The organism is Spirochaetae bacterium HGW-Spirochaetae-1, assembly GCA_002839375.1.
Lineage (GTDB): Bacteria > Spirochaetota > UBA4802 > UBA4802 > UBA5550 > PGXY01.
This window is the reverse complement of the sequence record PGXY01000004.1, coordinates 247828-305498: the sequence shown is the minus strand read 5'-3', so window position 1 is coordinate 305498 and position 57671 is coordinate 247828. Positions and strand designations below refer to the sequence as shown.

Genomic DNA, 57671 nt, shown 5'->3' with positions numbered 1-57671 from the left:
GCAGGACTGGTATCTCAAGCGATGGAAATACAAGCGGAGAAACATATCCGTCGACGAGTACGCTGATTATTTAATCAGCTTTATTGAAACGTATTTAAGGAGGCAGACATGAGCGCCATCGATAAAGCCATCAATGTCCGGCAGGGTGAAGAGCTGGACGCCTCAAAGGTAGAGGCATATCTCCGGGATACCCTCAGCGGTCTCCAGGGGCAGATAGAAATCAGCCAGTTTCCCAGCGGCTTTTCCAATCTCACCTACCTGGTGAAGTTCGGAGACCGCGAACTGGTGCTGCGCAGGCCCCCCTTCGGGAAAAAGGCCAAGAGCGCCCATGATATGCTGCGTGAGTACCGCATCCTGAAAACACTGAAGCCGCACTTCAGATATTGTCCCGAGGCGCTGGCCTACTGCGAAGACCCGGCGGTTATGGATGTTCCTTTCTATGTCATGGAGCGCCTGAAGGGTATCATTTTCAGAAAAGATCTTCCCGAGGGGATGATCCTGCCGCCCGACGAAGCCCGGACCCTGAGTGAAAACCTGGTGAAGGTGCTCTGTGAACTCCACAGCATCGATTATAAGGCAGTCGGGCTTGATGATTTCGGAAAACCGGAAGGTTATGTGCAGCGACAGGTCGAGGGCTGGAGTAAGCGATACCGCGATGCCCGCACCGAAGACGCACCCGATTATGAAAAGGTCATGGAATGGCTCCATGTCAAAATGCCTCCCGACACGGACCGACCCACCATCATCCATAACGACTATAAGCTCGATAATGCCGTGCTGAATCCCGACAATCCACTGGAAATAACGGGCATCCTTGACTGGGAGATGGCCACCATCGGTGATCCCCTCATGGACCTGGGAAACAGCCTGGCCTACTGGGTTGAAATGAACGACCCGAAGGTTGTCCAGATGATCAGGATGATGCCCACGAATCTCGAAGGCATGCTGACGAGAAACGAACAGGTCGATCTCTACGGTGATATCACCGGCAGAAAAATAGACAACTTCGATTATTATCTCTGTTTCGGCCTGTTCCGGCTGGCAGTCATCGCGCAGCAGATATATTATCGATATTTCCACGGCCAGACAAAGGATAAGCGCTTTGCCATGCTCATTCATGCCGTGAAAATACTTGAGGGCTTCGCCCTTTCTATTACAGAAAAATCGGACCTGTAAAGGTTAAAGGAGTAAAGTCATGAATGTCAATGATATTAAAAAAGTGCTGATAATCGGCAGCGGCACCATGGGCCAGCAGATCGGCCTTCAGTGCGCCCTGAACGGGTATAACGTGGTTCTCTACGACATAAAAGATGAACTGCTGGAAAAGGCCATGCTGCGCATTCAGAAAATCGCCAGGCGTCTTGTCCGTGGAAACCAGCTGAAAGAAGATGATGTTCCCGCAGTCATGGCGCGCATAACAGCAACCTCCTCGGCGGAAAAGGCCGGGAGTGATGCCGACCTGGTCAGTGAATCCATACCCGAAGATCCTGATTTGAAAGGCAAAGTATTTGGGCAGTTCAATGCAATATGTCCTGTCCACACCATCTTCACCACGAACACCTCTTCACTGCTCCCGTCACAGTTCGCCGCAGCCACGGGCAGGCCCGAAAGATTCGCCGCCCTGCATTTTCATGACGCCCAGATGGCCCCAGTAGTCGATATCATGCCCCACCCGGGAACAGCGAAAGAGATCGTGGACCTGCTCTATGATTTTTCCCTGTCCATAAAACAGATACCCATCGTCATGCACAAGGAAAACAATGGCTATGTCTTCAACGCCATGTTCATGATGCTCCTGGCCTCGGCTCTGACCCTGGCTGCGCGCGATGTTGCCTCCATTGAGGACATCGACCGCTCTTTCGTCGGCGTCATGCGCTCGCCACTGGGCCCCTTTGCGCTCATGGACCAGATCGGTATCGACACCGTGTATAAAATCACCGATTACTGGGCCAATGTTACCAATAATAACCAGGGAAAAAGAAATGCCGCCTTTCTCAAAGGCTATGTGGACCAGGGACACCTGGGAAGCAAAACAGGTCGGGGATTCTACACCTATCCCGATCCCGCCTTTCTAAGGCCGGATTTTCTCATGGGACAAAAATAATATCATAAAGGATTATATGATGACAAAAAATCTGGATAAATTATTTTCACCAATCAGTATAAACGGCATGACCCTGAAGAACCGGGCCGTCATGCCCGCCATGGGAACGGGTTACGGCAATACGGACAGCACCGTGAGTGACCGGCTCATCACCTATCTCGAACGACGGGCTGCCGGAGGCGTGGGCCTCATCATAACCGAGGTTTTCGCCGTGGACCGCCGGGGAAAGGGATTTCCTGCCGAAGTGGGCATATGGGACGACTCTTTTATCCCCGGGCTCACACGGCTTACGGAAGCGGTTCACCGTAAGGGAGCGCTTATAGCGGCCCAGCTCCATCATGCCGGGCGTGAAACCGCTGAAGGGATTGTGGGAGCAAAACCGGAAGCACCGTCTCCCCTGCCCAGCATCATCCTCCGCCAGCCCTGCGAAGAGATGACCATAGAACGCATAAACAAAGTGACGCAGGCCTTCGCCGACGCCGCTCTTCGGGCAAAAAACGCCGGTTTCGACGCCGTGGAGATTCACGGCGCCCATGGCTACCTGGTCTGCCAGTTCCTGTCGCCCTTCTCCAATCACCGCACGGACCAATATGGCGGCAGTCCGGAAAACCGGGCCCGCTTCGCCCTGGAGATCCTTGAAAAAACAAGAAAAGCCGTGGGACCGGATTTTCCCATCATCATACGCATATCATCGGACGAGGCTGTGAAAGGCGGTCATGACCTGGAATTCTCCCGCTGGCTTGCGCCGAAACTGGTGGAGGCCGGGGCGGACGCCATCCATGTGTCCCTTGGTGTCTACTCAACACCGGGCAACCTCACCATTGCATCCATGGATGTGGAGCCGGGCTTCAACCTGTTCCGGGCCCGGGCCATAAAGGAAGTGGTGTCCGTGCCGGTTATCGGCGTGGGAAGGATTCACGACCCGCGTCTGGCCGAAGATGCCTTGTCCAGGGGTGACGCTGATCTCATCAGCTTCGGCCGGCAGCATCTCACGGACCCCGATTTCCTGAACAAGGCCAAGGCCGGCAACTATGATGACATCCGCTTCTGCATAGCCTGCAACCAGGGATGCATTGAGCGCCTCATGTTCGAATTCAAATCAGCCACGTGTGTATTCAATCCCGAATGCGGCGAGGAATACCGCATGGATCTCGGTCCGGCCGAAAAACCACGTACCGTGTGGATTGCCGGTGCCGGACCGGCAGGTTTGTCGGCCGCCATGTATGCCGCTGAAAAGGGCCACGGGGTCCGCATCTTTGAAAGCGGGACAGAGCCCGGGGGCCAGCTCATCTCGGCCAGTATGCCTCCCCATAAAGAAGGGCTCCGCCAGTGGCTCGCCTGGGCACTGCGTCGACTCGCTGCAAAGGGGATAACGCCGGAATATAACACGGCTCTGACCCCCGATGAGGCAGCAAAGGAAAAGCCCGATCTGGTCATCTGCGCCACGGGCGCCGCTCCACTGGTTCCTCCCATTCCGGGAATTGATACCGCAATCGTCATAGATGCACGGGATGTGCTCACGGGAATCAAGTCCGTCACCACTGATCCCGTGGTCATCCTTGGGGCCGGGTATGTGGGCATGGAAACGGCCGATTTCCTGATTCAGCGGGGAATGAAAGTGACGGTCATTGAAAAGGCCCCTTTCCCGCCCGTCAATGCCATCACGGCCCACGGCTACTGGCTTCATCGTCGCCTGTATAAAAGCGGATCCCTGCTTGAGCTGGGAACAGAAATCATTTCTATTGAGAAAAACCTGGTCAGAATCAAAAAGCAGGACGGTACAGAAAAAAGTATCGAGGCCGTAACGGTCATCAACGCCCTGGGCGCAAAATCCCGGAAGGGCCTGTCGGAAGATCTGAAAAAGCTGGGAATTCCCACAGCTGACGTGGGCGACTCCATATCACCCCGGCGCTTTCTCGAGGCCATCCATGAAGGTGCGTGGGCTGGAATCAATATTGAAAAAAACATTGCAGGAGAAAAATAATGATCAATTTCAAACTTGACGGTAAGGTAGCTTTAGTCACGGGCGCAAGCCGGGGCATAGGAGAATCCATCGCCAGGACCCTGGCCGCCTACGGCGCGGAAGTCATACTGGTGAGCAGAAAGATAGAGTCTCTTCAGCAGGTTGCCGACTCCATAATCAGCGAAGGAGGCAAAGCCGTACCCATGGCCTGTCATGTGGGAGAGAATGTGCAGATCGAAAAACTCTATAAGGACATCGAAGCGAAATACGGCCGCCTTGATATCCTCGTCAACAACGCCGCGACCAATCCCTATTTCGGCGACATGAACGGCGTCGATGAAGCCATATGGGACAAGACCTTCGATGTCAATCTCAAGGGTCCCTTCTTCATGATACAGAAGGCCATCCCCCTCATGAAGCAGAGCGGCTCCGGATCGGTCGTGAATGTATCGTCGGTTAACGGCATCAAGCCGGCCCCCTTCCAGGGAGTCTATTCCATCACCAAGGCTTCGCTTATCGCCATGACCAAGGCCTTTGCCAAGGAACTGGCCCCGTTAAAAATACGGGTCAACGCCCTTCTGCCCGGACTCACGGACACCAAGTTTTCCAAAGCGCTCATGGGCAACGACGCCATCTATGATTACGTGGTAAAACAGATACCCATGGGACGCCATGCCGAACCCGATGAAATGGCCGGGGCCGTGCTGTATCTCGTTTCCGATGCGGCCTCCTTCACAACGGGAAGCCTCATTGTCTGTGACGGCGGCTTCCTGGCGTGATTCTTCAGATATCTTGCTGACAAAAGGCATGGGGGAAAAGCAAGCTCTGACCCTCCATGCTTTTTATTCAAAAATAAATTGCCAGCCTTTTGAGATAGGCTTCTTCGTAAAGCAGAAAGGCCTTCACACACTGTTCAAAAGTCTCACCCAACCGGGTGAAAAATACATGTCGTGTAATCTTAACCGGTGCCTCATATTTTTCATCAAGATATACATTGATAAAACTTATAGTAGTCTGCCGGGGATCTCGAGCCAGGCCTTTTCGAACGGGATTGTAACCAATATACCATAAAAGCCATAACAGGTACTGTTCAGGATTGTCTGATTCCTCAATTACAGAAGACCCAAACCGCTCATTCCAGAAAGGGCCTTTATTCCCCGTGGCCCTGTTATATTTTTCTGCAATGCGTGATTTAATGTATTGCATGATCCGTGATACGGTTTCTTCATCTTCCAGTGTGCGGAGGATGAGATGAATATGATTTCCCACGGGCTCTGCTGCGACTAGTTCAAATGTATATTTTTCCTGGGCCATTTTAATTGCTTCAATAAAATATCGTCGAACATGGCTGCTTTTCATAAGGTCCATCATCCTCAGGCAGCGTGAAAAGCAATGGTGTGTTTTCCCTTGGGCTATGTTTCTCAGTTCTCTTGGCATTTATGGATCCTCCTGTTCATGTACAAACTGTTTAAAATAACACGAGCGGGAGTTTCCTTTTATTAAAAAAAACCTGGGGTCAGAGCTTCCTCTTTCAATATTTTTAATGGCCTCGTTCAGGAGAGCTAGAAATAACAGGGGTCAGAGCCCTCCATTTGTCCATTTGTGTTAGATGAAATAGTGGTTTACAATATTCGCCGCTGTTGCATATTTGCATGGCACAGGAGGCATTATATGGAAAATCCCGTATTATACCAGGAAGAAGGAAACATCGCAATCATAACGCTGAACAGGCCGGAGCGGCATAATTCATTTACGCAGCTGCTCCTGGCCCAGCTCTATGACGCAATTGAAAAGGTCGACCAGACACCGGGCATAAGAGCCGCCATTATTACCGGTAACGGCAAATCATTCTGCTCGGGGATCGATCTCCAGGTCATCGGTAAGGAGAATCTCTTTAATCCGCGCGGTGACGGCAAGGAGCTGCCCGACATCATGGGAGCCTGCGACAAGCCCATCATCGGTGCGGTTAACGGAGCAGCGGTGACAGGCGGATTCGAACTGGCCCTGAACTGCGACATTCTCATCGCGTCGGAAAATGCCAAGTTCGGTGATACCCACGCAAAGGTGGGAATTCATCCCGGCTGGGGCATGACGCAGCTGCTGCAGCAGAAAATCGGGCAGCAGCGGGCCAAGTTCATGTCCCTCACCTGCCAATATATCGATGCCCGCAGGGCTCTCGAGTGGGGACTGGTCACGGAAGTGGTGCCTGCAGAAAACCTCATGACCCGGGCCAGGGAAGTGGCTTCGCTCATCGGCGCCACCAATCCTGACCTTATGAAGAAGATAAAAATGCTCATTGAATACCGGAACAGCCACAGCCTGGATGATTCTTCAAAATTTGAAAGGGCCGAGTTCCGGAAGTTTGTTGAAGCGGCACAGGCTCTTTTCAACAAGGCGTAATATACCACTTTGTTAGTCCGCAAGCCGGCAATTCGCATACCCCGGAATCGTTTATTGGCACTTATAACGAGGCCGGGGTCTTCTCTTTCCTCCCTGCCACGGAATAAACCCAGAGTATAAGAAGCAGGATGGCGAGAAGCATCAGCGATGACTCGATACCCCACCGGTCCGCCATAAAACCGGCCACGGGAGCAATTATCGTAATGCCCACGGTCTTGGTCTGCGATTCAATGGAAAGGATGGATGCCTGCTGGCTGCTTTCGGCATAATCATCGTATTGTGCAACCAGTATGGGCCGCCACAGATTCTGTATGACATAATAAGCAATGTATGCGATAATGGCCACAGCATATAACTTCAGATAAAGACCTGCCGAAGATACAAAAGCAAGGGCAAATCCAAAGAAGATCATTGCGATAATGGCTGTTTGCTCTGACCTGAACCTTGCGGCAAAGATATGAGAACGTAGCGACGCGTTTGCCGAGATTATATGGAGAATAAAATATATTATTCCCACGGTAACGGCAGTACTCTCCTTCTCGGGCAGCATGAGAAAGGCGGCAAGCACCACAGCCTGGGCCTTCAGGATCGGCTGGAGGTAATCCTTTGTAACCTCAAAGACACCCTCAAATCCCATGCTCTGCACTATGAGTTTCCGGAGATTACTGCTGGCAAAAACCGTTCTTAAGCTCTCAAAAGTATGTGTAAAAATGAGTTTGATACTGATCCTGTCGGAGAGCTTTTTATTGAGGTAGTCGGGATAACAGGCTATGTTCCAGACACCGGCAATGTAAGGTATTATTGAAAAAATAAAAATCCAGCGGTAGCTCTTTGAAAAGATAATGATTATGGTCGCTATAACAACCGATATGGCGCTCCCATACTTAGACCACGAACGCGTAAAACCATAAACTTTGGTTTTTTCACCAAGGCGGTCATTCTTCCTGAGCCAGTCGAAAATCATTGCCTTGTGCGTGCCCGTCCGGAAAGCCTCGCCGATTGAGAAAAAGAATACGGCCGGGAAAAGAGGAATATACGATTCGGAAAAAGCAAAAATAGCAAAGGAGAAAATATAGCTCGTCAGGGACAGTATCATGCAGTTTTTTCTTCCATAAATATCGGCCAGAGCTCCGCTGGGAACTTCCATGATATTAATGCAGATATTCAGAAATGAAACCAGCACGCCGATCTGGAAAAAGTTCAATCCGATGGAAAGATAAAAGAGGATCAGGAATGGTTCGGAAAAATCAAGATTCTTCAGAAACCCATAGAGAGAAAATCGCGTTATCATTTTCATGAGGTAATTCTATTTTCCCCTGTTATGCGAATAAGAGCCCATAGGTCATAGGAAATTTATAATTGTAGTATAACAAAGGGATGAGGCTGATAATAATCAGCTCCATCCCCATTATTATCTCTTTATTTCCTGAATGTCTGCATCTTATCAGCGAGATCAGTCAAACAGAGAAACTGCCCCTTTAGTACCGAAGTCCAGGAGAACCATGGTGGTCTTGTCATCATCGGAGACGGATTTAACCACACCGTTGATTGGAACCGATGAATGATACCAGCCCGTACCGGTATAGGTTTTCCCGAAAAGCTTCACCTTTGATTTTATCGTGTACGTTCCCGTAAAGACACCGGCAGGAACCGTCACCGCGCTTCCCGTTAAAAACGTACCGGTCTGGACATCGAGTGAAGACAGGCTGTTCTTGTACAGGTTTTTCATCATGGAAAGCATGGGGCCTTCGAAAGACTGCACCTGTCCCTTCTCGTCCTTGATTTTTATCCTCTGGATTTCAATACCGTCGGTATTGCCCGTCTGAGCAGCCTTGTCCAGGCCGACAATGAGCATCTGCACAACAGCTTCCTGCTTACTGTTGAGGGAATAGAATTCCATGACCCAGCCGTTTCCCTCTTTGCCCACGATGGAAGTCTTTGTAATAGAGCGATTACCGCTGCCTTCTGTCATGCCATGAACGACATACTGGCCCACGGCGTATTTCATGGGGGCCTTAAACGCACGTGAAACGCCGTAATTTTTCGTCTGCGCCGTTGAGAACAGGTTATCGGTTTTTTTCTTGAGCTGCGGATTGACCGAAGGACCACATGAGGCGATGAGCGCCGCGCTGATAAGAACACTGAGCAGAGTAGTAACTTTTTTTAACATATCTATCTTTCCTCCCGTTGATTAAATTAGACAAGGCAGTTAAATCAGTATATTCTATAAAATATAGAATATAACATACTAAAACAATGCCTCAAGCACATGCAATGGACATTATAAAAACTACTTCGTCAAGCATAAAACAGGATCGCCCGGGAATGCATCCCCGGGCGATAAATTATCAATTTAATTCTTGAATAATCAGGGAAGAGGAATTAGATACTGGCAGTCAGTCACAAATAACCTTTCCCATTCCGCTGTTCCTGAATTCCATCGCCATACGCCGTCCCAGTTTCCATTTACGGCATCGGGAGCACTGGCTGCACCGTTCCCATTGGTGTCGCCCAGCCGAGAATCGTCCTTGTATGAGGTAAAATCAACCGCACCCGCCGAATAATTGATGGATGCCCCGTTACTACTATCAAATTCAAAATGAGCACTATCAAGAAATTTCATTACTACATTGTTTCCAATTGTCAACGTTTCATTATCATTCACCAGGATTGTGTTGTTTGTGGCCGGTACAAGGGCTACTTCAGTCTCGCGCCATGCAACCGTACCGATGCCATCGCTGACTTCAATAAAAACGCCATTGTATGTGTTGATGAATAAGGGCTCCCCCGTATTGGGATCAGTTTCAACGCTTGAAAAGTTGTTGGAGTCATCGAGAGACATGTTCCCATTGATTGAGAGGGGCAAAATATTGCCGTAGAAACGATTGCCGGTAATTACTGTTCCGGACCCGGAACCATTCGCTTCAAGAGCGCCCGTCATATCACTGCCCGAACCGGTATTAAAGGCAAACAGACAGTTGGTAATACTGACATTGGAGCCACCGAAAAGATTGATGACCGATTCCGACACGGTTCCGGCATTGCCGCCGAAATGAAACTGGCAGTAGTTCAGGGTTGACCCGTTCACATAGGAAAACCAGAGCTGACCCCAGTCACCCCTTGATCCCGAGGTTACGCCGTCAAGAATCGAATCACCGCCGAAACGGTCGTCCTTAACAGACGTAAAGATAATAGGTTGACCCGCTGTTCCGACAGCGTTAATCGTTCCCGTTGCATCTATATCGATACCTCCCTCCCGTCCAAACTTGATAACGGTCCCGGCCGGTATCGTCAGCGAGGCGGTCACACCCATTCTATACTCGATATAATACACCTTGGTGCTGTCCCAGGTTGTCGGAACGGTAATATCATTCTCGATAACTACCACATTATCAGCAAAAACAAGCTCCAAATTCTCTTCATCATCAAGAAAGCAGCCCGCTGCGAAGAGAGAAATGAGCATAATAAGAGACAACCTGATCATGTAAAAGTTTTTAAAAAACATCATATCCTCCATAGTAATGATCATGCGCCGTTAGTACGATTCCGAAGCATGGTCTTTTGTTTTTTCATGATTAATGTAACTTAAAAGGGAGGATCGTAAATCCATCGAACGGTGTAGTTTCAGAGATTTATTTTTTTAATTCCTTCTACACCGATCGATGTATACAAAGTGGCGTACTAATTGCGGATCAGGTGGGAAAGACCGATCCTGTTCTTTGCACCGGTCTTTTGATATATGTTGTGGATATGGGTCTTTACCGTCAGTTCCGATACGGAGAGAAGCCCGCCAATAGCCGGAGCGCTCAGACCCTGGTCTAAGAACCGGACTATTTCCATTTCCCGGTCCGTAAGAGCGTACTGGGAACGGAGAAAAGAAAAACCCGGTGACGGATTGATAATAATAAGGCTGCCGATATAATAGTTGCCTTCATTCCGAATGGGATACATCTGCACCTGGAAATAGCCGCTTTTTCTCTTTTCATCGCCGAGATTAAACCTGACAGTACACGTCAGATGCGAGGTCATGCCGCCGGTAATTTTCTCATATTCACCTTCCAGGGCCGTGAAATTATCCATCAGTTTCTTCAGGGATAGACCTACAACAGCTTCATTGTTCTCAGGTTCGGGGGAAATTATATTGAGCGCCTCTTTATTGGCAAAAATGATTTCTTCCCGGCCGTCGATCAGCAAAATCGGCGTGCTTAATCCCGACAGGAGTTCTCCGGTATGACAGGAGGGAAGCACAACAAGCAGTTTATATTTCCACATTACATATCTCAGGCCGACAAGCCATACCATGAGGAAGCCTGCCTGCGACAAATCCGATACCAGTATCATAACATCAGGTGATGTATCGTTGTAGAGATATGTCAGGAACAAAGAGGAAATGATAACCGTGAAAAGTCCCACGCCGCTGAACTTCATAAATGCTAAATTCTGTTTTTTTGCCAGGTCATCTACAGTAAAAAAAATACTTTTCACTACAACCACGGCAATACCCACGGCGATAAAACCCATACTGTAAAGAAAATACACCGCGTCCCATACCGTCAGCTCTGAACGGGGCCGGTTATCCCATCCGAAACCGGTGAGATAAACATCGACAACAACGAGATTATGCATGACAGCGTAAATTGCCAGAACAACCGCGGGAACATATAAAAGGGCTATGAGTATTTTTTTCCCCTTCAGGGATTCATATCCTCCCAGGAGAAGAAGAAAATGCAGGGTGATACTCCCCACAAAACACGAGAGTATTACGGAAAATTTTGACAGCATCCATGCCGCATCATGGCTCCGCTCCGATACAAAAAGAGCGAATATAACACATAAAACAGTAAAAAGCATAAGCAGCAAAGCGCAGACCCGGTTCAGTGCAGCATCTCGATGCAGCCTGTACACGGTAAAGGCAGATTCAAAAAGAAAAAATGCCGTAAGAAGAAAGGCTATTACGATAATATTCATGGTTATATCGGTTTTCTCCCCATTTAAAGAGCCTGATTGGGCTTTTTACTAAGGAGAATAGACTGATATTTTTTGTCAATGATCTAATAGGCCCTGTTCATATTTGAAAAGATGTTAAACAGTATTCAATCTTTACCGGCGCGCTGAACCAGGGTTACAATCCCTCCCAGGGCGATGAGCACTGTCCCGGCCCATACCAGCCATATCATGCGCTTGACCGAAAGATCAACTATGATGGAATCGGGCGGAACCGTTGTATTCTTACCCGGATCGATGAAAAGCTCCACGGCACGGCTGTTCACATCAACCTGCCGCAATGTTACAACCCTTCCGCTGCCGGGAATTTTCGCATCTATCGGATGACGGTGCCCCTCGACTATTTTAAAGCCCGGCGATACTCTCTGGCCGTTGATTTCCAGATCGGTATACACCACGGGCATACCGGCGGTCATACCCTCGGTCATACCCTCGGTTCTGAATCCAATGAATTTCACCGTGAGATCCCCGATCTTTTTCTCCTCACCCTTGGAAAGATTTACCAGGGATATGGCTGTTATACCGGAATGATATTCCTGGGGGGTTATATAGATATCGCCGAACAGTCCGCTCATAATATAAGGCTCGCGGTACAGAGAATTGGTTTTTTCCGTTACATAGTAATCCGTTTTAAAATCTTTCGTGCCGCTGCTTTCCCTGATGGTGAAGGAAACGCTGGATTTCTCACCTTCGTTGAATCCCGTGAAGGTCAGGGCCACGGGACCCACCAGTTCCTCCTTCCCGATTTCCAGCTCTTTCTGAAATGTCGTGGAATGATATCCCGATGCGATGACACCGATGATAAAAATCCCCACTCCCAGATGAGTCAGCCGTGAGGCCAGAACAAGCCTGATCTTAAATCGGACCATATCAGAAAGATAGCTGAAGACCATGAACAGGGCCACGGCGGTAAAGATATAGGCCACGGGGTTGAATGTCGTCCCGGCGTTAAAGACCAGGGCCAGGAGCAGCGCCGCGACGGCAAGTATTATGGCCGCCCGCTTCTGAAAATGCTGTCCCTGGGCAGCGATGGTAGCGGCCACCATGAGTCCCATGATAAGCAGGCCCAGGGGAACCGACAGGTTGTTATAGAAACGCTCCGTCACGGCCGTGGGATTTTCCACGAAGAGGCCCGATATAATGGGCATGGATGTTCCCGCCAGAATAATGAGAGAGTATATGACCAGTGTCATGAGTCCGTAAATAGTAAGGTTTTCCCATGTCCAGATCCGATTGCTCAGTGCCGTTGATTGAATTTCCTTATATCCTTTAACTATGAGAAAAACGCTTATGAACAGGTAGAAGATGATAAAATACAGGAGATAGCCCGATATGCCCCCTGCCCCGAAGGAATGAACGGAAAAATTAGAAAGTACGCCGCTCCTAGTCAGAAAGGTGCTGTAGAACACGAGAATAAAATAGGCCATCGCCAGAATAATATTGGTCTTCACCAGGGCGCCCTTGCGCTTCTGAATAAACATGCCATGCATGAGGGCCACTACGACGAGCCAGGGTATGAGCGATGAATTTTCAACGGGGTCCCAGCCCCAGAAGCCTCCCCAGCCCAGGACCTTGTATGCCCAGTAGCCGCCCAGAAAAATGCCCACTCCCAGTGTCACCATGCTGAAAAGGACCCAGGGATAGGCCGGTTTGATCCATTCCTTATATTCTTTCTTCAGCAGTGCGGCAATGGCGTATCCGAAGGGTACCGTGGCCGTAGCATATCCAAGGAAGAGCACGGGCGGATGCACCACCATCCAGGGATCGATGAGAAGGGGATTCATGCCCTCGCCGTCCAGGCCCATAGGTACGATGCCCTGCTTGAAGTGTTCAGGATAAGCGTCCCATATGAACCGGAAGGGTGATTCGGCAATAAGCAGAAGCAGAATAAAAATCTGCGTCACGGTTATGACGGACATGATGATATTTTCGTTTTTATGTTCCGTGCGGGTTACGATAACGCCGGTTATATTCAGAATAAAGGCCCAGAGAAGAAAACTCCCTTCCTTGCCGGCCCAGACCGCGGCTAATTTATATATCGGGGAAAGACTGCGCGATGAGTTCTGGTATACATAGAGATACTTGAACTCATCATTGAGAAAAGCGCTGAGGAGAAACATCAGGGCGAAAAAAAGAAGGATGGTCGTAAGATAAAAAAGCTGCCGTGAAGTCACCAGATTGAACATGTTCCCCGAGGCGCTGCGGGCCAGAAAAAACAGTATAATCAGTGAAACGGTCAGGACAAAAATGAGCAGCACAAATCCTAGATTCATCGGTTCCTACCTCATGATATATTATTCGTTGACGGACTGTTTCGGATCTTTGTTGTATTTGGACGGACATTTTACCAGGATCTTGTCCGCTTCAAAGATATTTCCCGCAGTACTGAACCTGCCCAGTACGACTATTTGTTCGGCATGCTCAAAATTGAGGGGTTTTACGTCACCATGGACGACTCTCATGCTTCCATTCTCTTTGTCGACCATAGTAAACATGTACTTCCCTTCTCCATGCACCACGGGAACAGCCTTATCAAGAGAGCCGATGATCTGTACATACGTCCCGGCCTTCTTTTTCGCCTCGTCAAAGGGCACGTAGGGAGACATGATGTCGTCGCTGAGAACCACGATACCGGTGATAAGCAGGGCGACGGCAGCGAGAAAAATAACAATACGCTTAACGTTCATTGAGGTCCTTCTCCAGTTTTACAATTTTCCGGTCCATGCGGAAAAGATACAGGGCAAGCCCCATCCATATAACAAGGACAATAGCCATAACCCGGTAGAGAACGCCGTCTCCGCCGCGATCGTCGTTCTTCTTCATGTCATTCCCGCCGTCCTTCTTGTAAGAATCACCGGCAATCCGGAGATCCTTTTCACCGGCATACACCAGGGAATACTGCGGCGCTGATGCTGATATTTTTCCATCGGTTACCTGGTTTACCCGCGGTACAAGTGAACCGGCCATTAATAAACAGATTGCTATTGCCATTGATAATTTATTCATAGTTACATCTCTCGCCTGTTCTCAATCTTTTCATCAATCTTTTGCTCAATTCCCATCAGCCTGTTTCTCATTCCCATGAAATAAACATAGAGCAGCGTAAATGACACGGTCGAAACCAGGAGAGTCATCCGCATTTTTATATCCATATTCATTTTCTTTTCCGCGTTAATTATGGGATCGGGGTGAAGAGACGGATATACTCTCGGCACAACGAAAATAAAGAACGGTACAATCACCATGACAAGTATCAGGTAAACCGAGGATATTCTTCCGCGATTCCCGTTGTCGCTCATGGCACCGAAAAGAGCAAAATAGGAAATGTATATCAGTAACAGAATAACGATGGAAGTTTCACGCGGGTCCCAGTTCCAGTAGCTTCCCCAGCTCATTTTAGCCCAGATCGATCCGGATATAATGGCCAGCACGGTAAAGGTAAGCCCGATGCCGGCGGAGTGATGGGCTTTCATATCGAGCATCGCCTCGCTTCCGTTACTGCCGAAAAGATACCTGATGGAAAAAATCCCCGAGACCGCGAAGGCCAGTACGGAACCCCAGGCAAGGGGAACATGAAAATATACTATCCTGCTGGCCTCACCGAGACCTGCCGCCGGAGGAGCATATAAGAAGGCCATGATAATGGCCGCGGGCATGAATAGGTAAACCAGTCTTCCTGTTTTCATTCATCGTACCACACATATCGGAATAATAGAAACGATATAGCCGTGACAGCACCGGAAAATGCAAGTAAAAAAACCACGCTGTTCCACGCATCCCCGGAAGCCCCCTGGAGCGACTCCACAGTGGCGCCGATGCTGACCCATATAACAGGAAGAACAACGGGAAAGGATATGACCGTAAAAAGCGCTCCCTTGCCCCCGGCCCGTGCAGTCATTGCCGCCAGCATGGTTACCGCCGATGCAAGGGCGAGCCCGCCCGAAAGCACGGTCATGACAAACAGGATGAGATCCATCACCGTTACCTGCAGGAAGAAAATAAAAAGCGGACAGGTAACCATTTCAATGACAAGAAAAAAGGTGATGTTGAAGACAAGTTTGGCCAGGTAGACCGCTTCAGCCTGAACGTTGAGGCTCAGGAACAGCGATGTCTGCTCCTCTTCCTCGCGGGTAAAAATATGAAGCAGCCCGTTCATGGCGCTGAAAAACAGGATGATCCAGAGAAATACGGCCTGAACCAGTGCTGAAAAAGGCGTTCCGCCTGCAGCCAGGCTTATGGAAAGGGTGATGATGCCGGCGAAGGCCAGGGCCGTATTCACGGCAGCACGGCTGCGAAATTCAACAAGGAAGTCTTTTTTCAACTGACGCAGCACATCAGTGATCAAGGTCGATCCTCCCCCGGCACAGTGCGGCCTCTTCATTTTCATTGGTTGCGATGATGATTATCCTGTCTTCCCTGACGGAATCCAGGTATGAATAGATGATATCCCTGCCTTTCCGGTCCAGGTTCATGCCCGGTTCATCGAGAAGGAGTACGGGAGGATCGTTAAGAAGACAGCAGGCCAGTTTCAGCCGCTGCTTCATCCCCGAGGAATAGAGCCGAACCGGTTTGTTCTCATGACCCCGGAGCTCAAACCTGTCCAGTAAGGCAAGGCTTCTATCATCGTCCTTTACCCCGCCGACAAACCGAAGATTTTCCAGTCCCGTGAGTTCCTCATAAACATTCATGACGGGACTGATAAAACCTATATGGCTGAAAAAATCATATCGCCCCAGGGCAGCACCGTTCAATGCATAGGTCATGGAACCCGACGAAGGACTGGTGATACCGGCAATTATTTTGAGCAGTGTGGATTTTCCCGAACCGTTGCGCCCCGTCAGGGACAGGGACTGGCCCGCGGAAAGAGAGAAAGAAATATCCCGGAAAAGGGTCATGCGGTTGAATTTTTTGGCGATATTCGTACTTTTAATTATCACCGGCATTCTTCTGCTCCCCGGAAAGCATCCATGCGATGGTATCTTCAATCGTATATTGACTTACGTAGCCAAGCTGTCTAAGCTTGCCGTTGTCGCCCCTCAGGCTCCGGATATCGCTCCGCCTTTTGAATGAATTGTTCACGGCTATTTTTATATCATGATGGGAATATGCCCGGGCCAGTTCCAGAATTCTGGATATGCTTATGGTCCTGGAAGAACAGATATTTATAATCCCGGAATTCAGGTCCGATTCCATTATAACCCGGTAAGCCCTGACTACGTCACGCACATCGGAAAAATCCCGTTCGCTGTCCATATTCCCCAGCTCGATAATGTCTTTTTTCTCAAGGAAATGCCCGACGATTTTGGGGATGATAAATTTCTCCGACTGTCCCACGCCGGTATAGTTGAAAGGACGGGTTATCATTATATTAAGCCGGTCAAAATAATTCGCGGCGATTTTTTCCATGGCATATTTGCTCAGGGCGTAATGATTCACGGGATTGGGACAAATATTCTCATCAAGGACGGCATAGGCGGTTTTTCCATACACATTGGCAGTACTGGCTAAAATGATTTTAGCCGGTAGTCCCTGTCCGGCAGTATCCAGTATGGCATCGAGAAGATTTATGGTTCCGAAAAGATTCACCTCATAAAACTCCCGCATGTCATCATGGGCTACGAAGGACTGCGCTACGAGATTAATAATATAGTCCGGAGCCGTTTTCTGAAGCACACCGGCAACCTGTTCCCTGTCCTTCACATTACACTGAAAATAATTTTCTCCGGGGGATTCGCCAAAAACCGTTCCGTTCACGTCATAACCGGCGGAGAGAAGTTCTCTCTCAAGATACCCCCCGGTGAAACTGTCAATTCCAATGATGAGAACTTTACCGGATCTTTTGCTCATCGGTACATTTCCTCATATCAGCGGCCACCATTATCCGGCATAAATCTCCAAAGGTTGTTTTCGGCACCCATCCCAGGCGCTGTCTGGCCTTTGATGCGTCTCCCACCAAAATATCAACCTCGGCAGGCCTGAAGTAGGCGGGATCAATTTCAATCAATGTATCGCCGTTAGCCCTGTTGATTCCCTTTTCATCAACTCCCTGGCCTTTCCATTCCAGATCGATCCCTGCCTCACTGAAGGCCAGGGTGACAAATTCCCTGACGGAATGAGTCTCTCCCGTAGCCACGACATAATCGTCCGACTCGTCCTGACGCAGCATGAGCCACATGCATTCAACATAGTCCCGGGCGTATCCCCAGTCGCGTTTTGCATCGAGGTTGCCGAGATACAGCTTTTTCTGCATACCCAGGGATATGCGCGCCGCAGCCAGGCTTATTTTCCTTGTCACGAAATTTTCACCGCGGCGTTCCGATTCATGATTAAAAAGAATGCCATTGCTGGCATGCATGCCGTAGGCCTCGCGATAATTTTTCACGATCCAGTAGGCATAGAGTTTCGCCACACCGTAGGGGCTCCGTGGATAGAAAGGCGTGTTCTCGCTCTGGGGAACCTCCTGCACTTTGCCGAACAGTTCCGATGTTGACGCCTGGTAGATGCGCGTCTCTTTCTCGAGGTTCAGCAACCGGACAGCTTCGAGAAGACGCAGCGTACCAAGGCCGTCCGTATCGGCCGTGTATTCCGGAACATCGAAAGAGACCTTCACATGGGACTGCGCTGCCAGGTTATATATCTCATGGGGCTGAACGGTCTGGACAAGCCTGATCAGGTTGCTTGAATCGGTCATATCACCGTAATGCAGCTGCAGTTTATTATAGATATGACTGTCCTGTATCAGCGTGGTCAGATACAGGGGTTCGATCCTTTCCCGGTTAAAAGAAGAGCTTCGCCGGACAACGCCGTGAACCTCGTATCCTTTTTCAAGGAGTAATTCCGCGAGATAAGAACCGTCCTGGCCGGTAATGCCGGTAATAAGGGCTTTTTTCATTGTTACTCATTCTGCAAAGGGTATTTAGGTATGGAATTCCCGGTTTTCCCGGGAAATGCCGTGTTTCCGAGTATATATCCTCACGTCATAATCCATACTCATATTGTCATTATTCCCATCAGGTCAATCAATTTTTCTATCCGGCAAATTCAGCTGATTCTTCACCGTCAATCATGAGGTTACTGATTTCAGCATCGTTTTATTTCTTTACTTTTTTCAATACACTTCATACTACTTCAATAAGGGCGCCTCCATACATCATTATATGGAGGTGCCTAAAAAATCATTTTTCCGGGAAGAAAACACATGACCATCCATGCCATCATCCTGGCCGGCGGGCAGGGAACCCGCCTCGGCGCCGAAACCCCCAAACAGTTTCTCCCCCTGGGAGATAAACCCGTAATCCGCTGGTCCATGGACGCCTTCTCCGCAGTACGGGAAATTGACCATATCATCATCGTGTGTCCCCGGGAGCGTATCCCCTGGATGAAAGACCATGTGGCGGCGTGCCCTGAACCCAAGGTCCTGAAAATCACGGCCGGCGGAGCCACGCGCCAGGAATCGGCCTGGAACGCGCTGAACTGCCATGATTTTCACGACAACGATATACTCCTCTTCCATGACGCGGCGCGTCCCTTTGTGACGGTCGAAATCATCGCCAATTGCATACAGGAGGCCCGGAATACCGGGGCCTGCGGTGTATATATCCCGGCAACGGACACCATTACGGAAATAATCGATACCAGGGTCAGAGCCATCCCGCCCCGGCAGTACCTCTATCAAACCCAGACACCCCAGGCCTTCAGGTACGGTGTTATCAGGCACGCCCACGACCTGGCCCGCAGTTCCGGCAGCGGCACGGCCACGGACGACGTGTCCCTGGTCATGAGTTCAGGCTCCGCCGTTGCGGCTGTCCAGGGAAGTCCGGAAAATTTCAAAATAACCACGACCTTTGACTACGAGTTGGCGAAATGGATCGCGGAGAAGCAAAAACGTGGCTGAGCCATTAATTCCCGAAAAAGCAAAACTCTTCGCCGGCATCCTCTACAGGGATTCCGCCGATCTCTCCTCTATAGAAGAAAAACTGAATGAGCATTTCGGCCCTTCCGATCTCTGCAGCGGCCCCATCCTTTTCGACAACACGGAATACTACCGTGAAATCGGCGAGCCCCTGTACAAAGTACTCCTTTCATTTGAGAGACTTATGGATCGGGAGGAAATCGCCGCTATCAAGCTCCTCACCAATTCCCTTGAAGATATCCACTCCACGGGCGGGCAGCGCCGCGTCAATATTGATCCCGGGTACATGACCCTCGCCAATGTCTTCCTGGCCTCATGCAAGGACTTCTATCACCGCGTGTATCTGCAAAAGGGCGTGTACCTGGAAAATGAATACCACTATTCCGGAAAGCAGTTCCGGTTCTGGCCCTGGACCTATCCTGATTATAAAAAGACGGAATACCTGGAATTCTTTTACGAGATGCGGAGGATTTATTACCGGCAGGTGCGGTAGTAATATTTTACCTGATGAGAAAAAAGATAATTTGCCACAGAGGCACGGAGACACAGAGAGTTTGATTTCTTGATAAAGTTTAGCTGCAAGAAATATTTTATCTATTTGTTCAAATGGCATTTGTACCATCGTAAAATAGCATTCAATATAGAAAAAATATTGCCCTTAAAAACTCTGTGCCACTGTGTCGCTGTAGAACACTCTTTCCCAAAATTCCGGAAAGAGGGATATTTATCTCAATGATAAGAATTTTTACAAGAAGAGCGCGAAGGCCGCGAAGTATGTTCAGGGAACATCTAAAAATACATTTACTTTTGAATGCCTTTTATCATTCTTTTAAGCGTGGAATACAGAATTTAAAAATCATTTTCTACTATACATACGATTGTCGTTGACTTTTTAGAGCAATTTTTATTAATATTGTGCATATTTACGGAATATCTGTAGAAGAATTGTTAGGCTAATACAGGTAAGAAAATATGAATGATGATGAAAGAAAAAAAACATGGTTTTCATCTACAGTTATAATCTCTGTGGGATCTATAATTTTTTCATTAATCGCAATTGTTGTGTCCATAAGAAGTTGTTCAATATCTGAGAAAGCTTTGAATTTAACAACAGAAGATTTTATTGCTTCCAGATCTGCAATTTATAGAGGGACAATAAACAAAAGCAATGATAAACTTTTTCTTTCTACGATAGATACAAATATACAATTACAGTGCGCTGCAGTTCATCTACCTCCACAACTTGATAAAGACAAATGGAATATATCTCAACCTGATTTCATGCTATCTCTCGTAATCATTCGAGGTTATATTGAAGGCTACCTTGAAAAAAATGTACTCAGGGAAACAGGTTATGTGAAAATTTTTGATCAAACGAGTATACCAATAATAATTGGTTCATCATACATAGCCAAAGGCCAATCTTATTCAGATTTATCATTATATCAGCTTGTTTATACGGCTGTTGTGTCTGATGAAATTAATAAACGTCCAGAAGTGACATTTAAGGGCCTTATTTTTAGAGAGAGATTGCCTAGTAATACTGATCCTAAAGTATACCTTAAATCTCTTTGGACTAATTCTGAGAATAAATGAGAGCCGAACAAACAGGTGCACGGGAGCCTTGCGCTGGCGCTTCAGGCCTCGTGACCTTTAGCGTTAGATTTGAATTTGCAAAAACTTATTATGCGGCAAGAATATAGAAAAATATTCTAAAACAATTAATAAAGGAAAAATTTAATGAATAATGACATTAAATTGCCTGAGAAAGCTCCTCACTTTTTTGTCCGTGTAGCATTTGATTTCTTGCCTGAAATAGGTTATAAGGAAATTGTCTTACTATCTCAACTTGTAAAAGAATCTGAAATTAAGTCGGAAAAATACAAAGCTCTTATCGATTCCCTTATAAAATTACAATGGGCAAAAATTGCAGGTTTAGAAGCAATAGCTATAGAAAGTGGAATTTCAAAACAATTCGAAGAAGGTGTTCTTCCCTTTGACCCGGTAGGACAGGCGCAGCATTCAAAAGCAATTTTCGATTTCATTTCTCATGGAAAAGCATCTCTTGATTCTATAGGACTTTTCCTAAATAGTTATTTAAATCTTGGACGTCCGGAAAAAAAATGTGATTTAAGACACCATGCATTTCGTGAGGGAATAGCTAATTCAGATGATATAATTGGTTCTCACATAAAATCACTAGAAGTATGGCTAACTGAAAATAGACCTACCTCTGATAGTATTGTTGCAACACGTAATAGATGGATACATCAAATTTCTCCCCCTATTCAAGCAATATCACCTCCTGTTGAAATTGGTTATCTCCCAATTCCAAAACAATTAGATGGATATCCTAATCTTGATACACCATTAACTCAAAAATATTATTGGACAACTACTGATTTTATTGATTTTCATTTTAAAAAACTTAGTTTATTTTTTAATGCAATTATCAATAGATGCATTTCAATTGAAAAAGCTAAATTAACATCAAGTATTAACATCGAAGATAATCCTCACCGAATTTCATTTTTCCCTATGAGAAATACAAAAGATCAACAAGTAAAGATGAAAGTAAAATCTTGGAATCCAATATATTTCTTTAATGCGAATAAAATGCTAGAAGAGTTACCAGATAAAATACTAAGAACACTTTCAAAAGAGGAACAGGATATATTTACCAAAATAGCGAAACATAGAACATTGTATTTACCCGAGCCAAAGGAAATGTTTATTTTTATAAAAAATAATTCTTCTATTGGAATAAGTTCAAAAGATTTAGAAACACTCAAAGAAGTAGGATTGATTACAAATCGTAGTGTAAATTTAAAAAGTGATTCAACTTTGATATGTGGAAATAGAGGCTGGCGTATATCGTGGAATAATAATATTAAAGAGAAAACTATAAATGTAATAATAATCACAAAGCTAGGAAGGGAACTTGCTAACACATTTGAGTGGTTACATGATGAAGAATATACTACTGATATAATTAGGCTCTTTAACATGGAAGAAATTGACGTTCAATTAATAGCTATATCAAATTTCAATGGTTCAAATTTAAGTTATAATTATGATTTATTAGGTTTTTATCGTCATCAAGTCTAAGAGGAATTAATCACAATAAGAAAATAAATCTAACATTAAATCGAGCCTGATTCGACCCGCTTTATTTGAAGCAGTTCAACCATTCAGTTGAGATTAAACTGATTTGCTAAAGGAGTCTTCACCAGCGGTTCGCACAGCTCATTTTGTCGTTATATGAATCACAAAATGAATATAATTCAAAAATACAAAGAGTTTGAGATTTATTTCCAGAATGCGGATCATATCGATGTTAAAACCATTGAGAGTGATATCGATTTAAGAAGTTTCATTTCCGGAATGCTCTCTTACTATCCCTGGTGGATGGTTTCTCTGTATAGAATCAGGGAATTTCTTGTAGGCATCCTCGGGCTGGTTCGTCATGAAAAGCCGGAGATATTGCCCTCAATAAAACCGGAGGATCTTTCCTTTACGCCCGGCGAAAAAGCGTCATTCTTTATTGTGCGTGATGCAAAAGAGGATAAGTACTGGGTTTCAGAAACACCCGACGATAAACACTTAACGGCGTTATTCGGTGTCATAGCGGAAAAATTAAGTTCGAATTGTACACGGTATCACGTATTCACGTCCGTCAGGTATCTTCACTGGACCGGGCCGGTGTATTTCAACCTGATCCGGCCTTTTCATCACATGGTTGTATGGAGCATGATGAAGGCGGGTACAAAGAAACGCCAAATCACCTGACCGGGCTTTTGCCTTCGCGCTCTTCTCGTCCTTTCTGTAAACATGCATTATGGAAAAAACAAAGCGGTGATCACAGCTTCAGCGGCGCCTCTTCCATGATGCCTTCCCTGATGGTTTCCAGATAAGCGCCGCCGGCGCAGGAAATGTGCAGGTCGCGGAGGATATGATATTCCTCCTCAAGCTGCACGTTCCGGGCCAGGGCGGGAATTCCCACCTGGTCGAGAAAAAGAATGAGTCCGCTGATGATCTTGATCCGGTCCTTGAAATGGTGGAGCTTGCGGGAGATGTTCTCGGAAAAAATGCATACCCTGAAATCCATGATGGAAAGGTACCCCAGGATATCTGCGCCGATGAAGCAGTTATCGAGCCCGATGCTCACCGTACCGGGAAGCGACGCGGGAGTATTGATGTAGCCGGACTTCAATACGGCAGGTATACCGCTCTCATTGATGAGAATAACAAGCTCCCTTTCGCCGAAAACCCCCGCGGCTATATCAACGTATTCGTCAAAGGAAATGGATGATATCCAGGGAAGAAGAAGCGGCAGCCCCGTGTCCCCGGGAACGACGCCCCTGAGGGCGACAAGAAATGTCCCGAGACTCTCCCTGCCGGTAATGCTTTCCTCCAGAATCGCGCTGAAAAATGTATCGCGGGAAAGAGGCTCCTTCAGGGCCGGATACTGGTACAGGGGCTCCAGGAGATCAATGGAATAGAAATTCTTGATTTCCATGATTTCATGAAGGTCCTCTGATCCGCCGCCATTGCCCATGGTCTTCAGATAATTGATAAATTTTTCACTCTTGTCGGAATGGATACTCATTTCACCGCGTATGGCATTGATGGAACGGTACATGCCGTGGGGATTCATTCGTTCATACGGGATGATGCCGAAGGAACACTCCATATTCATGGAAAATTCACTGAGGCTGTATTGAATTGTCGTGCAGATTTCACGGCAAATTTCATTGAATCTTTCAGTATTAAGGGTGAAGTCAATTATACTGGGGAACAGCAGTAAAAACTCCCGGTCGAAAATATCGCTGTGCCCCACGTACATGTCCGTGGGGAATATGAGCTCTATGGATTTCTGTATGATAATGGAGATATTTTCGATGTCATAGTAATAGTTCTTCGTGCCGAAATATTTTTCAAAATCAAAAAGGGGCCTGAACCGGATCACGAGTACCCCGATACTGTTAAGCTCAAAATCAAGGTTCACCACGGTTTCCAGGAGCTGGGGCAGATACGGGAGTTTTGTGATAGAATCACAACCCCTGCTGTCGATGAATACCCCCCGGTTCGAACGAAGATATTCCCAGAACTTGTCATTCCTGGCCATGATGGGGCTGAATGAATAGATCCGGTTTCGGCCGTCTTCTTTGGCGGCGTACAGGGCCTGGTCCGATCGGGAAAGGAGTTCCGATATATTGGAAGCCATGGCGGGATATTCAGCGATCCCGGCGCTGAATGTCACGTAGAAAGTTGTCTTTTCTGTTTTAAAAGGCACGAGGGAAAAATCATGGAGAAGGCGTTCCATGACAACCTTCGCCTGGTCCGTATTGAACCCGGGAAAGAGAATAACGAATTCCTCTCCGCCGAAGCGGGCGGGGAAAAACGAGGAAGAGCTTCTTCCGCGAAGCATCTCGGCCAGTTTCTGCAGAACCTGGTCCCCCATCTGGTGGCCGTATAAATCGTTCACCCGCTTGAAAAAATCCAGGTCCAGAATAGCCAGGGCGATGGTCCCCGAATTTCTGACATCGGTCTCGTCATTGAATTTTTTGATAAACTCTTTTCTGTTATAGAGACGTGTCAGCTCATCGGTGATGGAGAGAAGATAGAATTCCCGGTACTTATGCAGCTTGGAGGCCACAAAGGCCCTCAGTTCCTCGCCGAGAAAGGGGTACTTGAGATAGGCATCGGCTCCCGCCTCTATGGCCCGGATACGCTGCTGCGTATTGTCCTTTCGGGATATCATGATAAAGGGTATCAGCTTGGTCTGGTACCCGCCCCGAATGTTATGCAGGAACTCGATGCCGCTCTTCTCCGGAAGATCACTGTCGGCAATGATCACTCCCGGCCGCTGGAAGGTCATGAAGCTGAAGGCTTCCGTGGCGTTTGCCGCCCGGGTCGCCGCGTATCCCGGGCCCAGAGAAAAAATTATTTCCCGGGCCAGTTTTTCATGGGACGTCACTATGAGAACGGTGTCCCGCGCCCTGTCCAGAGCGTCCCTGGTCATTACATGCTCCCTATCTCTTCATTGAGCTGTTTCAGGGCTTCAACTGCCGCGTCGGCATAATGAATACCGGGATTCTTTTTGTAGGCGTAATTGATGGCGCTGGAGGAATTAATCCGGTGAATGCGCATGTCGGGAAATTTTTTAAGGCTCCGGAGCACCTCCGCCAGGCTTCCACCCTGGGTTCCCACACCGGGAATCAGCAGGGGAACCTCTTTCCCCGACGCGATGAAAATAGAAGATATGGCGTCGAGCTGTTCGGGATAGGTGGCACCCACAACGGAACCCATACCGGGATGGTGCCATTTCAGGATCATGGCCGCCATGTATTCATAGAACGGAGCGCCGTTATACGAAACATCCTGTATTTCGCCGGAACTCTTGTTCGACGTCTTGGTTAGTATGTAGCTGCCCTTGTCGGGATATTCCTCGACAAAGGGACCGATGGAATCATATCCCAGATAGGGGGACAGGGTGACCGCATCGGCCTTGAAGTACTCATAGGCCTCGCGGGCATAGGCCTGGGCCGTTTTCCCGATATCACCGCGTTTCACATCGAGTATGACGGGAATGCCTTCCCTGGCGTACAGGCCCACGATTTTCTCCAGGGTCTCGATGCTCTTCAGACCGTACTGGGCATAGAATGCGTAGTTTGGTTTCACCGAACCGGGGAATACCTTTTTCTGGACAATTTTATCCAGGATGTTTTCGTAAAACCGCAATATGCACTCGGCCGGTTCCCCCTTTTCCGGAATGTCTTCCACAACCGGGTCCAGTCCAAGGCAGACAATACTGTCGAACCTGTCCGATGCTTCTTTCAGCCTTTCTGTATAATTCATATCCCGTCCTGCAGCTCCTTCACATATTTAACATAGCGAGAATAATTGTCATTATCAAAAAGAACGAAATATACATCAATCAGATATTCTTCCGATTTCATAAAATCAATCACCGTATCAACGGCAACACGGCATGCTTCATCGCGGGGATACCCGTATACCCCCGTGGATATGGCGGGGAACGATATGGATGTACAGCCCTTTTCCCGGGCCAGGTTCATGGAATTGTGATAAGAGCTTTGGAGGATATTCCTTTCACCGTCCTTCCCTCCCCGGTAGATGGGTCCCGGCGTATGGATGACGTACCGGGCCTTCAGGTTATGCCCGCCGGTGATACGCGCCTCTCCATGCCTGCAGCCACCCAGACCGCGGCATTCATTAAGGAGTCCCGGTCCGGCTGCCCGGTGGATGGCGCCGTCAACTCCGCCGCCTCCCAGAAGGGAGGGATTGGCCGCGTTGACAATGGCATCGGTCTCTTCCCCGGTGATATCCCCCTGTTTCACATGGATATGCCGTAGGATTTTTCCTGTATCATGCATGGGAAGCCTCCAATCCTTCTATCGGGAGGAATTGTTTCCCCCGTGTCTGCAGGGCCGGATACATACCTCTTCAATAGGGTATTCCGCGAAAAAAGCAACCAAAAAAGCGGAAAGCACGTCAAATATATCCAGGATGAATCGATTCAACAAAAAAAATTGCCTCTTTCTGCCGAAAATAAAATAATGCTGTATATATTACAGGTACATGCATATCATCTTCAACATAATAATTGATATGTGAAATACCTGGAATCAAACAGAACGATTTTTCACCGGACAGGAACAGCCCATGATCAAAAGAAAAAGATCGCTACTCTTTCTCCTCCTCACCGGCATATTCATGATGCTGCTGGGTGCTGCGGCGTTCTCCGCCGAAGACCCGCAGACCATGAATAAACGCGGTGTTGACCTGGGAAAAAAGAAAATGTACAAAGAGGCTATCGGTGAATTCGACCGGGCCATTGAAAAATACGATAAGGACTCCGCCATGGCCTTCCACAACAAGGCCTGGTCCTATGAGCTTGCGGGCAATGTCAAAGAGGCCATCGTCAACTATGAAGAGGCACTCCGCCGGCTGCCATCCCAGACCCTCTCCGGCGAAAAACTGGGTTTCATATATTATAAAACCGGTGATTACATCAACGCCGTCCGCATCGGCGAGCTGGTGCTGAAGTACGACCCCGACAACAAGGAGGTGCTGAAGTGGCTCACCGACGCCTACATGAAAAAGCTCCAGCAGGAACGGGAGATGAGGAAGGGGCAGGAGAAGGAAACCGTAAAGGACACGCTGGAGAAAGAAAAGGAACCGAAGAAAAAGCGTGAGGAAACTCCCATTATCGTCGCCACCCTCGATTTCATGATCCGCACGGGATATTACTTCGCCGGCAATAAGGGATACCGGTATGTCGCCGATGAAGGGGCCATTCTGAATGTCCCTGAAACGCTTTTCGTCCGCTTCACCCCCATCAAGGCCTGGGAATTCACCTTCATCGCCGAGAACCCCTACCTGGGGGCTCTGACCCCGCCGGAAATCATCACCCAGCAGGAAACCCTGGAGTCTCTGTACCGCCTGGGAAACTTCATGCTGGGCCTGGGATTCATCTTCAGCCAACACGAGAGCAGCAATCTCAGCTTCGGCATGAACCTGAAGGAGTGGGACTTTAAAACCGGGTTTCTCTTCGGTTATACAAAGGAGAAAATGCGCTTCGATATCCGCTTCTATCCCCGCTTCCTCCCCCATGACGGTGAGGCCAGTAAGGGACAGACCCTGGACTTTGACATGCTGGATTGGCGCTTCACCTATACTGTTGATAAAACGCTGAAATACTATACGATAATGTCCTTCAAGGACTATTATCTCTTCAACCACAGCGCGGCCACGCCCATCTCCGACTACTGGGGCGTCTATGATATCGGCCTGGGAGTCACGCTGGGAAATATCAGCCCTGCCAATGACTCCTTTGCCTGGGCCCTCACGATTGAGTACCGGCAGCGCTTTTATCTCCGGGACCTGGGGAACGAAGATCCCTATTCCATGGCTCCCAACGGCCAGGGATGGTTCGGCATGAACAAAGACAAGTGGGCCTCGGGCTCGCCCTTCTCGGGCTACCGGGCCATCGGTTCGGAATTGTCCGTGAGAGTAGACGAACAGGTGCTCCCCTATCTCTTCCTCTACCAGAAGTTCATTATAGAAATGGGCGATCTCAGCGAAGATCATCATGAAATCAATTTTCAGATCGGCGTGGGAGGAATGTACTGATTATGCTGCATGATATACTGAGCTTCGCCGATAAAACTGCCCGGGAAGCCGGCGACATCCTCATGGGAGGATTCCGGTCAAAGGATACGATCATTTCTTACAAAAGCAGAACAAACCTGGTCACGAACATGGACCGGGCATCGGAAGAATATATAGTTAAAAAGATAAGCGGCCGCTTTCCCGACCATACCATCATTGCCGAAGAGGGCAGCAGGAAAGAGACCAAGGGCGAATTCATATGGTATGTGGACCCCCTGGATGCCACTAATAACTATGCTCACGGCCTCCCCATCTTCTGCGTTTCACTGGGTGTTTATTCACGCGACATGAATTGTGTCGTGGCCGGTGTTATTTATGATCCCTTTCATGATGAGCTCTTCAGCGCCGTGAAAAACAACGGCGCCCATCTCAATGGTCATTCCATCCATGTATCCACTATTGATGACATCGGGATAGCCGTTCTGGCCACGGGATTTCCCTATGAAAAGGAAAATCCCGAGAAAAACAATCTCCGGCAGTTCAACCGCATCCTGCCCCATATACAGGGAATCCGCCGCATGGGTTCGGCAGCCATTGATCTTTCCTACGTGGCCTGCGGCAGGCTCGACGGCTACTGGGAATCGGAACTCTGCTCCTGGGACATGGCGGCCGGAAGCCTCATAGTCCGGGAAGCGGGAGGGTCCGTGACCCGCTATGACGGCAGCGCTGCAGACCCGGAATTCCCGCAGATCGTGGCCTCCAACGGGCTGATACATGCCAGGATACTGGAGTTTCTGGCCGAGGCGTGATTGTTGTAAATAATACTGAAAAGGTAATTGTGGTGAGATAACGAATTTACTATTAAACAAAGCTTCCTTATAAGCTTTTATCCTTCTTTGCTGTTTCCCAGAATTCCCGTGGCGTAACGATTTGTACCGCCTTATATTTCTTTATCATCAGCAGATCTTTGTCTCCTGTCACAATAAATTTCGCTGCGTTGTGATAGGCTAGACTGATGATCCCATCATCATCTTTATCTCTTGAAACGCTTTCAGGAATACGTGTATACTCTGACAGGATACAGAATTCTTTCAGGTAATCGACAATTTGCCGTATATTCCTGTCGGGCATTTTGAATTTCTTTTCCAGGTTCTTCGTCACTTCCCCAAGAATCTGTGTGCTGATAAGTACTTCATATTTCTCAACGGACAGTTCAAAAACAGCGGAGCACATGCCCCGTGTCGAGAAAGCGGCGATGATGATATTGCTATCAAGAACTATCTTCATGATATAAGGGAACCCCTATAAATTAGATTTTTGAAGTTCCCTTGTGGGCACAAGCATAGGTAAAATTAGGTTTTTTCATTTTTTGATTAATGAAAAACCTAATTTTTAGATGTGCCCATAATATCAAATACATCTTCATCGGTGAGAATTCCCTGGGCTTCGGCAAAGGGCAATACCATGTTATGCAACTGACGGAATCTGTTAATAGCCACATATCGACGTATCGATTCACGTACGAGATCACTGACTGGTTTATGTTCAGACTTGCTCAGTTCATCTAAATCCTTTTTCATTTCTTCCGGTATTCTTATGGTGATTGTCTGATTCATGACATCTCTCCTTATTAATATTGCGTAAGACAATGTAATACATTTTAACAGGATTGTCAACATAAATTAGAAAAATCACTATTTCCCCCTGTTCCGGTCCTTTTTCTTGAAAATCTCCCGGCTTATACCTTTTTTATTAATATCACCACGATCTTCACCATTGTTTCTCTCAATTGCCTGCACCGTCCTTAATATATAAAAAGGGGGTCCTGTCATGGAATTCAGAGAATTTAACAATCTTTACGAAATGCTGAAAAAGACCGTCGATGCCAGCCCGAAGGGAAAGGCCTACACCTGGTTTCCCCAGGCGGGAAAAACAGAATCCATAACCTGGCAGGGCTACCTTGGCGATATTCGGAAGGCGGCAAAAAGCCTCATAGCCCTGGGAGTAAAAAAAGAAGACAAGGTCAACATCATCAGCTATACGAACTACCGGTGGATACTCATGGACATGGCCATCACCGGTATCGGCGCCTGCACCGTGGGCATATACCAGACGCTCCTTGCCGGGGATTGCCGATATATCATCAACCATTCCGATGCCGTGCTCATCTTCGTGGAGAACGAGACCCAGCTTCACAAAGTATATGAAATCAAAAGTGAAATTCCCCTTATCCGGAAAGTAATACTCCTGAATGGTTCGTATGAGGGAGATGACTGGGTCATATCCTTTGATGATTTCATGAAACTGGGCGAAGTGGTCCCTGACAGCGATCTGGAAGCCATGCTCAGTGCGGTCCGCCAGGATGATATTGCCACCCTGGTGTACACCTCGGGCACCACGGGCGTTCCCAAGGGCGCCATGCTCACTCACGAAAACGCCATCATATCTCCACAGATCGTTCAGGGAAGCCTTCACCTGCAGGGCGACGAGGAACAGTTCGTCTTTCTCCCCCTGGCGCACATCTACGCGCGCCTCATCGTGTACACGGCGGTTCTCATGAATATTCCCGTTACCCTCTCGCGGAGCATGGACACCATCGTCGAGGATATTAAAATCGCCAGGCCCCACTTCTTCTGCAGTGTCCCGCGGATATTCGAGAAGGTCTATTCGAAGGTACTCTCGGGAGCCGAGGCCAAAGGCGGGGCAGCCCTGAAGATATTCAACTGGGCCAGGTACACGGGCTACCAGGTAAGCGACTGCCTCCTCGATGATATACCCGTTCCGCTTTCACTGCGATTTAAATATGCCCTGGCTTCAAAGCTTGTGTTCAGCAAACTGAAGGATGCCCTGGGAGGCAGGATCCGCTTCTGTGTCAGCGGCGCTGCCCCGCTTGAACCATCCATCGCGAAATTTTTCCATGCCGCCGGCATTTTAATCCTGGAAGGGATAGGCATGACGGAAAACATGTCTTTCAGTCATGTGAACCGATTTGACGATTACCGTTTTGGCTGGGTAGGCCTCCCTGGACCCGGTGTGGAGCAAAAAATCGCCTCCGATGGAGAAGTGCTCCTGCGGGGACGAAACGTAATGAAGGGGTATTATAAAATGCCTGAAGAGACTAAAGAGGCCCTGACGGAAGACGGCTGGCTCCACACCGGGGATGTGGGAGAAATAGATCGCAGGGGATTTCTCCGTATCACGGGAAGGAAAAAGGACCTTATCATCACCTCGGGAGGAAAGAATATCGCACCCTCGGCAATCGAGGGTCTCCTGGCAACATCAAAATATATCAGCCAGGTCTGTGTGATAGGCGACCGAAGGAACTATCTCTCAGCTCTCATAACGCTTGACGAAGGAAATATCAAAGACTATGCCCGCGGCAGGGATTTGAAACATGATAATTTCGAGTCTCTCATGCGGAACAGGGAAATATACTCCCTCATAGGGCAGGAAATCGATGAAAAAAACAGGAGCCTGGCATCCTTTGAGTCCATTAAAAAATTCGCCATTGTTCCCGAATTTACCATTGAAAATGATCTGCTCACACCAACACTTAAAGTGAAGCGCAATAAAGTTGTCAGCAGGTATGCGGCTATCATTGATACCCTCTATAAAGACGAAATTAATCCGACGCAGGAGGAAAAAGAATTTATTGAAAGAAGAAAACTTCGGGACAGAAGAAGAGCGCCCCTTGATTCCTGGGTATCAAAAACTTTTGAGCGAAGAATCATGGAAAGAAGAACGGCTGCTTCTTTATAGACTGAACAGTACATTCCCCCTGCATGATAAATAAATTAACATGCAGTGAGGATGTAAGCTGCGTGCCGAATCAAATTTAATTACCAGTCAATTCCCCAGTTATCGCTGTATGCTGCGTGTTCACTTTCATTACGTGCCATCTCAGCATCGGGTGCATTGAAACTGTCATCATGAGTTGTTTCCTGTTGAACAAAGCGGTTCACCACCGCGTCTACAATATGCACAGCACTCCCTGGATATATTCTTTCAGCCATGACGCACCTCCCCCGCTGCCATTAATATAATGAGATTCCCTGCCAATTCAAAAAATTTCATCAAAGTGCATATTATTCCTTGAAAAATAGTGGAATCTGCCCATATTATTCGATTTTCTCTTGCATTTCTACGGTACATTTATTAAATATATAATATACAAGGTTTCTTTACATATAAAAATATTAACCGAATCACTGATCATGTATCATTCATAAGAGAGGGACACCATGGCAACAAAGAAGAAAACAGCGAAGAAAAAGGCCCCGGCTAAAAAACCGGCAGCCAAACCAGCGGTAAAAAATATTAAAGCGGCGCCGGCAAAAAAAGCTGTATCGAAAAAAGCTGTAAAAAAAACCGTACCGAAAAAAGTGGAAAAGAAATCTGCTGTAAAAAAGCCAGCGGCACCCCGCAAACAGGCACAGCCTTCGCAGATGAAACCCATCTGGGAAGAACCCGCAACATCATCGCCTCAGGTCGTTGCAATGCCGGCAGAGGAGAAGGAATCCTCATCAAAGGGTATTATCATAATCATTGCCCTCATCGTCATTGGAGGAATTCTGTATTTCTTCTATAAACCGCAGATCAGCAGCCTGATTACCAAGGAACCGGCAAAAATCAGCGAACCATCGGTTATCAGCACACAGAATGAAACTCCTGGTGAGACACTCAAAAAACTTGAAAACGAGGAGCCCGTTGCACCACCGGTTAAAAAGGCTGAGCCCGTCGTCAAACCCGTGATAGATGATGATAACTATTACTATGATGTCCAGCCCAAGGATAATCTTGTCGACATCAGCCAGAGATTATACGGCAGGTATGACAGGTGGCGGGAAATTTATGCGGCCAATAAAGATAAAATTACGGATCCCAAGGTTATCCACATCGGCCAGAAACTGCTGATTCCCGGCATGAAAAAATAAGTATTATTATTCACGGAATCGCGTTATACATGAAGAGCCGCGTTGCAACGCGGCTCTTCGTGTATAACGCGATCTTCCACCTTCAATTAAAATAAATAGCTCATACGGACTTCAATAACATCCTTGTTTTTGAAGTATTCGAAAAGATCATCGTCATTCCCGAAAAAAAACATCCCCCGGAATGCAAGCTCACAATTTTGCATGAACTTCCAGGCCACTTCTCCGCTCAGCAGTCCCCCGGGCAGAATCGCTATGGGCCGAAAGACCGTACCGCCCCGTACCGTAAGCCGCTTGTCAAAAAATGAATCCTGAAGAAATATCACCATGAGATAACTGAGGGCCGGATAGTTGTAATCAGTCATATCCCTGAGATACAATCCCTGGGTCCACTCCAGGAGGATCATGCCATTGGCTCCCCATATGTTCCAGTCGGCCCCCAGGGTATAGGCAAAGTAGGGAACACGATCGATGGAAGCCAGCTCCCCGTCGGAAGCATCATTTGACATGGCCAGGATAACACTGTCCACATCATCATCGGTCACCTTTTTCATGGCTCCCATATCGGGCGTTACAACTGATTCATACCTGAGCGTCACCTTCCTGATGACCCTGGAAAACTCAAGGCCGATGGAATTTACCCGCATGTATTCCAGACTGCTTTCCCTTTTTACCTCATCATAGCCTATAACACCGGCAGTTAAGGAGCCTGTTTCTATCATTGTTGAGTTGATAAGTACATTGGAGCTATAGCCGTTAAAATATGATATAAAGGCATCAAACCCCTGCATGGTCCCGCCCACCCGTGCACCCGCCGATGATTTCGTCATATCGTAGCGGACCGAATCATTGTAGATGAACTCCGTTTCATAGGGTTTATGATCTTTCAGCGCCCAGAATCCCCTGGGCACAATAACGGGATACTGCATTGGGCACCAGGCCGCTTCAACGGCCAGTTCACCGAAAATATATTTCAGGGAAAGGGCTGCAACGCCCCGCGTGATATCAGAGGGATCCTTGGCAAGGGACTCGGATAAATCGAGCCGGTTGAAAAAACCCGTGACCCCGAAAATTTCAGCGTTTCCCCAGGCAAAGCGCTGTATGCCCAGCTTATACTGGAACCGGTCGCCACCGGCAACATACAACTCGGCGGCCTCAATACGGTTCCGGGGAAAGGTATCTTTGAAATGCTGGATTGGATAGTAGAAGGCGTCAACGGAAGCCTTGGCGGAAAAAGTGCCGCTGCTGTACTGTGTATTCAGTCTTCCCCTTCCCTCTAATTTTACCACCTCGTACTCTGAAGCATCGGCGCTGAAGGGAAGGGCAAGCTGGAGACTGCTGCGAAGAAATCCGTTTATCTCCCAGGAATTTTTTTCCTCCTGGATATCGGAGGAAGCACTATCGCCCAGCAATTCCCGGTCCAGTTCTTCCTCGGTCTGGGCACCGGCAACGGAAGCCGCCAGTACCAGTAGTACTACCATGGCTATTCTTTTCATTGATCGCAACAGAGTCAAAAACCCGATCGTTTCAGTTCATTGTCCGACACGGGACTATTATAATTGATGGATTTTATGTAGATAATGCTCTTACCCAGGCCATCAGCCCGTTCCATTGTTATTTTCCTGGGTGTGGATATCCCTGAAATATTTTCAATCTTTTCAAGGATAAGTGTCTTGGTATGTTTTCCCTTTTCAAAAAGTTCGACACGGCGAACGATATAGTCGTCTTTACCGACATACAGAATACTGCTGCTGTAAACTCCATTGGGATTTCCGCTCCCCTGAATCCTGTAGCAGGGAACGCCCTCGACTTCCCCTTCTCCCAACAGCGTGTAGGTGACATTTTGCCTTTCTGTAACACCGCCTATATCAACGTTATAGAAGTGGGAGTTCAGCCAGGTATTTCCTTTCTCTCCCTGGGGCACCTGGCGGATACGGCCATTGGAAAGCTTCAGCCACTGGGTGCTTCCTCCGCCCTTTTCATGTACCACCAGGAACTCCATGCTCGTTCCTTCTTTAAACATAATCCGCACTCTTGACTCATTGCCGTAATCTTTAAAGATACCGTCAAATTTCAATACATCACGGCGCTCTCCTTTTACGATCAGCAGAACGGCTGACTGGATTATCGTCATGGGTTTTTTTAGTGCCTTTACCTTCTCCATTATCTCTTTTCCGTCAATGGCGAAAGAACTGTTCACGCCTGAGAATATGGTGAATAGTACTGTTGTAACAATAAGTATCTTTTTCATATTTGCCCCCGAAATTTTCATTTATCAATCTCAAAAATGTTCTTAAAGTTAATTATTTTAAAAATCTTCCAATCCAGCTCCTGATCAACATTCAGGTTAAAGTAAAAAATAATACCAGGCAGAAGAACAAGAGCAGAAACGGTGGATATAACCATGGTAAGGACCATTAATATTGCAAGATAAAAAATTGGCAGAAACTCTGAAAGGAGTAAAACAGCAAAACCGAAAATAAGGGCCAGCGACGTATATACAATGGCGATACCGGCCTCCCTGTAGGCAAAATCCATGGCCTCGGCAAGGGGAAGCCCTTTGTGCAAGTGAAACTTCAGGGTTTTCAGCATATGGATTGTATTATCGACACCGATACCAATGGCAATAGCGGCGAGAAGCGACTTTGATATATCGAGAGGAATTCCCGTGTAGCCCATGATGCCGTACGTGACAACGATGGCCATTGAAATGGGGATAATGGAAACCAGGGCCGCCTTGATATTTCTGAAAAGAAATAGAATCAGGAGCATGACGAGAGTCAGCGTTATGAATATGCTCTGCAGCTGACCATCGATAATCATACGGGAAATGACCATAAAATTCATTGATTCCCCCAGTAAAAACCACCGGTAATTCCGTAAATCAGGATCATTGCCGATATACTGTGAAATTGCTTTTCGGGATATATCAACAAGACGGGAAGAATAGAGACGCCCGTCGATGGAACCAACGCGGACCAGGATATTGGCATACCGAAATTGCGTGTCTACGAATGATTCCATGACATCGACCCGGCCGTCGGAATTTTCATCGGTGTCGGAATAAAGCCGCAGGTAATCAGTTATGGTCTGCCGGGAATCGGGGATGGTATAATAGTCGGGATCTTCATTATGCATAGCCTTGTTTATTCTTTTAATGAAATCACCATAGGCCGTTGTATGAAGCATCTGATACTTTTCCCTGTTTTCAGGTGAAGTCAGCCATTTTCTTACTTTTTCCATATTTCTAAGAAAGGCCGGATCATTGACGCCGTCTTTTTTCCCCGAGTCAAACACCAGGTTCATGGTCAGGCTTCCATTGAAATACTTGCCCATCATGAATTCCGCTTTATACAGGTATGAATCCTTTTTAAAATTATTCATGGGCGTGGATTCCAGTTTTATTTTACTGATCCCCACGGCGCCAACGGCAAACAAAATGCATGAGACAACAATAACTTCCCGTCCCCTCTTCTGGCTTAGATGGTCAAAAACGATAATGATTTTCCCCACCAGACGGTTACGCTTGATATCATCGCCCGCCGGTAATTTACCGCTACCCTGCGGGTTTTTCAGAAGCAGGAGAACCACGGGAATCAGAGTAACAGCAGCAATCATCGCGAGCAAACTGCCCAGTGCCGAAAAGATACCAAGGTGTTTCAACGAAATCAGTTCACTGACCGCAAGCGTAAAAAAACCGATTGCCGTTGTCAAAGCCGCAAGAATTACCGTGGATGATATATGATTCATCGACTTGACGAGTCCGAGTTTCTTATCAGCGGCAATAATCGTGTCACGGTCATGGAGATACTGTGTATAGACATGTATGGCATAGGAACTGCCCACGGCAACAAGCAGTGCCGGCAGCATATTGACCATCACTGTAATGGGTATTTTAAAAAAGCCCATGATGCCAACCACCCAGATCGTGCTGACCGTTACCGACAGCGCCGGAAGGATGACCCCGCGCGGCGATCTGAAATTAAGGAAAAAAGTCATGACAATTACAAAGAGCACCAGGGGAATAAGCGTTCTCAGATCCTTGTTCATATAATCGAATATAAACTTTTCATAGACCGGGATTCCTACGGGGGTAAGCTTCAGAGTTTTAGTTTCATTTTTCTTAATCGCGGCATATAAGTAGCTGAAAATTTCCGTGTGTGTCTTGATGGGACGCAGAACAATGCCTAGTGCCAGGGATTGAATATCACCACGCGGGTCCAGAGAATAAAGGACTGACTCATAGGCCGGGTTCAGTATAAGTGTTTTCTTCAGCCGGTTAAACTCTTCTGCCGATTCAGGGATCTTTATTTCCCCGTTTGCTTCCACGGGAAGAAACCTTCTCAGCGTTATCCTGTCCTTCTCTCCATGAATATCACCGCCGGTCAGGGGATTCAGCATCATCTTTATGATTCTCATTGATTTATAGAGATACAGACTCTCCCATGATTCTACAATAAGGCGGTATTCTCTTTTTGTCAGGATCGTATCATCGGTCATATGCCCAAAAGAATGTTTTTCTATGATCGTATCCAGCTGACTTACTGCGGCTGTCCCCAGTGCCTTTTTTATATCCCTCAATGAAACAGGTACATAGCCACTGTAATCATATTCGTTTCGTTCCCGTATCGCATTGGCATAAAATTTATTTTTCGTGATCGGTTGCGAAATATCCCAGATATCTTTCTCCGCACTTTCTGCTTCAGGTTTTTCCGTATGATCATCACCAAAAATCTCGTTGTCGAGCTGTTCTTCCAGCTTGTCAATATCGCCGGTATCAGCTTTTTTTTCCGTAATCGGTTTTCCTTTTATGCGTATTTCCGCTTTACCGGCATCAAGAAGACTTTGCAGTCTCCTGTTCTCTTCAATCTCATTAAATTTCTGATATTCCTGCAGTTCCAGTACAAGATTCTTCAGATGCTGAAAGTTCTCTTTTGAAAACAGTTCGCTGCCTTCCCCGGCCTGTATCGCCGTCAGGACGTAGGTATTGACATCACTGAATATTTTTTTTGCCTGTTGATTATATCTATACACCTCGTTATTCTTAGGCATCATCGCATCTGTGGAAGTATCAAACTTGACCTGCAGCATTCCCACTATGGCAATAGCGGTAAGCAACACAATAGACGCGATAGTAAGCCGGGGATATCGCATTATCAACTCAACCCATCTCTTCATAAAGCCATTCCTTGCTATTCAGTATTTTCAACTATGCTGATTCTATTTCCGAAAAATTTTGATAAAAAACACTTTGACGGCATTCTTTTCCTGAACGCCATAGAAAAGAGAAACATGCCATGTGTTTTTTCCTGGATTATTATAATATACAATAAAATTTAAAAAACTCCAGCCCTAAATATTAAGGAGTCACCCTCCTCATTGTGCAGAAGCCTCTCTGGTGGAGCATAATATTGAACGGATTTCATTGGACAGGTAAGGAAGGTCAGAGGTCCCGAATTTTATTCACAATAATCTGCCCGGCTTTTGCACTGTGAGTCTCCTTGTTACTGGCAAGTTCCACGTATTCCGCCCGGGGTATAATGGTGAGGAACTGCCTCACCTCATCGGTGCTGTGAAGCGTATCATCGGCAGCGCCGATGATGAGACAGGGAACGGTTATATTTTTCAGGCTGTCCCATATCTTATAGTTTTTAAGGGCCATGGCGTTTTTTTTCAGCTTATAGGGATCGGCCTCATCCAGTGTATAATTATACTTACGACTCTGTTCCTCTTCCTTTACGCGGAATGTTTTGAGATACCATTTAACAAGAGGCTTGATGATACTATAGCTCGAAACAGGTATACCGGGCAATATCACGGCAAAGAACTTCGGGAATCGGAATTCCGACAGGGGACTGATGAGAATAGAACAGAGGGGATCGCGATATCGCATGGTGCAATATTCCATGATTACTGTAGCGCCAAGGGAACTGCCGGCAAAAATGAATTTCCGGTTACGGGGAATTACGGCATCCACCACCTCCTTGAGGTCCAGCTTCAACCGTTCAATGTCATAGGTGATATTTCTGGTCCGTGGAGCAAGGGAGGATTTTTTTTCCCGGGACTCAAGATAGATCGTATGATACGTACCCGTTATCTCCCGGAGAACCTCCTTCCATCCTGAAATATGTGATATCCATCCAGCCACAAATATAACAATGGGCTTCTTTTTATCATCATTCTTTGGAATAAACTCTATTATCTTAAGTGTTACACCATCGGATATATTGACCGTCCTCTGATCAATGGCCGTACCTGGTCCCGTATACTCAGTGTAGTCCATGTGCAATCCTCATTAATGGAATATGCTGTCATCTTTGCCGGTAAGTACACATATAATTTGGAAATTTTGCAATTCTTTTTTAAGGAAGACCTTGTTTGTATCAAGAAGAAACCGGGGCAAAACAAATACCCGAAACGCACGTAATACTATAACTGGCGGTCATCGCCGCTGAAATCAAAATTTGTTTCCGCCCGTTAAAAAATTTTTTCATTGCCAGAATTAAAGGTTATACGACATAATAACAACCATGGAAAACGATTTCGAACAGCACGTGTACACCGTATCGGAGCTCACCAGGGAGATCAAGGGGGTGCTGGAGCTGAACCCTGCCTTCACCGGCATATGGGTCCGTGGCGAGGTATACAACCTCACCTATCACTCCTCGGGACACATCTATTTCACCCTGAAAGACGACAATGCCCTGGTCCAGGCTACCTTTTTCCGCTACGCCAACAAGGGACTTAAATTCAAACTGGAAGAGGGAATGAGCGTCATAGCCCTGGGCGGTATAACCGTGTTTGAAAAAAGGGGATCCTATCAGCTCAATGTTACCGCAATCCGGCTTGAAGGGATCGGCGAGCTCCAGAAAATGATTGAACAGTTGAAAAAAAAGCTCGCCGCTGAAGGTATTTTTGACCCGTCTCGAAAAAGAGACCTCCCTTTCCTCCCGCGCAGGCTCGGCATTGTCACCTCTCCCACGGGAGCTGCCCTGCGCGACATTATCAAGGTGGCTCTGCGTCGCTTTCCCAATCTGGAAATTGTTCTGGCGCCGGCCAAGGTCCAGGGCGATGATGCCGCCGCAACCATCGTCAGAGGCATCGAGGAGCTGAACAGGCCAGAGCATGCCATCGACATCATAATTGCCGGCAGGGGCGGCGGTTCTTTCGAGGACCTCATGCCCTTCAATGAAGAACCGGTCGTGATGGCCTTCTTCAATTCCCGGGTCCCTATCATATCCGCCGTGGGTCACCAGATTGATCATCCCCTGAGCGATGACGCTGCTGATGCATTTGCGCCCACCCCGTCGGCCGCTGCTGAAATAGCCATACCGGTGAAACAGGATCTCGTTGATGAAATCAACTATTACCTGGCCAGGACCGATACGGCCCTGTCAGGATATTTCAGACACCTGAAACTGCAGCTCCAGGGTGTCACTACCCGCCGCATCTTTACAGAACCCATGGACATTGTTACGCGTTATACCATGCTCCTGGCCGATACGGAAAATCGCATCCTTTCAGCCATGAAAGACATGGTCGCTGAAAGAAGAAAATCACTGCTCACTATCCCTAATATCATGATGATAATGCGGTCCTGCTTGCAGAAAAAAACACATCAGTTCCATATGGCCCTCCAGGCCATGGAAAAACTTTCCCCGCTCAATGTCATGCAGCGCGGATACTCTATAACCCGAGACAGTAACGGCAGCATACTTAAAAGCGTTGATGATACGGCACAGGGTAAAAGTCTCCTGGTACAGATTATTGACGGTACGCTGTACTGTTCAGTAGATTCAATTCAGAAAGGAGGAATAGGTGGAAAAGAAGCAAAAAAAAGAAAACCTTAAATTCGAAACAGCCCTGAAAGAACTGGAGCTCATTGCCTCAAAACTTGAAAGGGGGGAATTGGACCTCGATGAGTCCATCGGGGAATTTGAAAAAGGCATGCAATATGCAAAATTCTGTCACGATAAGCTGGAAGAAGCGGAACGGAGAATAGAAATTCTTCAGAAGGGAGAAAACAGCTCCGTAGAAAAAAAGGCCGTAAGAATTAAAAACGAGACCGGTGAAATTGAAGAAGACGAGGAGCTACAGGGATCGCTGCTGTAGCTCCCGCTGTTTTTTTATCCAATAATCTCATAACAGGTTTTAATATCCATACCAGGATCAAGAAGCGGCAGGAGCTGTTCAAGGCTTTTCACTATATTTGCTGAATGAAGCTTCAGTGCCTCCTTATCACGGTATTTTTCATAAAAAATGAGGGTTTTTTCATCGTTGCGGACCGTGTGAGGAATATATTCCAGACAGCCCGGTTCATTCTCTTTAATCTTCGGAACAATTTCCTTTAAAACATTGATGGCTTCCTCCATCATTCCATCCTTAACCTTCAGCGTGGCAATAAGTGTAATCATGGTGTGGTCTCCTTAAAAATTTTACGGATACTTTATTCCTGCATGAACCCTGTCAAATCAGGTGTTGAAAAGCAAATACTTTTCATGTTATTATTGAAAGTCTTTTACGCTTGGGAAAAAAATAGTTGATAATCTGTCAGGTCGTCCAATTGTGACTTCTGATAATATCCAAACAGGGAGAAGGTCATGGAATCCATTGTATGTAAATTCGGCGGCAGCTCCGTAGCAAACGCGAAACAGATCAAAAAGGTTACCGAGATCATTAAGGCAAACCTCAATAGAAAATATGTCGTAGTATCGGCACCGGGAAAAGATGAGCAGGACAGCGAGAAGGTCACCGACCATCTTTTCAACATCGCCAAGGCCGGCAATCATTTCAAGAGCAAGAAAAAGAACATAACCGGGGAAGAAAGCTATAACGCCGTTATACAAAAATTCACCCGCCTCATAAATGATCTGGGCATCGACGGCGAGGATATACTGCAGGACCTGTCCAATGATTTAAAAAAAATATTACCTGATCCCCAGAAAAATGATTTCTTCGCATCCCGGGGGGAGCATTACAATGCCAAGGTGATATCCCGCTACTTTAACAAGGTAGGGATTGCATCTGAACTGGCCCTCCCTGAAGATATCGGATTCATTGTCAGCGAGGATTTTAATAATGCCAAGGTTGTCCCAGTCACATATAAAAATATCAGCAGCCTTTCGGAAAAATCCGGCGTTATCGTCATACCAGGATATTACGGCATCACGGAAAAAGGCGATATTGCCGTTTTTTCCCGGGGTGGTTCCGACCTGACGGGCGGTGAGGTCGCCTATGCCATGAACGCATCCCTGTATGAAAACTGGACCGATACGGACGGTGTCTTCCAGATCGATCCCCGTCTGATCCCCGATGCTGAAGTGATCCCCCGCCTTACCTATAAAGAGATACGCCTTCTTTCGTCAAAGGGATTCAATGTCTTCCATTTCGACGCCATGGTGAACTGTAAAAAGCGCCATATACCCATTAATATTAAAAATACCAATAATCCTGCCACACCGGGAACCCTGATTGTTTCCGAAAGGATACCCGAAGAAACCGTTGTTGGTATTGCACGTCTCGATGATATTGCCTACCTGTATGTTGAAAAAGACGGTGCCGGTGAAACCATCGGATTCGTCAACGACCTTCTCAGAATTATGAAGGATTTCGGTATCGAGACCTATCATTATCCCACAGACAAAGATGACGTCTCCATTATATTCAAGCAGGCTGATTTAAAAGGATATGAGGATGACCTGAAGGATACCATACAGGCGCGTCTCAATCCCGACAATATTGAGCTCAATTACAACATAACCATGCTCTCTCCCGTTGGAATCGGCATGAAAGACCAGCCCGGGGTCATCGCTGTTGCATCCACGGCACTGAAGGAAAAAAACATCAACATTGAAATCATAGACCAGGGACCGGCACAGATAAGTTTCCACTTCGGCGTACACAAATACCATGCCGATATGGCACTAAAAGCCCTGTACGAAGCCCTGTGCAGAAAAGGCCTATAGATTTAAATAATTCTTGATTTTAGTGTCATTACGGGATTCATATAGTGAATATGTGCCGTAATTTTAAAAATTGGGTGAAATTATGAAATACCTGCAGGTATTATTATTCCTCGCTATCGTGTTTTCCGGCTGTAAAAAAACTCCCGATATACTTTTTTGCGAGGGAGTATCTCCCGATGGAACCGGAAACAGCTGCGGAACGACCTTTACCACGGGGGATCTCACTGCCGTATATACAAGCAGCGAACCCTTTGGAGTGGAAAAGCTTACCATTGTTATATATGAAAAGCTGAAGAACAATAACAAGGAAATGGAGCAAATTGAATTAAAAGTCATCCCCGAGGACAGCCGGGCCACAACAATGCTATCTTTCTATAATGAAGGTGCATACCATGTTGCAATCAATAAAAACAGCTCTACAATCGCCGAAGCGGATTTAAAAATCATAGATAAATAAAAAAATTAAAAAAAGTCCCACCCAGGCGGATTATTTGTTGACTTTTCCCCCAATCCCTCCAATATTCATTAATATGAGATCATTTTAAAGGGGGGAAATCCATGTTCAGGCTAGACACCGATGCATCCTTTAAAAACAAAAGTCAGGCATACCTTAAACGGGAAATTCTGATCTATATTCTCTTACCGCTCATTACTATTATATTGCTTTTTTTACTATTGCCCAACTAAAGTCTTTCCCGTTTTATGCGGAAATTATAAATTAATTGTGAAAATCCCACCCAGGTGGGTTTTTTCCTTGACAATTATTTTCAGCCAACTATTATGGTGCCAATAAATAATATAACATATTATCATGTTTCGGGGAGTAAAGTCATGAAAGCGGAAAGCAGCAATATTTTAACACTTCTCAAGGATATGATGTACATCCTGCTGCCCATCATCACCCTTATCTTACTATTTATTTCGCAGTGATTTTGCAGGAAACCATTTACGGGAGAAAGGGGGATTATGAAAAACAATCCCCCGTTTTATTTTAGAGGCCCTTCTAAGCCTGATTTTGCTCCTGCGCCTTTCGTTTCTTCTCCTCCTGGTAAAAGACAATTACCAGAAGAAAAGCACCCATAACGATGCAGGAATCGGCCACATTGAAAGAGGGCCACCGGTATACGCCGTCAACACCGACGGAAATGAAATCAACCACTCCGGGACGGGAAGGAACAAGGCGATCGATAATATTCCCGATTGCACCGGAAATGATGAGCGCCATTGACAGGCTGAAAAGCATGGTTTTATTTTTTTCATATACATAATAAGCAATCATGAGACCCAGCACAATGATCGAAACTATGAGGAAAACATTCTTGTACCCCTGCATAATACCGAAAACTCCCCCCTCATTGTAAACCAGGGTAAGTCTCAGAAAACCGCCGAGAAAATCAACACGGTCATAATAGTTGAGATTCCTCACCACCAGTATTTTGGTGACGATATCCAAAGCCAGTGTGGAAACCAGAATGAGCAGCGCGTAAATATTTCTTTTCATATTCAATCCCTATTTTAAAGTTTTTACGACCGCGGTGCATCGCTGACACAGCTCGGGATGATCGTTGTCCGATCCCAGAGTCTCATAGTAGTTCCAGCAGCGTATACATTTTTTCCCCGTTGTTTTCGCCGCAGCCACGGCGCAGAAATCATACTGTACAAGATGGGCTTCCTTTGTGGAAATCAGGTTCACCGCGGCAACCTGGAGAAATCGCTTGAATTCATCACCCATATCAGCGAGAAGTCCGCGGAGTTTTTCGTCCGCCACGAATATAGTCACCTGTGCTTCCAGGGACGATTTGATGCTCTTTTCCCTGCGCATCTCCTCCAGGGCTTTAAGCACATCCTTTTTGACATCAACAACTCTTTCAATAGTTTCTTCTACGGTGCTGTTTAAGAATTTCGCATCAGGTACATAATATGACTGCATGTGTACCGAATCGGTGTTACCGGCGAACTTCCATATCTCTTCAGCGGTAAAAGCCAGAATGGGGGCCACGAGCCGCACCAGGCATTTATAAAGCTCGTTCAATACCGTCTGGTTGGCGCGCCGTCTCTGCGAATCAAGGGCCTCAACATAAAGAATGTCCTTGGAAATATCAAAATAAACGGAGGATAGCTCCACGGCACAGAAATTCAATATCCTGCGATAAACCAGGTGAAACTCGAATTTCTCATAATGCTCGATGACCCGCTCGGACAGTACTGCCAGCTTGTGAAGAATCCATTTATCGATATCGGACAGCTCCTCATAAGGAACTGACATATTCTCATTGAAATCGCCGATATTTCCCATGATGAATTTGAAGGTGTTCCGTATGCGCCGGTACGAATCGGCGACCTGCTTCACCATGTCCATACCGATGCGCACATCATTGCGATAATCCTCGGAGGACACCCAGAGCCTGAGTATATCGGCACCGTACTGTTTCACTATCGTTTCCGGGGGGATGACATTGCCCATGGACTTGCTCATGGCCTTTCCCTGATCGTCCAGAACGAAGCCGTGAGTCAGAACTGTTTTATACGGGGCCCTTCCCCGCAGGGCCAGGGCCGGCCACAGCGAAGACTGGAACCATCCCCGGTGCTGGTCGCTTCCCTCGAGATACATATCCGAAGGCCAGCGGTGGCCCGGCCATGTATCCAGTACCACGAAGTGGGACACGCCGGAATCAAACCAGACGTCCAGTATATCGACTTCTTTTATAAATTCATGGCTCCCGCAGTCACAGACGGTTTCCGGCGGGACCAGGTCCTTGATATCCTCGGTGTACCAGAGATCAATGCTCTTCTCGCGGGCGATACGGGCAAAATGCTGGACCGACTCGGCAGTCATGAGATTTTTCTGGCACTTGGCGCAGCGGAATGAAGGAATGGGCACACCCCATGACCGCTGGCGCGAAAGACACCAGTCAGGACGGCCTTCAGCCATACCCCTGAACCGCGACTCTCCCCAGGCCGGAACCCACTCTGTCTCGTCCACCACGGCCAGGGCCTTCTGCCGCAGATCATTATGATCGATACTGAAAAACCACTGCTCCGTGGCGCGGAATATGAGGGGCTTTTTGCATCGCCAGCAGTGAGGATAGGAGTGCTCGATCTTTTCCGTATGAATGAGAACATCCCGCTCCCGGAGAAGGTCCACGACCTTGTCATTGGCGTCGAAGACATTGACGCCCTTCATGAGAGCGAAATCATCGGTGAACCGGCCATTGTCGTCGACGGGACAGAACACATCGAGATTATAGCGCAGGCCCACGATATAGTCCTCCTGGCCGTGGCCGGGGGCCGTATGAACAATACCGGTTCCCGCATCAAGGGTCACATGGTCTCCGAAAATGACCTTTGACTGACGGTCGATAAAGGGATGGTCAACACGCAGGGCCTCTATCTGCGCGGAATCCAGCGGCCACTCGCCCTGCCGGTCCATTTTTTTCACCTGTTCCATCTGATGGACCAGGCCCTTGGCAAGAACATAGTATTCATCGCCGAATTTATACACTGAATACTGGAACTCGGGATGGAAACAGACCGCCAGGTTAGCCGGCAGAGTCCATGGAGTTGTCGTCCAGATAACCACATGGGTCCTGTCCCGGTCAATACCGTCAATTTGCAGGGACGAGGGGTCAACCTTGAATTTCACGAAGATCGATGGTGATGTATGTTCGTCGTATTCCACTTCCGCTTCAGCAAGGGCGGTCACACAGTTGGGACACCAGTATATGGGCTTTTTAGCCCTGTAGATATAGCCCCCCTTCAGTATCTCACCAAAAACCTCAACTATCCTCGCTTCATATTCCCGGCTCATGGTAAGATAGGGATTTTCATAGTCAGCAAGAACACCGAGCCTCTTGAACTCTTCCATCTGGATCGTCACAAATTTATCGGCGTATTTCCTGCAGCCCGTGCGAATCTCCGCCGTTGGCATGTTCCGTGCCTTCTCCCCCAGGTCCCTGGTAACATTCAGTTCAATGGGAAGACCATGACAATCCCATCCGGGCACATAGGGAACCCGGAAGCCCTTCATAGTCTTATGCTTGACGATAACGTCCTTCAATATTTTGTTCAGGGCATGACCAAGGTGTATATGACCGTTGGCATATGGCGGGCCGTCATGAAGAATATACACATCGGCATCCTTTCGTGATTCCTGTATCTTGCCGTAGAGCTTATCTTCCTCCCATCTTTTCAGTGTTTCAGGTTCTCTCTGGGGCAGGTTTGCCTTCATCGGAAAATCGGTTGTGGGGAGATTGACGGTTTTTGAGTAATCCATGGGGGTCCTCGTTATATTTGATGTAATATCCAGACTCATAAGCAGGAAGATTATTTGTCAATATTTTTTCAGGATTAATAATAATCCGGCATTATTACCATTACTAATACCATCTTCCGATAAATTGCAAGGTAAAAGCTTCAAAAACCTTGACATTAATCGGTCTTTTTAAAGAGAGTACGAACGAGACCCTCATTACAATACAAATACGAATCATTTTTGAACGAGCAGGAATTTTTCATGGATAAAAAAAGTGATACATTAATAGCCGTCCCGGTAAATAACAACGGCGATTTCTTCCAAAAGCAATATTATGAACTGAAACAGTTGGATTGGGCCGACCTGCTTATTGTCGATGATTCCGATGATTCTGACGCCTATGATCTGGTTGAAGACCATACCGGCGCCGTATTCATAAAGCACGAACTTCCCCTGGGCTACGGAGCCTCGTGCATAACCGCCCATGAGTATGCACGGGACCTGGGCTACGAAACCATCATTCTCATTGATCCGGAAAATCCCGATGCCCGTGAGGATATCAAGACAGTACTGGAAAACCTGCGCTATGGATATGATATTGTTTCATGCAGCCGGATTCTTGAAAATTATGATGTAAAAAAAATCAAACCCGATTACCTGAACATCACATCGGAGATATCCCTATCCATCAAATCCGCCACTGATATGGACATGACAGATCCCCTCACGGGCATCCTGGGAGCCCGAATGACTTCACTGCTCAACCTGGAACTGACCGATTACACTCATGGAATTCTTCTGCAGTTATGGATACAATCAGCCTATTTCAAACTGACGACACTGGAAATACCTGCCCTATCCGGTGAAAGTTTCGGTAGAGAACTGGAACTCTACGAGGATCCACTGGGTATGTTCCTGGCGATAATCGAGACAGAGCGGTATCTTTACCCCCGGGAAACAATGAACTAACTCCTCCTGCCATCTTTTTTATAACTTGACAAATGCGGTAAAGGGATTAATAAAGGCATTTTAAATCACATAATCAGGATAAAAGCAGTCTTTATATAATGACAAAGCCAGTAATCGTCCAGAGCGACAATACACTTCTTGTTGAAGTCGATAATCCAGAATTCGAACGGGCCCGCGATTCCATTTCTCCCTTTGCAGAACTGGAAAAAAGCCCTGAACATATTCATACCTACCGGATAACCCCACTTTCACTATGGAACGCCGCCGCATCAGGTCTTACATCGCGTAACATAATCGATAATCTCATGGAATTCTCGCGGTATGACATACCGGCAATTGTGCTAGCCACAATCCGGGAACAGATGAACCGCTACGGCATGCTGAAACTCACCAGGGAAGAAGACAGGCTCATACTCACTTCCCGGGATGCAATTCTCCTGAGAGAGATAATGCATCATAAAAAGGTGCAGCCCTTCATCGAAGAGCAGCTCGACGGGAACAGGATTCTGGTGAAAGGAAGTTACCGCGGCCATATTAAGCAGGCACTGATTAAAATTGGTTTCCCCGTGGAAGACCTGGCAGGATATGAAGAGGGTGATCCCATGCCCATCAACCTCCGGTCCGTTTCTGCCAGGGGTAAACATTTCGAGATACGGGACTATCAGGACAGCGCCATTAACTCCTTTTATCGCGGCGGAGGCCCGGAAGGAGGCAGCGGTGTTATCGTACTCCCCTGCGGCGCCGGAAAGACAATCGTCGGCATCGGAGAGATGGCGCTGCACAAGACCGCCACGCTGATCCTGGTCACCAACACCGTGGCCCTCAGACAGTGGAAAGAGGAACTACTGGATAAGACCGACCTGGGACCTGAAATGATCGGAGAGTTCTCCGGTGAAAAAAAGGAGATCAGGCCCGTCACTATCGCCACCTATAACATTCTCACCTACCGTAAGGATAAAAAAGGCCCCTTTCTCCATTTCGACCTTTTTAATAAAATGAACTGGGGCCTTATAGTATATGATGAGGTACACCTTTTGCCGGCACCGGTTTTCCGTATGACATCGGAGATACAGTCCAAACGCAGGCTGGGACTGACGGCAACCCTTATCAGGGAGGACGGCATGGAGACCGATGTCTTCAGCCTCATCGGACCGAAAAAATATGACATGCCCTGGAAGATTCTTGAAAAATCCAACTGGATCGCCACGGCCCTCTGCACGGAAATCCGCGTGGACCTTCCCGAGGATTTGCGACTGCAGTATTCCATTGCCAGAGACCGTGAAAAATTCAGAATATCCTCGGAAAATGTTAAAAAACTTGATATCGTTCAGAAACTGATAAAAAAACATGAAGGGGCCAATATCCTGGTCATCGGCCAGTATATTTCTCAATTAAAGGAATTCGCCGATCGATCAAAATTTCCTCTTATAACAGGCAGCACATCGGTTGCAGAGAGGGAACACCTCTATCATAATTTTAAAGAAGAAAAAATTAAAATTTTGGTAGTATCCAAGGTGGCGAACTTTTCCATAGATCTTCCCGACGCCAATGTGGCCATACAGATTTCAGGGACCTTTGGATCACGGCAGGAGGAGGCACAGCGACTCGGCCGCATCCTCCGGCCCAAAAAAGAAGATAACCGGGCCTATTTTTATACGATCATCAGCGCAAACTCCGTGGAAGAAAAATTCGCCCATAACCGGCAACTCTTTCTCACCGAACAGGGATACTCCTATGAAATACTCAATGAAGAAATGTTTAAGGAACGATTTTAGTAAAATCCTTTTCCTCCTGCTCTTCCTTGCTCCGCTCATATGTATATTTTCCACCAGATCCTCCCTTAGAGCATCGGGAGTAAAAACATTCGCCCTGACACAGGACCGGGGCGTGCTCATATCGGAAAACCGGGGTCAATCGTGGAAAGAATTCAACGATGGACTGCCCTCACAATGTATTCCCCTGCGAATCCATGCTTCGGGAAAAATTCTCTACCTGATCACGGGGAATACCGGTATTTTCCGGCATCAAGAGGGAACCATGGTATGGGAATCCATGAACAGCGATAATTTCCTCATCCGCAGCCAGTACGGCACACCGAAAGGATATAGAAAGATATCAGCCTTTTCCGTTGACCCCGATAATGCCGCTAATATTATCATGGCCACAAAACATACTGTCTACCGATCCAAAGACGGAGGGAAACACTGGTCCAGGATAAGCGCCCATGGCCTTCACGAGCGCAACTATATAACAGCGCTGGCAATACGCGGTGATACCATATATGCCGGCACTTCTTTTAACGGTTTTTTCCAGCTAAACGGAGGCCGCTTTGTACGGATAAATACCGGTCTGCCCCAGGAACCCTATTCAGGAACCCTTTTTTTTACGGAAGAACTGATTACATTACTCCCTACCCCCGATAAAATCTATGCGGGATTCCGCTTCGGCGGCGGGCTCTATACAAAAAAACCCACGGGGAAGGCATGGGGGAATATCAACCTCCCAAAATTCAAGGACCGTTTTGCCTCTGTCAGCGATATCGGTCTCCTGAACAATACGGTATACGTCACCAGTGAAAAGGCGCTGTGGCAAAAAAAAGAGGGCGATGAAAACTGGCAGGAACTTCCTCTTCAGGATATCTTCGGGAAAGCCCCTGACAATGCCAGGACCCTGTCCCTGTATATTCATGATACCTCGGGTTCCATGCCCTCTCTCCATTGTCCCATGGAGCCCCCTTCTCTGGGCAAACATGACAGCCGGGCTCAGAGCCGCCGAACCATTTATTCCAGTGTTCCCGTTGTGGGTAAAAAACTGAAAAACCTTATGAAAATCATGCATGCAAGCAATATCAACGCCATTGTCATCGATATGAAGGATGATTTCGGCAATATTCATTATCCTACCGCTCTTACGACTCCAAAGGATATCGGTGCGGCGCGACGGCCCCTTCCCGTGGGCAGCATCATTGCTGACCTGAAAAAAGCAGGGATTTATACCATCGCCAGAATTGTCGTATTCAAGGATGAAAAACTCTTCCGCGGATATGGATCAAAGTATGCCATTTACAATAAAAACACCGGCCGGCCCTGGCGCGGCAGTCCCGGAGAATACTGGGTCGATCCCCATGCCTCCTTTGTTCAGGATTATAATATAGCTATAGCTCTGGAACTGGAACATCTCGGCTTTGATGAAATCCAGTTTGACTATATCAGGTTTCCATCCGATGGACCCACATGGCTGTGCCAGTTCCGCCATAAAAAGGACGCGGATATGTACAAATCGGAAATTCTTACGGAATTCCTTCAAAGAGCTAAGAAGAAACTCTCCATCCCGGTTTCCGTAGATATATATGGTTTCAATTCCTGGTACAGTTTCGGCAACTGGATCGGGCAGGATATGGAGGAATTCTCACTGATTGTCGACGCTATTTGTCCCATGGTATATCCATCCCACTTCGGCAGCCGCTTTTATTCCCGCGTGGCCAGGGAAGAGCGGACATACAGCATCATCTATGACGGCGGACGTCGGGCACAAAAGATCATCAGTTCACCCGTTGTTATCCGGCCCTATCTCCAGGCCTTTAATATGATGTCCCCCACATGGGGACCGGGCTACATCATGAGCCAGGTAAAAGGAGCATATGACAGCGGTTGCAGTGGATATACCTTCTGGAATGCCCGAGGGGACTATGACATGGTTGAGCGCGCTCTGGGGAGCGCCCTTGCCGCAGGGCAGGTCATACCGTAGGGGCCCCCCCGGGTTATACTATTTTACAACATCAATGTTACACACCGCCCGTTCATTATCGCATCACCGGCGTTTATTCTTTCTATTACATTTGAAGAAGAACGCCCACACGCATGAGCAACCCTGACATGACAATCTTCTCATCGGCATTTCCGGGCGAGAGTCCGCGGTAACCCAGTTCAGCGACAAACTTTATGTTTGATTTTGGCGATGGTTTAAAAGATACACCCGGTAAAAACTGCCAGGTAAAGCCGTGGTAGAATCCGAATACATTTTTTTTATTATACGTTGTTCCATCAGTATCTTCAAAGTGCGGCCGGTGATAGGTTAAAAACATCAGGGAATAGCCAATCCCCACCGTAATATAGGGCTCCACATAAATTTTATCCACGAGGAAGGGAAGCCGCACCTGGGCATTGCAGAAAAAAGGGAATGCGAAGGTATTTGTCGTGGCAACTACTTCTTTTGGTGGAGTACCATCCTTTGTCCCCAGTTTTTTCTCCCAGGGGATCCAGAAAAAATCCGCCTCAAACCCGGCAACAAACCAGGGATCAATATCAAAAAGATAATTGGCGCTCAGGTCAAAGCCGAAACTTTCCAGATCATGGGCATAGGATGTTCCCAGCTTGCCGACAAATTCCCTGTCCACGGCAAAGGCTGGTAGGGCCAGGGTCACAATAATTATTAATATACTCAGTCTTTTCATGGTGATCCTCTTTAGTCATGATGTTAACAATATAATATATAGATCAAACAGGATAAAATACTGTCAAAATCGGGATTTGCAAGGAAAATTCCGGGATTTCATACAAAAACCGTATAATATGACATAAGGGAACCCATTAACTCACCGATGTCAAGAAAAATGGTGTCCATGATTATTTCCTGTAAAATAGTTTTTGCTTTTGCACTATATTCTTCAACAAAGAGATATCCGGGACAAGGGAAAACTCTGTTCACAACAATTCACTGAACTGTTAACAGCAATATCCCGGTTATCAACAAAAAAATCCACTTATCCACAGTATATGCATACGATATCAATAATTTACATTTTTTTTTATTAATTAAAAATCACAGGTGATTAATTGGTTTACAAATATTTTCTTTGATTTATGAATTTGATTAATTACTCGTTATTCTATATCCTATTTTCCCGAACAACATTGATAAACGCTTTTGTGACGCCATGGTGTTGATTATTATATCGATAAGATCATTAATACTCAACATAGGTATACTTATGCACATAGTTATCAACAATTGTGGATAATTTTTGAGGTGGGTCGTGTCCAGTGAAATGTGGAACAGGGTGCTGACTGTTCTTGAAGGAGAAATAAACAGGCAGTCCTTTAATATGTGGCTGAAAGATACGGAACCTGTATCCATTTCAGAAAATACCATAACCATCAGGGTTGGTGATGATGTGGCAAGTCGTCACATTAAAGAACATTATTCCCTGCAGATTCAAACAGCCCTGGAACAGATTACTGGTCATAAATATATCTGTGACTTTATCACCGCCGGATTCGCAACTCCCGATTCAACGGGATCATCACCTCTGCAGGAATCGGTAAAAAATCCTGTATCCTCCTTCAGGCTGGAAAAAGAAAAAGGTGAATCGGTTCTCAATCCTAATTATACATTTGAAAATTTTGTCATCGGACCCAATAACCAGTTTGCCCATGCGGCATCATATTCGGTTGCACAGTCACCGGCAAAACAGATCAACCCGCTTTTTATTTACGGTTCATCGGGATTGGGAAAAACGCATCTTCTCCAGGCCGTGGGCCATTATATCAATGCTGAAAAACCCTATCTTAAGGTCCTGTTTGTATCAACTGAACAATTTATTAATGAATTTATAACCTCGATCCGGAACCAGACCCAGGAAAGTTTCAAGATAAAATACCGGGATGTGGATATCCTGTTGATAGACGACATCCAGTTCCTGGAAAACAAGGAAGAAACCCAGAATGAGTTCTTCCATACTTTTAATGCCCTGTATGAAAACAAGAAACAGATAATTATATCAAGCGACAGGCCGCCGAAACAGATCGCAACCCTGGCTGACCGGCTCAGAACACGCTTTGAATGGGGAATGATAACCGATATTCAGGCGCCGAACCTGGAAACGCGCGAGGCTATTCTTCGTAACAAGGCTGAAAAAATGAACCTGGAAATATCCGATGACGCTTTTAATTATATAGCGAGGAGAGTTAAATCCAGTATCAGGGCGCTTGAGGCTGCTATAAACCGTTTGAAAATGGTTTCCGCTTTTTATGACGGTGTAATAACTATAGAACACGCGAAAATACATCTGAAAGAGCTCTTTGATGTCGATGCAAGTAAGAAGGTAACCATTTCAGATATCATGATAAAAGTATCTGATAAATACAATGTAACTTCCGATGATCTCAAATCAAACAGTCGTCACAGCAGGGTAATTATTCCCCGTTTCACTGCCATGTATCTGGCCCGAAAACTCACCGATATGACTACAACCGATATAGGAAAAGAGTTCGGTGACCGGGATCACTCTACTGTTGTCAATGCAATAAATAAAATTGAGGAAAGTTTAAAGAACGATAATGAGTTGAAAGAGACCGTCGATGATCTTATGGTGGAGCTAAAAAGCTGATTCAGCCGGTTTATAAAGTGTTGATAACCATGATAAATACTGTTTTTACATTGTTATCTACCGGGACAAATATTAGTCTTTTTTCAAAACATTTGTAATTTCATTATGTCACATGTAAAAATCAGCAATACAGCTGAAATTATTAACAGGATATTTTTTCCATAACTACTGAGTACATCAGGCGTAAAAGCGGTTATCAACATATCCTGTGACACTACTACTACAACTATTAATTAATAAACATTATATATTAATACTATTAGAAGAGGACTGAAATGAAAATAAGCGTCGACAAAGACAGTCTGCTCAAATCAATAATCATAGCTGATTCAATTATTTCATCAAAAAATGTTAATACAATTTTATCCAATTGTCTCTTCAACATAAGTGAGGATCAGATTGAAATAGTATCAACCGATAATGAAGTTGCCATACGTACACGAATTGATGCCATAGCAGATTCGCCCATATCCTTTGCTGCAAACGGGAAAAAATTTTCCAGTATTCTCAAGGAGCTTCCCAATGATGAACTTATTCTCGACATAAACGATTCACTCGTTATAGATATACGGACAAAATCAAAAGATGTAAAAGGTCACTATTCTCTCATTGGATTGTCTACAGGAGAATATCCGGAAATCCCCGGCTTCAGCGAAGAGCATTCAATCGAAGTGGAGCAGGCCGTACTCAGGGAAATGATACGTAAGGTTGTTTATGCTGCATCTCATGATACCATAAAACCCGTGTTTAACGGTATATATATAATTTCAGAAACAAAAAACAGCATGACGGCCGTGGCAACGGATTCCAGAAGGCTGGCTATGATAACCAGGAATATGGATACCGAGACCGAGATGAATATCAAGGAAGGTTTTATTATTCCCCTGAAAACGGTAAACGAGATTTACCGTCTGCTGGAATCTACCGGGCGATGCCGTTTCTCATACAATAATAACCAATGCTTTTTCAAGATAGGGAGAACAGAAATAATTTCACGGGTTGTTGACGGACAGTTTCCAAACTATAAGCATGTTATTCCACTGGACAGCAACTTTGAAGCGGTAGCGGAAACAAAAAAGCTTCTTGATTCGGTACGCAGGGCAATGATTTTTACCCGGGAACCGGCCAATAAGATAGTTCTCAATTTTAATAAAGACAAACTGAAAATTGAGGCTAATACGCCGGAATTGGGAGAGGCTGAAGAAGAAATACAGATTGAAACCGATTCAAAAGAATCCATGACACTGGGAGTAAACGCACAGTTTCTCATCGAATGCCTCAAGGAAATTGACAGCTATTCAGTCAAGTGTGCCATCACCGGACAGATGAGTCCCATCACAATAAAACCTGAAGATGATAAAAATTATACATCTGTTATTATGCCCATTCAGATAAAATCATCAGCAGCTGACTAGCAGCGAAATGTTTTATGTATATGAAGTATATATCGGGAGTCTGTTCTTTCCCGATATATATGTAATCACTCCGCTCAAGCCATAAAACTTATTTTAAAGAATGTTTTCCAAATGCACATAGATGAACTCAATCTAAAGAATTTCCGGAATTATTCCAAACTTGCCATCTCCTTTTCACCGGGCGTAAATTTCATAATGGGTGATAATGGTGTCGGGAAAAGTAATATTCTCGAGGCTATATCAATTCTTTCAAATGTGAAATCATTCAGGAATATAACAGATGCAGAAATTATACAGTGGGGTCAGACATCTTATTATGCCACGGCGTTTGTTAATGACGGTGAAATGAAAAAATATGAAGTGGGATGCATCATCGACAACGAGCAGGAAAAAAAAATTCGGAAAAGAGTAAAAATTGACGGCAATGAAGCGGGAAGAGTCTCTGATTATTATGGTAAACTGCTCACTGTTATATTTTCTCCCATGGATATAAACATTATCAACGGAGCCCCTGAAGTGAGGAGAAAATTTTTTGACAGCGTACTTTCCAAGATCGATATTTCATATATGGAAACACTTAATGAATTTAAGAAGGTGCTTGTTTCACGGAACAGGATCCTGAAACTCATACGGGAAAGAAAAATAAACGATACGAGACAGCTTGATCCCTGGGATACCCTTTTTGCAGAAAAAGCATCGGTAATAATTTCAAAACGGAAATCCTATGTGGATCGCTTTGCAGCCGCCTTTCAGACATCCTATGGACATATAGCGGAACATGAAGAGACTCCGGAAATTTTCTATGACCAGAATAGTGAGACTTCTGAAACAGCCCATATCCATCGTATTCTTTTTGAAAAGAGAGTACGCGATATAATGGCTGGTTCAACGGGTATGGGACCCCAGAGGGATGATTTTATATTAAGAAACCGGACAGGTTCACACTTTGTAAATTACGCCTCGCAGGGTCAGAAAAGAACGGCCGCCATTGCAATGAAAATAGCAGAGTGTGAGATCATAGAGGAAAAATCTAAACGAAAATCCGTCATTCTGGTTGATGATATTTTTTCAGAGCTGGATGAAAAAAGAAGAAGAAACATGGTGGAGGTTCTCAGCAGGGGAAACCAGGTTATTTTCACCATGGTTAACAGCAACAGTGTCAATATGTCAGATTTCCCCGGTTCACGGCATTTTATGGTGAATACAGGCGGTACCATGCAAGAGATGAAT

The 57671-nt window shown here is 46.5% G+C and carries 53 protein-coding genes (2 of these 53 only partly in view); 27 read left to right on the top strand and 26 right to left on the bottom strand.

Features of this window, described 5'->3' with window-relative positions; all coding sequences use genetic code 11:
• The 5 genes in view from CVV44_09200 to CVV44_09180 are tightly spaced (at most 19 nt apart) and all read left to right on the top strand, a layout consistent with a single transcriptional unit that may run on beyond the window.
• On the top strand, positions 1–112 hold the 3' end of the coding sequence (locus CVV44_09200) for a TetR/AcrR family transcriptional regulator (protein ID PKL39033.1). 575 nt of this gene lie to the left of the window's left edge; the window shows 112 of its 687 coding nt (coding positions 576–687); the start codon falls outside the window, past its left edge; it ends in the stop codon at positions 110–112.
• Complete coding sequence (locus tag CVV44_09195) at positions 109–1176, top strand: phosphotransferase family protein (protein ID PKL39032.1); 1068 nt, start codon at positions 109–111, stop codon at positions 1174–1176. The genes CVV44_09200 and CVV44_09195 overlap by 4 nt, the downstream gene beginning before the upstream one ends.
• A 19-nt stretch (positions 1177–1195) precedes the next feature.
• The gene (locus CVV44_09190; protein ID PKL39031.1) at positions 1196–2104 is read left to right on the top strand and encodes a 3-hydroxybutyryl-CoA dehydrogenase; all 909 of its coding nucleotides are present in this window, start codon (positions 1196–1198) and stop codon (positions 2102–2104) included.
• Between the two features lie 16 nt (positions 2105–2120).
• Positions 2121–4088 (top strand): NADH:flavin oxidoreductase, encoded by a 1968-nt coding sequence (locus CVV44_09185; protein PKL39030.1) that lies wholly within the window; start codon positions 2121–2123, stop codon positions 4086–4088.
• Positions 4088–4846, top strand: a complete 759-nt coding sequence (locus CVV44_09180) for a short-chain dehydrogenase (GenBank protein PKL39029.1) — start codon at positions 4088–4090, stop codon at positions 4844–4846. Before CVV44_09185 ends, CVV44_09180 begins: the two co-directional genes overlap by 1 nt.
• 67 nt (positions 4847–4913) lie before the next feature.
• Here the strand turns inward: CVV44_09180 and CVV44_09175 are convergent, their stop codons facing one another.
• Entirely contained in the window at positions 4914–5504 is a 591-nt protein-coding gene (locus tag CVV44_09175; GenBank protein PKL39028.1) for a hypothetical protein, read from the bottom strand.
• 234 nt (positions 5505–5738) lie between these two features.
• Here CVV44_09175 and CVV44_09170 point away from each other — a divergent pair, with 234 nt between their 5' ends.
• Positions 5739–6467, top strand: coding sequence for an enoyl-CoA hydratase (locus CVV44_09170; protein PKL39027.1), 729 nt, complete (start codon positions 5739–5741; stop codon positions 6465–6467).
• A 61-nt stretch (positions 6468–6528) separates the two neighbouring features.
• Here CVV44_09170 and CVV44_09165 read toward each other — a convergent pair whose 3' ends face one another.
• The 12 genes from CVV44_09165 to gmd all read right to left on the bottom strand — a co-directional run bounded on the left by CVV44_09165 (position 6529) and on the right by gmd (position 18363).
• Entirely contained in the window at positions 6529–7764 is a 1236-nt protein-coding gene (locus tag CVV44_09165; protein ID PKL39026.1) for an MFS transporter, read from the bottom strand.
• Between the two features lie 156 nt (positions 7765–7920).
• Positions 7921–8637, bottom strand: coding sequence for a hypothetical protein (locus CVV44_09160; protein ID PKL39025.1), 717 nt, complete (start codon positions 8635–8637; stop codon positions 7921–7923).
• A 198-nt stretch (positions 8638–8835) separates the two neighbouring features.
• Positions 8836–9984 (bottom strand): hypothetical protein, encoded by a 1149-nt coding sequence (locus CVV44_09155; protein PKL39024.1) that lies wholly within the window; start codon positions 9982–9984, stop codon positions 8836–8838.
• 164 nt (positions 9985–10148) lie between these two features.
• The gene (locus tag CVV44_09150; protein ID PKL39023.1) at positions 10149–11435 is read right to left on the bottom strand and encodes a hypothetical protein; all 1287 of its coding nucleotides are present in this window, start codon (positions 11433–11435) and stop codon (positions 10149–10151) included.
• 125 nt (positions 11436–11560) lie between these two features.
• The gene (locus CVV44_09145; protein ID PKL39022.1) at positions 11561–13744 is read right to left on the bottom strand and encodes a hypothetical protein; all 2184 of its coding nucleotides are present in this window, start codon (positions 13742–13744) and stop codon (positions 11561–11563) included.
• 21 nt (positions 13745–13765) lie between these two features.
• A complete protein-coding gene (locus CVV44_09140) occupies positions 13766–14158 on the bottom strand; it encodes a cytochrome C biogenesis protein (GenBank protein PKL39021.1) in 393 nt (130 codons plus the stop codon).
• Positions 14148–14294: a hypothetical protein gene (locus CVV44_09135; protein PKL39254.1), complete on the bottom strand. Its 147-nt coding sequence runs from the start codon at positions 14292–14294 to the stop codon at positions 14148–14150. The genes CVV44_09140 and CVV44_09135 overlap by 11 nt, the downstream gene beginning before the upstream one ends.
• 185 nt (positions 14295–14479) lie before the next feature.
• Complete coding sequence (locus tag CVV44_09130; protein ID PKL39020.1) at positions 14480–15157, bottom strand: cytochrome C biogenesis protein; 678 nt, start codon at positions 15155–15157, stop codon at positions 14480–14482.
• Entirely contained in the window at positions 15154–15858 is a 705-nt protein-coding gene (locus tag CVV44_09125; GenBank protein ID PKL39019.1) for a heme ABC transporter permease CcmB, read from the bottom strand. The genes CVV44_09130 and CVV44_09125 overlap by 4 nt, the downstream gene beginning before the upstream one ends.
• A complete protein-coding gene (locus tag CVV44_09120; GenBank protein ID PKL39018.1) occupies positions 15806–16414 on the bottom strand; it encodes a heme ABC exporter ATP-binding protein CcmA in 609 nt (202 codons plus the stop codon). Before CVV44_09120 ends, CVV44_09125 begins: the two co-directional genes overlap by 53 nt.
• Positions 16398–17318: an epimerase gene (locus CVV44_09115; protein ID PKL39017.1), complete on the bottom strand. Its 921-nt coding sequence runs from the start codon at positions 17316–17318 to the stop codon at positions 16398–16400. Before CVV44_09115 ends, CVV44_09120 begins: the two co-directional genes overlap by 17 nt.
• Positions 17299–18363 (bottom strand): GDP-mannose 4,6-dehydratase, encoded by a 1065-nt coding sequence (gmd, locus tag CVV44_09110; GenBank protein PKL39016.1) that lies wholly within the window; start codon positions 18361–18363, stop codon positions 17299–17301. The genes CVV44_09115 and gmd overlap by 20 nt, the downstream gene beginning before the upstream one ends.
• Positions 18364–18669: 306 nt before the next feature.
• On the opposite strand from gmd, the gene ispD reads away from it, so the two are divergent.
• The 5 genes from ispD (at position 18670) to CVV44_09085 (ending at position 23172) form a co-directional block, all read left to right on the top strand.
• A complete protein-coding gene (ispD, locus tag CVV44_09105) occupies positions 18670–19365 on the top strand; it encodes a 2-C-methyl-D-erythritol 4-phosphate cytidylyltransferase (protein ID PKL39015.1) in 696 nt (231 codons plus the stop codon).
• A complete protein-coding gene (locus tag CVV44_09100; protein ID PKL39014.1) occupies positions 19316–19876 on the top strand; it encodes a DUF4416 domain-containing protein in 561 nt (186 codons plus the stop codon). Before ispD ends, CVV44_09100 begins: the two co-directional genes overlap by 50 nt.
• A 479-nt stretch (positions 19877–20355) precedes the next feature.
• The gene (locus tag CVV44_09095) at positions 20356–20979 is read left to right on the top strand and encodes a hypothetical protein (protein ID PKL39013.1); all 624 of its coding nucleotides are present in this window, start codon (positions 20356–20358) and stop codon (positions 20977–20979) included.
• 144 nt (positions 20980–21123) lie between these two features.
• A complete protein-coding gene (locus tag CVV44_09090; GenBank protein ID PKL39012.1) occupies positions 21124–22491 on the top strand; it encodes a hypothetical protein in 1368 nt (455 codons plus the stop codon).
• A 153-nt stretch (positions 22492–22644) separates the two neighbouring features.
• Positions 22645–23172, top strand: a complete 528-nt coding sequence (locus CVV44_09085) for a DUF2867 domain-containing protein (GenBank protein ID PKL39011.1) — start codon at positions 22645–22647, stop codon at positions 23170–23172.
• A 70-nt stretch (positions 23173–23242) separates the two neighbouring features.
• Here the strand turns inward: CVV44_09085 and CVV44_09080 are convergent, their stop codons facing one another.
• The 3 genes from CVV44_09080 to CVV44_09070 are packed head-to-tail and all read right to left on the bottom strand — an operon-like array spanning position 23243 to position 26783.
• Entirely contained in the window at positions 23243–25408 is a 2166-nt protein-coding gene (locus tag CVV44_09080; GenBank protein ID PKL39010.1) for a hypothetical protein, read from the bottom strand.
• Entirely contained in the window at positions 25408–26244 is an 837-nt protein-coding gene (gene pyrF, locus CVV44_09075) for an orotidine-5'-phosphate decarboxylase (GenBank protein ID PKL39009.1), read from the bottom strand. Before pyrF ends, CVV44_09080 begins: the two co-directional genes overlap by 1 nt.
• A complete protein-coding gene (locus CVV44_09070; GenBank protein PKL39008.1) occupies positions 26241–26783 on the bottom strand; it encodes an O-acetyl-ADP-ribose deacetylase in 543 nt (180 codons plus the stop codon). The genes pyrF and CVV44_09070 overlap by 4 nt, the downstream gene beginning before the upstream one ends.
• Here CVV44_09070 and CVV44_09065 point away from each other — a divergent pair.
• The 3 genes from CVV44_09065 to CVV44_09055 all read left to right on the top strand — a co-directional run bounded on the left by CVV44_09065 (position 26782) and on the right by CVV44_09055 (position 29330).
• The gene (locus tag CVV44_09065) at positions 26782–26967 is read left to right on the top strand and encodes a hypothetical protein (protein ID PKL39007.1); all 186 of its coding nucleotides are present in this window, start codon (positions 26782–26784) and stop codon (positions 26965–26967) included. The genes CVV44_09070 and CVV44_09065 overlap by 2 nt on opposite strands.
• Positions 26968–27072: 105 nt before the next feature.
• Positions 27073–28542 carry a hypothetical protein gene (locus CVV44_09060; protein ID PKL39006.1) on the top strand — a complete coding sequence of 490 codons (1470 nt, stop codon included), beginning with the start codon at positions 27073–27075 and terminating at the stop codon, positions 28540–28542.
• A gap of 5 nt (positions 28543–28547) precedes the next feature.
• Complete coding sequence (locus CVV44_09055) at positions 28548–29330, top strand: inositol monophosphatase (GenBank protein PKL39253.1); 783 nt, start codon at positions 28548–28550, stop codon at positions 29328–29330.
• A 67-nt stretch (positions 29331–29397) separates the two neighbouring features.
• On the opposite strand, the gene CVV44_09050 is transcribed toward CVV44_09055, so the two are convergent.
• A complete protein-coding gene (locus CVV44_09050) occupies positions 29398–29808 on the bottom strand; it encodes a putative toxin-antitoxin system toxin component, PIN family (protein PKL39005.1) in 411 nt (136 codons plus the stop codon).
• Between the two features lie 98 nt (positions 29809–29906).
• Positions 29907–30137 carry a CopG family transcriptional regulator gene (locus CVV44_09045; protein PKL39004.1) on the bottom strand — a complete coding sequence of 77 codons (231 nt, stop codon included), beginning with the start codon at positions 30135–30137 and terminating at the stop codon, positions 29907–29909.
• A gap of 214 nt (positions 30138–30351) precedes the next feature.
• Between CVV44_09045 and CVV44_09040 the strand changes: the two genes are divergently transcribed.
• Positions 30352–32280: a long-chain fatty acid--CoA ligase gene (locus CVV44_09040; protein ID PKL39003.1), complete on the top strand. Its 1929-nt coding sequence runs from the start codon at positions 30352–30354 to the stop codon at positions 32278–32280.
• Positions 32281–32762: 482 nt separating this feature from the next.
• Positions 32763–33455 carry a hypothetical protein gene (locus CVV44_09035; protein PKL39002.1) on the top strand — a complete coding sequence of 231 codons (693 nt, stop codon included), beginning with the start codon at positions 32763–32765 and terminating at the stop codon, positions 33453–33455.
• A gap of 86 nt (positions 33456–33541) precedes the next feature.
• Here the strand turns inward: CVV44_09035 and CVV44_09030 are convergent, their stop codons facing one another.
• From CVV44_09030 to CVV44_09015, 4 genes are all read right to left on the bottom strand, one after another.
• Complete coding sequence (locus CVV44_09030) at positions 33542–34948, bottom strand: hypothetical protein (protein ID PKL39001.1); 1407 nt, start codon at positions 34946–34948, stop codon at positions 33542–33544.
• Positions 34949–34962: 14 nt separating this feature from the next.
• Complete coding sequence (locus tag CVV44_09025) at positions 34963–35724, bottom strand: hypothetical protein (GenBank protein ID PKL39000.1); 762 nt, start codon at positions 35722–35724, stop codon at positions 34963–34965.
• Positions 35721–38630, bottom strand: a complete 2910-nt coding sequence (locus CVV44_09020) for a hypothetical protein (GenBank protein PKL38999.1) — start codon at positions 38628–38630, stop codon at positions 35721–35723. Before CVV44_09020 ends, CVV44_09025 begins: the two co-directional genes overlap by 4 nt.
• A 265-nt stretch (positions 38631–38895) precedes the next feature.
• Positions 38896–39735 (bottom strand): hypothetical protein, encoded by an 840-nt coding sequence (locus CVV44_09015; protein PKL38998.1) that lies wholly within the window; start codon positions 39733–39735, stop codon positions 38896–38898.
• A 247-nt stretch (positions 39736–39982) separates the two neighbouring features.
• Here CVV44_09015 and CVV44_09010 point away from each other — a divergent pair, with 247 nt between their 5' ends.
• Positions 39983–41302: an exodeoxyribonuclease VII large subunit gene (locus CVV44_09010; protein PKL38997.1), complete on the top strand. Its 1320-nt coding sequence runs from the start codon at positions 39983–39985 to the stop codon at positions 41300–41302.
• The gene (gene xseB, locus CVV44_09005) at positions 41271–41564 is read left to right on the top strand and encodes an exodeoxyribonuclease VII small subunit (protein ID PKL38996.1); all 294 of its coding nucleotides are present in this window, start codon (positions 41271–41273) and stop codon (positions 41562–41564) included. The genes CVV44_09010 and xseB overlap by 32 nt, the downstream gene beginning before the upstream one ends.
• 14 nt (positions 41565–41578) lie before the next feature.
• Here xseB and CVV44_09000 read toward each other — a convergent pair whose 3' ends face one another.
• The gene (locus CVV44_09000; protein ID PKL38995.1) at positions 41579–41866 is read right to left on the bottom strand and encodes an antibiotic biosynthesis monooxygenase; all 288 of its coding nucleotides are present in this window, start codon (positions 41864–41866) and stop codon (positions 41579–41581) included.
• Positions 41867–42052: 186 nt separating this feature from the next.
• On the opposite strand from CVV44_09000, the gene CVV44_08995 reads away from it, so the two are divergent.
• The 3 genes from CVV44_08995 (at position 42053) to CVV44_08985 (ending at position 44347) form a co-directional block, all read left to right on the top strand.
• Positions 42053–43417 carry an aspartate kinase gene (locus tag CVV44_08995; GenBank protein PKL38994.1) on the top strand — a complete coding sequence of 455 codons (1365 nt, stop codon included), beginning with the start codon at positions 42053–42055 and terminating at the stop codon, positions 43415–43417.
• A gap of 70 nt (positions 43418–43487) precedes the next feature.
• On the top strand, positions 43488–43874 hold the full coding sequence (locus tag CVV44_08990) for a hypothetical protein (GenBank protein ID PKL38993.1): 387 nt from the start codon (positions 43488–43490) through the stop codon (positions 43872–43874).
• A gap of 284 nt (positions 43875–44158) precedes the next feature.
• Positions 44159–44347: a hypothetical protein gene (locus CVV44_08985; GenBank protein ID PKL38992.1), complete on the top strand. Its 189-nt coding sequence runs from the start codon at positions 44159–44161 to the stop codon at positions 44345–44347.
• A 73-nt stretch (positions 44348–44420) separates the two neighbouring features.
• On the opposite strand, the gene lspA is transcribed toward CVV44_08985, so the two are convergent.
• Together lspA and CVV44_08975 are read right to left on the bottom strand one after the other, a co-directional pair.
• Positions 44421–44918, bottom strand: coding sequence for a signal peptidase II (gene lspA / locus CVV44_08980; GenBank protein ID PKL38991.1), 498 nt, complete (start codon positions 44916–44918; stop codon positions 44421–44423).
• 9 nt (positions 44919–44927) lie between these two features.
• Positions 44928–47690, bottom strand: a complete 2763-nt coding sequence (locus tag CVV44_08975; GenBank protein ID PKL39252.1) for an isoleucine--tRNA ligase — start codon at positions 47688–47690, stop codon at positions 44928–44930.
• Between the two features lie 240 nt (positions 47691–47930).
• Between CVV44_08975 and CVV44_08970 the strand changes: the two genes are divergently transcribed.
• The 3 genes from CVV44_08970 to CVV44_08960 all read left to right on the top strand — a co-directional run bounded on the left by CVV44_08970 (position 47931) and on the right by CVV44_08960 (position 52385).
• Positions 47931–48638, top strand: a complete 708-nt coding sequence (locus CVV44_08970; GenBank protein PKL38990.1) for a hypothetical protein — start codon at positions 47931–47933, stop codon at positions 48636–48638.
• A gap of 98 nt (positions 48639–48736) precedes the next feature.
• Positions 48737–50413: a helicase gene (locus CVV44_08965; GenBank protein PKL38989.1), complete on the top strand. Its 1677-nt coding sequence runs from the start codon at positions 48737–48739 to the stop codon at positions 50411–50413.
• Positions 50373–52385, top strand: coding sequence for a hypothetical protein (locus CVV44_08960; GenBank protein PKL38988.1), 2013 nt, complete (start codon positions 50373–50375; stop codon positions 52383–52385). Before CVV44_08965 ends, CVV44_08960 begins: the two co-directional genes overlap by 41 nt.
• Positions 52386–52470: 85 nt before the next feature.
• Here the strand turns inward: CVV44_08960 and CVV44_08955 are convergent, their stop codons facing one another.
• Positions 52471–53091 carry a hypothetical protein gene (locus CVV44_08955; GenBank protein PKL38987.1) on the bottom strand — a complete coding sequence of 207 codons (621 nt, stop codon included), beginning with the start codon at positions 53089–53091 and terminating at the stop codon, positions 52471–52473.
• A gap of 594 nt (positions 53092–53685) precedes the next feature.
• Here CVV44_08955 and CVV44_08950 point away from each other — a divergent pair.
• From CVV44_08950 to CVV44_08940, 3 genes are all read left to right on the top strand, one after another.
• Positions 53686–55026 carry a chromosomal replication initiator protein DnaA gene (locus tag CVV44_08950; GenBank protein ID PKL38986.1) on the top strand — a complete coding sequence of 447 codons (1341 nt, stop codon included), beginning with the start codon at positions 53686–53688 and terminating at the stop codon, positions 55024–55026.
• 275 nt (positions 55027–55301) lie between these two features.
• The gene (gene dnaN, locus CVV44_08945) at positions 55302–56441 is read left to right on the top strand and encodes a DNA polymerase III subunit beta (GenBank protein PKL38985.1); all 1140 of its coding nucleotides are present in this window, start codon (positions 55302–55304) and stop codon (positions 56439–56441) included.
• Positions 56442–56552: 111 nt separating this feature from the next.
• A protein-coding gene (locus CVV44_08940) for a hypothetical protein (GenBank protein PKL38984.1) crosses the window boundary here: on the top strand, positions 56553–57671 show its 5' portion. The gene runs 6 nt beyond the window's last position; only the first 1119 of its 1125 coding nucleotides appear in the window; the start codon lies at positions 56553–56555; the stop codon falls past the right edge of the window.

Excerpts from the sequence above, each read along its gene's own strand:
- CVV44_08955 (PKL38987.1), bottom strand. The coding sequence starts at position 53,091 with ATGAAAAGACTGAGTATATTAATAATTATTGTGACCCTGGCCCTACCA.
- CVV44_09025 (PKL39000.1), bottom strand. The coding sequence starts at position 35,724 with ATGAAAATTTCGGGGGCAAATATGAAAAAGATACTTATTGTTACAACA.
- CVV44_09045 (PKL39004.1), bottom strand. The coding sequence starts at position 30,137 with ATGAATCAGACAATCACCATAAGAATACCGGAAGAAATGAAAAAGGAT.
- CVV44_09190 (PKL39031.1), top strand. The coding sequence starts at position 1,196 with ATGAATGTCAATGATATTAAAAAAGTGCTGATAATCGGCAGCGGCACC.
- pyrF (PKL39009.1), bottom strand. The coding sequence starts at position 26,244 with ATGAATTATACAGAAAGGCTGAAAGAAGCATCGGACAGGTTCGACAGT.
- CVV44_09000 (PKL38995.1), bottom strand. The coding sequence starts at position 41,866 with ATGATTACACTTATTGCCACGCTGAAGGTTAAGGATGGAATGATGGAG.
- CVV44_09155 (PKL39024.1), bottom strand. The coding sequence starts at position 9,984 with ATGGAGGATATGATGTTTTTTAAAAACTTTTACATGATCAGGTTGTCT.
- CVV44_09015 (PKL38998.1), bottom strand. The coding sequence starts at position 39,735 with ATGGACTACACTGAGTATACGGGACCAGGTACGGCCATTGATCAGAGG.
- CVV44_09095 (PKL39013.1), top strand. The coding sequence starts at position 20,356 with ATGAATGATGATGAAAGAAAAAAAACATGGTTTTCATCTACAGTTATA.
- dnaN (PKL38985.1), top strand. The coding sequence starts at position 55,302 with ATGAAAATAAGCGTCGACAAAGACAGTCTGCTCAAATCAATAATCATA.
- CVV44_09130 (PKL39020.1), bottom strand. The coding sequence starts at position 15,157 with ATGAAAACAGGAAGACTGGTTTACCTATTCATGCCCGCGGCCATTATC.
- CVV44_09165 (PKL39026.1), bottom strand. The coding sequence starts at position 7,764 with ATGAAAATGATAACGCGATTTTCTCTCTATGGGTTTCTGAAGAATCTT.
- CVV44_09070 (PKL39008.1), bottom strand. The coding sequence starts at position 26,783 with ATGCATGATACAGGAAAAATCCTACGGCATATCCATGTGAAACAGGGG.
- CVV44_09125 (PKL39019.1), bottom strand. The coding sequence starts at position 15,858 with ATGAAAATGAAGAGGCCGCACTGTGCCGGGGGAGGATCGACCTTGATC.
- CVV44_09185 (PKL39030.1), top strand. The coding sequence starts at position 2,121 with ATGATGACAAAAAATCTGGATAAATTATTTTCACCAATCAGTATAAAC.
- CVV44_08960 (PKL38988.1), top strand. The coding sequence starts at position 50,373 with ATGAAATACTCAATGAAGAAATGTTTAAGGAACGATTTTAGTAAAATC.
- CVV44_09195 (PKL39032.1), top strand. The coding sequence starts at position 109 with ATGAGCGCCATCGATAAAGCCATCAATGTCCGGCAGGGTGAAGAGCTG.
- CVV44_08965 (PKL38989.1), top strand. The coding sequence starts at position 48,737 with ATGACAAAGCCAGTAATCGTCCAGAGCGACAATACACTTCTTGTTGAA.
- CVV44_09150 (PKL39023.1), bottom strand. The coding sequence starts at position 11,435 with ATGAATATTATCGTAATAGCCTTTCTTCTTACGGCATTTTTTCTTTTT.
- CVV44_09090 (PKL39012.1), top strand. The coding sequence starts at position 21,124 with ATGAATAATGACATTAAATTGCCTGAGAAAGCTCCTCACTTTTTTGTC.
- CVV44_09145 (PKL39022.1), bottom strand. The coding sequence starts at position 13,744 with ATGAATCTAGGATTTGTGCTGCTCATTTTTGTCCTGACCGTTTCACTG.
- CVV44_08970 (PKL38990.1), top strand. The coding sequence starts at position 47,931 with ATGGATAAAAAAAGTGATACATTAATAGCCGTCCCGGTAAATAACAAC.
- CVV44_09115 (PKL39017.1), bottom strand. The coding sequence starts at position 17,318 with ATGAGCAAAAGATCCGGTAAAGTTCTCATCATTGGAATTGACAGTTTC.
- CVV44_09170 (PKL39027.1), top strand. The coding sequence starts at position 5,739 with ATGGAAAATCCCGTATTATACCAGGAAGAAGGAAACATCGCAATCATA.
- CVV44_09050 (PKL39005.1), bottom strand. The coding sequence starts at position 29,808 with ATGAAGATAGTTCTTGATAGCAATATCATCATCGCCGCTTTCTCGACA.
- gmd (PKL39016.1), bottom strand. The coding sequence starts at position 18,363 with ATGAAAAAAGCCCTTATTACCGGCATTACCGGCCAGGACGGTTCTTAT.
- CVV44_09035 (PKL39002.1), top strand. The coding sequence starts at position 32,763 with ATGGCAACAAAGAAGAAAACAGCGAAGAAAAAGGCCCCGGCTAAAAAA.
- CVV44_09020 (PKL38999.1), bottom strand. The coding sequence starts at position 38,630 with ATGAAGAGATGGGTTGAGTTGATAATGCGATATCCCCGGCTTACTATC.
- CVV44_09080 (PKL39010.1), bottom strand. The coding sequence starts at position 25,408 with ATGACCAGGGACGCTCTGGACAGGGCGCGGGACACCGTTCTCATAGTG.
- CVV44_09120 (PKL39018.1), bottom strand. The coding sequence starts at position 16,414 with ATGCCGGTGATAATTAAAAGTACGAATATCGCCAAAAAATTCAACCGC.
- CVV44_09010 (PKL38997.1), top strand. The coding sequence starts at position 39,983 with ATGGAAAACGATTTCGAACAGCACGTGTACACCGTATCGGAGCTCACC.
- CVV44_09180 (PKL39029.1), top strand. The coding sequence starts at position 4,088 with ATGATCAATTTCAAACTTGACGGTAAGGTAGCTTTAGTCACGGGCGCA.
- CVV44_09175 (PKL39028.1), bottom strand. The coding sequence starts at position 5,504 with ATGCCAAGAGAACTGAGAAACATAGCCCAAGGGAAAACACACCATTGC.
- CVV44_09085 (PKL39011.1), top strand. The coding sequence starts at position 22,645 with ATGAATCACAAAATGAATATAATTCAAAAATACAAAGAGTTTGAGATT.
- CVV44_09135 (PKL39254.1), bottom strand. The coding sequence starts at position 14,294 with ATGAAGAAGAACGACGATCGCGGCGGAGACGGCGTTCTCTACCGGGTT.
- CVV44_08995 (PKL38994.1), top strand. The coding sequence starts at position 42,053 with ATGGAATCCATTGTATGTAAATTCGGCGGCAGCTCCGTAGCAAACGCG.
- CVV44_09030 (PKL39001.1), bottom strand. The coding sequence starts at position 34,948 with ATGAAAAGAATAGCCATGGTAGTACTACTGGTACTGGCGGCTTCCGTT.
- CVV44_09060 (PKL39006.1), top strand. The coding sequence starts at position 27,073 with ATGATCAAAAGAAAAAGATCGCTACTCTTTCTCCTCCTCACCGGCATA.
- CVV44_08950 (PKL38986.1), top strand. The coding sequence starts at position 53,686 with ATGTGGAACAGGGTGCTGACTGTTCTTGAAGGAGAAATAAACAGGCAG.
- lspA (PKL38991.1), bottom strand. The coding sequence starts at position 44,918 with ATGAAAAGAAATATTTACGCGCTGCTCATTCTGGTTTCCACACTGGCT.
- CVV44_09040 (PKL39003.1), top strand. The coding sequence starts at position 30,352 with ATGGAATTCAGAGAATTTAACAATCTTTACGAAATGCTGAAAAAGACC.
- ispD (PKL39015.1), top strand. The coding sequence starts at position 18,670 with ATGACCATCCATGCCATCATCCTGGCCGGCGGGCAGGGAACCCGCCTC.
- CVV44_09140 (PKL39021.1), bottom strand. The coding sequence starts at position 14,158 with ATGAACGTTAAGCGTATTGTTATTTTTCTCGCTGCCGTCGCCCTGCTT.
- CVV44_08975 (PKL39252.1), bottom strand. The coding sequence starts at position 47,690 with ATGGATTACTCAAAAACCGTCAATCTCCCCACAACCGATTTTCCGATG.
- CVV44_09065 (PKL39007.1), top strand. The coding sequence starts at position 26,782 with ATGGGAAGCCTCCAATCCTTCTATCGGGAGGAATTGTTTCCCCCGTGT.
- CVV44_09160 (PKL39025.1), bottom strand. The coding sequence starts at position 8,637 with ATGTTAAAAAAAGTTACTACTCTGCTCAGTGTTCTTATCAGCGCGGCG.